This window comes from Niabella aquatica, assembly GCF_054779315.1.
This window is the reverse complement of the sequence record NZ_BAAGYM010000003.1, coordinates 286,592-344,262: the sequence shown is the minus strand read 5'-3', so window position 1 is coordinate 344,262 and position 57,671 is coordinate 286,592. Positions and strand designations below refer to the sequence as shown.

The following is a 57,671-nucleotide window of genomic DNA, read 5'->3' as shown; positions in this document are numbered from 1 at the left end:
AGCTAAAATCATTACAGGGAATAAGGTCAATTCCGGCTGCCAGCTGGGTTTGCCAGTTTGCTTCTTTAATTGTGAGGGCAACTTTATTTAATTCGGTAAGGTCGATTTTGCCTGCCCAATACTGCTCACAGGCTTTTTTGAGTTGTCTTTGGCCACCAATACGCGGATAGCCCAGGTTTTGCGTCTGCATTTTTTAAAATTTTAAATGATTTGAAAGCTTCGACAAGCCTGCAACGCTTACAGCAAAAAGGGCATACCGATGCAAACAGACAAGGGAATGTCCGTTAATAAACATGCATCAGCAAAGACTGTTTGCTTTATTACGCGAAAGCCCGTCTGGCCGAACGAGGCAGGTCTCCTGGCTTATAACATTTCTGCCGTCCTTCCCATGCCGCCAAAGCGGCACAGTGGATATTTGTTAGCAGAAACTATTTGTTATTTACAGTTGCGCGACAGCCCGTGATTTGCACACGGTTCCCTTTTCATTTCGATTTTCATCAAAAACCCGGTTCGGCTGATGTATATTAAAGAACTGTGGAGACCAGTGCTGTGTAGCACCGGATAATGTACAAATCTAAATATTAAGGATTAAATCACTACTGATTGTGCATAATTTAGTATTAATGACTATTCTTTATAAATTTTTTAGAATATTATTCTTTTCCGATTGGGTTTTATCCGGATTTATAGCATATAAGCGAAGTGCTCATTTATCGTTTTTCTCTAAAAGCATTTAAGGCATGGTTATTTTCCGATACAAAAAGTAAAGTAACCAGTGTTTATGCGGGTTTGAGGAGCTGACTCAATGAATACTCAATAAAAAGCATAAGAAATCCGTATTTATCGCAAATAAGCTGCATTTTGTATTCTAAGATATTTTTGATGCAACTTCTGTCTAAGTGGAAGTTTTATATTGTAACAACAGCGAAACAATAGCAACGACAGTCGCAATTATAGATAATACTATAGCAATCCAAAATCTTCTAGTTTCCAGTTTTTCTTTCTTATCGCTTTCTTTGAGCTTTATATATTCTGAAGCCGTTAAATCCAGATCCACTTTTTCATTTGGCAAGTCTCTTCTCATAATATATCCGTTGATGCAGTGATTATTCCCATTCTATATCTATGGTTTACGTATACTGTAAATTAGGGAAAAAAATTTGCAAAGGTATGCGAGAGTAACTGCAAGACCCAAATTTTTTCTCTACACTCTTGTGAAGAAATAGTCTTCGAGAAATAAAGAACTAATTTTGTTAGTTCTATCTATTACTCTATCTTTGTAACATGAATAAGCAAATAACTATTAGCGAGCAGGAGATTCCTACATTAGTAGAGTATTTGAAAAATCGAATAGAGGCTACTCGAATAACGTTAATATCTTTAGAAAAGACCTTATCTGAGCTTCTGAATGATAACAATTCTAGCGACGTTAATAGTTCAAATGTAGAGCGTGGTGGATGGGGTACTCAACAAGTTTTTAATGATAGACCCACTATACACAAAGATGGATATGACAGCTCTTGGACGTGGCTTACCAAAATAGAACATCTTTTACGCCTGCACAACGAGTTAACGACTGGAAGTATGGTGGATCTTGTTTTAAAGTACGAGTCAGACAGAGAGAAGGGAACTGTTATGAGGAGCGTATCTGCGATGTTGAGTTCGAAATCTAAGGAAGGTGTGATTAGCAAACGAACTAATGCAAAAGGAGAATTCGTTTATTTTTTACCTAATAATTTAAATAATAATGATGATGACCTCTTATAAAAAAAGCAGCTAACGCTGCTCAAACTTGGTGAATATAGAAACTTTATCACAAATGGGCAATCAATATATGTTGCCGATCTCCTCTGATTCTGGCAAGTAAGCCTTCCCATTAGAGTAACTGAAACACGCCAGCAGTGATAAAAGTCTAAAAAGCTAAAATTACAAAACCAATTCCCAGTTGGTCGCCCCATCTCTATGGGGCTTTTGTAATCTTAATACGTTGTAAAGTTAGACTAATATTTTTAGGCAGAAAAATATTTTTCAAGACAATCGTAGTAGCGACTATTATTATTAATCTCCTGTTAGGCTGAAATGCAGGTAGTTGACACACAACCTTCCCAGCTTTATCATTAATCCTTTATTTACGATGGACACACCGCTTTTTATAGAATGCAATTATGGAATAATTGGCTCCATAGATCGACCGGATCTATTTGAGAAGTTCAAGCATACATTTTTGGTCTTTGAAGATTCAATGGATAACGAAAGATTAAACTATATTTCATTACTAATTTGTCAGTATTTTTTCGGAACTCACTACAATAGTATAAAACGCTTAAAAAGTGACTTGAGACAAATACATGTGGGTTGGTCAGAAATTAGATCTACCCAAAATGGACAAGAAACTGTGAAGCAAAAGTCACACCCTATAAATTACAGAATCATAAAACGACATCTGCAGAAAAACTTTACCTACAACCATCAAGAGTTAAATCTACCAGAACTTGCAAGTCTTTGGATGGACAGAAGTGTTAATGCAGCAATGAATTTTTATTGTAAAAATGGGGAAGACGAAATATCTCTAAATGATGGCTTGTTGCGTCAACAATATGGAACTGACTTTCCATTGTCCCCGAAATTAAACCAAGAAGGCTTTTTGATTACAAGCTTCTTAGAGCTAATAACTAAAAGAATATTCAATAACAGAATTTTCTTGGTTCGAAATTCTCATCACTTTTTTACGTCAGACTGGCTCTTTACCCTAAAAGATACCATTAATGATATTATTTCTTTGGTAGATATAACGCTCAATCAATTATATCTGAAAGCACTTTATAACAAAAAGCAGGAATGGTGTTTTGATGTAGATTCTCTCGGTAAAAGACAGGGAGTTAGGCTTATGGATAAGTTAAAATGGGTTAAGCTTATCACGGGCCAAAACTTGAATATTGAGAAAGAAATTACGTCTTTAGATAAACTTAGAGAAATCAGAAATCACCTAAACCACTTTGATCCGCCCTCTTTTGTGGCAACACTTAATGAGATAGTTGACTGGCTAAATGAGATATTTAATATCGTAAAGATTGTCATTAGAATAAGACTTTGTGCTGGAGAGATGATAAACAAGAACCTAATTCAGTTGTTTTTACAAGCTAATATCGTTTTTAGACCCTACACACCAAGAGGAGAGAATATGAACAAAAGTAACTTCGGATACAATTCAGTTCGATATTTCAGAGATAATCTAACCTAAAATTTATGGATAATTTTACGATCATAACAGTAATCATAGGTATTATTCTTTCTGTAATTGGGATCAACTATTCTAGGAAAACCTACAGAAAAGATCATGTCGATAAACCCAAAGAGGATAAGTTGCATTTACTTGCTCAGTTTATAGCAACTAAGGAGCTGTCTGTCAAAGTATACGATGATCTATATCATTATGTCGAAAAAAATAACGCTTTTGAACAGTTTATGTGGCCTGGGATTAGTTATCGGACATATTTAACCGAGATGAAAAGATCACAAGCTGAAAATCTTTCTACCGAGTTGTATGAAGAACTAAAATCTTCCAATTTACCTACATTGACTATTGAATCAATGAGTAAAAGTTTAGAGACCCAATTTGAAAGCCTGAGGCTAATTCAACAGGAAATTAAGATGCGCTCTCTAAATACTTAAACGAGAAAATCATGAAAAAGCCAGAAGATAGAATAAAAACAGAACTGAGTGCTTTGTCCGAATTAGAAAGCGTTATGTTGGATTGCGCAAAAGAATTACTAAATGCGGGTAATTCATTTGCACACAAATTAGATTTTCTTGCACTATCTGTTCTCAACAGAGCAATTGCTCTGAACAAAGGGTTTCTTTTACTCTTTGAGTACAGTAACTATCTAACTGCATTTAGTTTGATGAGATTACAACTAGATAACGCATTGCGGTTTTTTGCAACTGTATTAGTTGAAGATGGAGTAGATTTTTTGGATCATTTTTTAGGGGGAAACCGTATCGATAAGTACAAAGTGGGTAAGAACAAGCTTACAGACGCGTTCTTAGCGCAAGAACTTGATAAACTTTATCCCGGAACTTACGATCTATATAAATATCTGTCAACTTATATTCATTTAAGTAATACACATTTTGAAAAAACGAAATCTGAATCTGATAATGAATCTGCTTTATTTAGAGTAACTGTCGGAGAATTTGATAGTTATACAATTCAAGAAAAAATAGATTATATAGAAAACATGTTATCAATATCCATAATCATAATTCAACTTGTCAATAACTGGATTCAGGATAAAGATCTTTTTGTAAAAATTTCGTCTAAAGAAGGCTAAAGGGACAATAGAAAATTCTCAATTCCTCGAAAAATAATTATGACTTACCGGAGAAGCTTTAGTCTTAAGGAATGACTTTCTCTTGTGCTTATATACGTCATTATCATAAGTAGTCGGAGCATTTTCATGTCACCGGATAGTTTTCCTTTGATTCTCGAAGGTATCGTTCGATTCCTCAGTATACTATAAGGATTGATATTAATTCAGGGAGAAAAAGAAATTTAATTCCTGCATAAATTTTGAAAATCTAAATAGGAGGTTCACTCTCCACCTTCTTCACAACTTCTCCGTCACGATTCAAAAACCAATACTCTTTATCTTCTGGATCAAGATCAACTTTTGAATGTATCCGGGCAGGTATCAAAGGTATCAAGTTCTTATTCTCAGAATCCGGCATTTGTCCAAATCTAAAGGCGAATATATCCGGAGATGAAAAGGTACTGAAAAGAGGTTTCTTTATTTCCTTACCCTTACTGATGATGTAGAGATAGCAAGGAGACTGCAATCTTGCGTACATAAATGAAATATAGTTATCTGGTTCTACAATGAAAGCTGCGATGTTGTTGTCCACGAAAACGTCTTTTATAGACATCTTGACCATATCTACCTTTAATGGGATGATCGGCATCTTCGAAGTATCTAAAACCGGCGACCTTAATGAATCAACTTTAGGAATATTAAATGAATCTAGTAATTCCCTAGTATGCCACTCTGAAAGTTTATCTTTTGTTGTCTTATCAAACACTTTAACCCATATACCACGATCTCCCTTACCGGTGAAAGCAATCAAATTATTTTTCAGGTTATACACCTGCGATCCGGCATCGCGAACCCCGTATGAAAGTGGCAGAGACTGCAATAGACTATAATCACCTTCTATACTAATACCAGCATTATTGACACTTTTCTTACAAGAAGGTAGCATAGAAATGAAAAGCAATGTCATTAAAAAATGAATTCTCATAATATATTTTTTGGGGTTGCAAGATAAATAACCAGTTTGTCAAATGTTGTCAATCCGATAAAAGGAAAATCAAATCTAACAATGTTTTCCTTTGATTTCCGAAGGTTTCTTAGTCAGCATAAGGATTTGGTAAGTAAGAATAAAAAATCATCTATATGCCGAGAACAAGTTTGATATTTTAACTTTCCGCTGGATAATGAACATTGGTACTATTACCAACCTGTTTAAAGTCTTCGGGATCGTAGAAAGTTGTAACTTCTGTACTTTCTCCAAAATTTCCATAAGCGCTAAAAACCTTTAGTAATAATCTTCCTTTTTGTTTTACAATCTTTATCTCTGAGGCGGTCCCCCAGCTACCGCTAGACCAAGGCGCATCCTTCTCAATCTGTTCGAAATATAATTTACCATCATCGTCTTTACGGAATCTTATAAGAGTAAGCAACGGATGGCAAGGGTGACAAATATTCACTTGATTATTTTGGTATTCATAAGAACCCAGTATCACGATCTTCTTCTTAATCCCATTTATTTGGTAATTGAGCTCCTTTACTTTATCTACAAAGTATTGTCTGGATACTCCACGGGCATTTAAGGTTCTGAATGCACTATCATAGATTGTTTCAACCTCTGGAAAGATATTTGTTATTAAATTTTTTGTACCATCGTAGGATAAATCATCATCTGAAATAATAGAACTTTTAGAAATCTCCTTATGAGAAGATTTTCTCAATGGTATAACGGTGTCAGCCTTGTGTGTTGAATCAACCTTGGGAGCGATACTTAGATTATTACCCTTATCTTGTTTTAAGTATGAAATAATACCGAATAATATTGATACTACGGCTATACCGATAACAATTGATTCTAGCACACTGAGTTTACTGATACTCTTAGTATCCTCCTCGGATTCGGAGGATACTAAAACTGGTTTCGATGGGTAATTATTGTCGTTACTACTATATGCTATAGAAAACAATGAAATAAGCAGTGACAATGCACCCATTGATATAGCAAGATAACATCCATGTTCAATTACAAATTCCGAAGGATTATAATAAGCTCTCATAATAATACCCTTGATCGATAAGTTACTGGAATCTATTATATTTTTTTTGAGATCCTCAATACCAGATATAAAGTATGCACCAGACAATCCGGCAACAACAGAACATACTGCGGTTCCTATAGATAGTATAAGTTTATAGCGTGCGGTATCGCTTAAGAAAAGAATTCCAGAAAGAATAAAAGCAAGTAGAGCAATCTTACCGGTCAAATCGTGTATTCCAGCAATGCTTCCTTGTATCGGAATTTTTACCCAATCCATGAAAACCGCAGTAATACCGAATAACGAAGCGAATACCCCAAGTATTTTATTCATGAGTATACAAACATTTAATTGAAGGACAGTTGTCTTGCTAAAAATATATTCAGACCTGCAAACAAACCACAAAGGATTGTCAGGTAAAGACAATCACGATTTAACTCACTACTTCCAAAACTGGTGTTTTTTTATCTCGTCATTACTGAGATTATTGTAACTAATTGTTTCTTTTAAACAATCAGTTACAAGTCTTTTTAAAACCGATGGTTTTACAACCCTCACATTACTCATCCATTGAAAATCCATCCTATTAATTCTCCATTAATACCACAACGAAGTGTCATCCTAAACTTTCCATTAGGCTGTTCCGATATTTTCTGTGTCACATGCCAGAAAAAGCAACTAATATAATGTCCTGTCCCCCTATCAAACTCTAACTCTATATTATAGATTTTCTGATTTATATTCTGTGTGATACCGAAGTGATTTATATTAAAGGTTTCCACTTCCCTATAGTAGCGATCTGAATTAAAATTTTGGTTGGTTAAAGTGATTTCTTCTAACGCCTGAAAGCCAATAATAACAATACATCTCTTTGTATAGTTGTAAGCAACCAGGTGTAGTAATCCACGATGATGTAGCAATAACAAAGGGAAAAACGTGTCACCGGTATTCACTTTATTAATATCCAAATCAAACGGCGATACTAAACACTTAATAACTATCTTCTTTTTATTCTGAATGGCCCATATACATTGTTCAATGATCTCGTGTTGATGTTTCGTGTATTGTGCTTCATAAAAATTTGTATTCCTCAAACCTAAAGTATAAGCGTCAACTGAACTTTCGAATTTTGAAAAGGAATTTGTACTATAAAACTGTCTTTCCAATTTTTCAAAGAAATCCTTGCGATGTTCCAGGATACTACTAGGAGTGAAAGTTTTCAATAGGTAGAAGGTATTAATGTCATAGGTTGTTAACTCCCTGCCACCCTTACTACTTACCAACTTCCATATTCTTCTATTATACTCCCCGTCAATTACTTCAATTTCTTCTCCTTTTATTTTTAAATTATTGGATAGTTCATTCATGTATCGGTATAAGGTTCTTCGCGAGAACTGGTACCCATTTTTTCTTTTCCATACTTCTAGTATGTCAATGGAGCAGGGGGACTGTTTTAATCTTGAGTATAGTTGTAGTATTATTTCCGACTTTTTAGGATTAGAACTCATCTGCGATTTGGTTTCAGATTTTTGTTTTAAAGAGTACTTAGTCTGTGGTTACAGGCACCATTTGTTGTTACCTTTTAGATGCCTGATGTGCGGTTATAAATGCAATTAGCGGTTCTTTATCCGGAAGTTTTCAACCTCCCTGGTTTGGGTGTTTTATGATTTGAAATACTATAACAAAAAAAAGCCTGAGTAATTGACATTTACTTGTCCTTGAGGGAGTCGAAGCCCTGTACAACAAAGTAAAGCATCACCCAGACCCATGCCTGAGCGTTTGCTAAACCTTTCCTGTTGTACTTTAATTTTCGACTTTTCAAGGACAGAAACAGTTTACGAACGCGAATATTTAATATCTCTTACATATTTTTTATTTTTCGTGGTAAAAGTAATTTATTTAGTAGTATTATGAAACACCATCACTAAAATCGTTTTTCCGGTAGTTTTCCCTTGAATCTCGAAGGTCTTTTTGGATGGATAGATACTTATATCAGAAACATGGTTTCCGGTGTTTAAAGAGGGTTTTGGTTAATCAGTTACCTTCCTGTTCTGAATCAGGTGAAATGATTGGTACATATTCTACCATATAATAAGGGAGGGTTACCTCACTTATCCATACTTTAAGTGGTAATTAACCCTCCCGTGATTTTCGACATGTCCTTTCACATGATTATTGTACCCCGATTAGAATAAGTGATACTGGTAAGATACAATATGACTTAAGTTTACCGGTATATTATAAACCCTGTAATTTGTTCTTCTGACCTTTACTAATAAAAAAATCTTTAACCGTCTTACTTACTATGATGTCACTCATTTTCAAGGGACGTTCAAAACTCAAATTATCGATGCTTGTACATCTTGACAGGGCTACATATACCTGACCAGCGCTGAACGCTCCGTTGCAAACATCAAAGTGAACTTTTTTAAGGGTACTTCCTTGAGTTTTATGAACCGTCAAAGCGTATGCAACTCTTAAGGGATACTGCCTAAAAAGACCCACCTCTTTTTGTACTATTTTATTATTTTCTGCGTCCCAATCATACTTAAACTCAGACCAATCTTCCATTGGAACATCGATTTCGACTCCTGCATCTGTCTCAACGATTATTGAATCTTTGTTTAAAGAAATAACTGAACCCAACGTACCATTTTGATAGCCTAGATGCTTGTTGTTTTTTGTAAAAACAACTCTGGCTTTCTTTTTCAAGTGCAGATGACTTTCAGCAGGCAAATTGTTCCAACTAATATCACCTGCATAATAAGATCCATACACGTATTCCTTCCCTAATAGCTCTTTCATCTTTATATAATTTAAATGATCTGCAGTAGCTCGGAGAGTTGTTAGAACTACGGAACCTTCATTTGAGTGCTTCCTATTTAAACATGAGTTGTTGAGTAAATCTAACTCAGCTGCATTTATTGAACCAGTCCTAATATCATTTAATAGTTCAATAAATTGTAGATCGTTTTGTTGCCTATACACCTGATCAAGTTCATATATTTTATAATCAAATTCTTTAAGTGTGTTTGAATCAAAAAAGAACTCACTTCCCCAATTGTATCTAATATTTTTTAACTCATCTTTATTTAACACTGGTGGCAACTGATATAGGTCACCTATAAATAAGACTTGTACTCCTCCAAATGGCCGCGAAGAATTATGTATCTTCTTTAATACTTCGTTTATGGAATCTAAAACACAAGGGTTTACCATGGAAATTTCGTCAATTATAAGGAGGTGTAAATTCCATAAAACATTTTTCTGAGATTTGTGATACTTAATACTATTTATAAACTCATCTGTCGGGTAATTAAACGAAGGTGGAAAGTTAAATGTTGAGTTTATTGTTTTTCCGTTTACATTATGCGCGGCGATACCCGTAGGTGCGACTACTATAAAGTTCTTATCTACATTCTCAATTATAAGTTTCAATAGTGTAGATTTACCAGTACCCGCACCTCCGGTTAAAAAGACAGAATCATGCGTTTTTACAATTGTATTGTAAGTGGCAATTGCAGCATAATTGTCTCTAAATTTATCTGTAGGTCTAATTATTCTTTCCATAATTTGATGCTTTTGATGATGAAGAATTTGCCACTAACTCACTGTATTTGTTACTTAACTTGTTCCGAACTTCAGTGTGAAGACTATCAGGAGCTGATTTGATTTTTTCGTGAGCCTTTTTTAGTTCGTTAGATATTTTTTGAAATTGTGTTTTATAGTCCTTGCTAAGTAGTGGTAATGAGTAGCAAAGCGTTTTTGCATATTCTATTGAATCAACATCAGGAAAAGCTATCACACGAATGTTATCGTAAGAGGTTGATATTATTTCAAAGCACTTATTCCACGTTTCAATACTGAACAAGTCTGAAACCGAAACACTCTTGCTACCGAACACCTGTTTTGTCCGAAGCGATGAGTGGTGTACGACTTCATACCTCATGAGGTTTGTACCATACAACCCCATTTGTTTACCTTTATCATAACACTTAATGGTGTAGTGAGTAAATGAGCAGAACTTGCTGTAAGGCTTTCCACCCTTGTTATAAAACACATAGAAGGGGTTGGTAGCTGTCGTAACTATAGACTGGTACCTGTCAATTATAGTGAAGGGTTTAATAGCACCGGTATCGATGTTCAATCCATATTCCAAGCGACCAACTAAATCCATTTGAGATGCGCTGCGATTAAACGCAGCTTCAAAGTATTTAATTGTTTCTTCAACTTTCAGAAATGAGTAATCATTGGCGTTAGTGAGACCCAAACCTGATATCTCCTCACTATAAAACTTGTGAATTGAATTACTAACCCTAATCAGATTTTGATTAGGGTAGTAGTTAATGCGGAGGTTACACCAGTCAGTGCGGTACCAACCATTTTTTGATTGTACTGGCTGTCTAACCCAGTCGGATACTAACCGGTTAAAGTCATCCGGAGTAAATTTTTCTATTTGAAATGTGACATTATCAAACATAACTACCTCCTTTTTTATGTGTAAAAAATTCGGTAGCCTGCTGATCTATATCATCTCTTGACAGCAATTTGCATGCTGTGATGTAGGCGATAAGATCTTCGCGCTTGTAATACACCTTTTTTGATCCCTTAGGCTTGTAATAAGGAATCTCCTTGTTTAAATTTTTTTTGTAAAGTGTACTTTTACTAATGCCCAAAAACAAACATGCATCTTGGGAATCTAGGTATTCACTACATACCTTTCCCAGCTTGCTATTGAGTAAGGCCTCAATAGCACTAAGAATCTCTTTCATGAGAAAAAAGATTAAAATATTATGTCGATGTTCGATTGTTTTTTGGGCACTACACCAAAAGCGATTTGGTACTAGAGGATAAGAAACCGGGTAGTACGGAAACAGGTTTCAACTCTGACCATTACAAAGGTACGGAGTACTCTCTTATTAGAGAAATTTTTCCCATAAAAAAAGGAGCCAATTAGCTCCTTTACTATTTATTTCAAGTGTAGTTTAAATCTCAAATACCGGTAGCGCATCCACAGCAGCCACTTTTGTTTTATTCATAACCTTTGCATAAATAGAAGTTGTTTTAAGTTCCTTATGGCCTAGCATCTTAGATACGGTATAGATGTCAACTCCATTATTTAACAACATCACAGCGTTGGTGTGCCTGCCACAATGGAAGGTTATGTGTTTGGTGATACCCGCTGATAAACACCACCGCAACAGGGCTACGTTCATATAATCGCTGTATTGTAACCCAACAAAAACTCTACCATCATCTTTACCTCGATTACCCATCAACTTAACAGCTGTTTCAGATATAGGTAATACCTCCGAGTTTTGTGTTTTCTTCTGGGTAAAACAGATATGATGAACCCCATCAATCACCCGTATTTCATCCCATGTAAGTTTATGTATATCACTCCACCTTAACCCTGTGAAGCAGGAGAAAAGAAATGCACGTTTTAAAACATCATACCTGCATTCCGCTTTAATTAACTTCTCAATTTCTTCTTTGGTGAGATATTCTCTTTTTGTATTAACCTCCCGAATACACTTTACACGATCAGCAGGGTTTTCTCGTAATAGGCGGTTCCTGTAGGCTTCATGTACAGCGTGTTTCATCACATTAAAATATTGCGATGCTGAATTATTCTTCACCTTTGATAAAAGGTAAACCTTAAACTCCTCTAAAAATCGTTCTGACAACTCGGTAAACAGAATTTTCTTATTGAAATTATTGAGGTGTTTATAAACACTATCCCAACTACCAAAGTTAACACCGGTGCGCTGGCGTTCTTTCCATAATTCAAGAAAGTAATCATTGAAGGAGATAAAAGTCTTTACTGGTTGTTTGTAACCAAAGGCATCATTCTGCAGTTGATGTAACCGTTCAACTCTTATTCGCTCTGCAATTTGTAAGGTTTGTTTATTTACCGGTTTGGCACCGGGATTACCTTTTTCACTCTCCAGGTATAGTTTCAAATTTTCCTGCCATTGTTTCTTATGAGCATACAGGTCCAAATAAAGAGCGTAGGTTCCTTTTTCCTTTAATTCCCGTTTGCGAAGCTTAACTGTCATAGTTTGTATTGAGTTTTATTGAGCTGAAATTAAATTCAATAGATACTCAATACAACTTTTGGATGAACAGCTATACAAAAGGAAGCAATCGGAAAATGAAGTTCAGGTGAAACACGGGCGGGATAATCATTTCAGCTTCTTATTGTTTCCTTTGTTTTCCCATTGTTTCAGGCAAATTCCTTTTTTACCGTTTATTACTCTACTACTTATATAAGTCCTAAAGAAAAGAAATGACATACTCAGAAATCTTGCTTTATTTCTAACAAGCCAGTATAATAAATGATGAAGATTGACATTAATGATAAAAAATGATCAAGAAATTTCTCTCACAGTTTGCATATCGACAGTAATATTGTTAGTATCGTCTGGAGGTAATAGAGTTATTGCTTCAAATTTAGTTCCATCCCCGCGATTTCCAAATTGAACATACCATTCTCCGTACTTTGTTAAATCCAAACCGACAAATTGAACAGATCCCGAGGATAGTATCGCGGTAGCAACTTGTTTTCTACCTTCCAAATATGGATCGTAAACGGGTATTGAGTATTGCATGGTCTTTCTATTTTTTTAATCGAAGAAAATCGCTGTAACTCAATTATAATTATTTCCACGAAAATTTATTGCAATTAAAGTAATGAGTTACGAACAGGTTCTGTGTTTTAGATGAGCCGCCCTTTTTGTCTTATCTCGACGTTAGAAGGAATATTTATAATTTACGTCATCTTCTTGAAATTCAAATAATGGTTTAGAAGACTTCTCGTCCTCGTTATATTTATCTATCAAAAAATTAAGTTTATCAATAATGAAATGGGCTTGATACAAATGTTTAGGCCATATATTGTGGATCATTCTATATTTAGTAAAATATCTGTTATCACCCTTTTCCCAGTTTTCGCCATATTTTCTGCAAATCCAATTGTAAAATAGCAATGCTTGTTCTTGATTAGATAATTGTGCTCTGACAACTTTCAGGTATCTCATCTTTTCATCTTCGGAGATGCTGCTATTCGCAACTAATTTAACCATAGCATAGAGGTGTCTAAAGTAATGTGCCAAGTGAGACGAATACCCTATATGATGCCCCATTAGTGTGCACAGCCAATCGTCGTTTCCAATAGTATTACCAGCATTACCTTGAGGGAGTAATTTAACTGCAGCATGTTTCTCTCTTATTCTGTTAAAATATTTATCCTCGTATCCCCAAAAAAACATTTTATACAAGCTTTCATAATCGTCCTGATCAAAACTAAAAGTATAGAAAGCCGAATCAAGAAAGTAATGAAAATGATCTAGTATTTTTGAAAGAGCTTCCCGTCCGGTATATTCCGTTGAACTGTTGTCATTGACATCTAAAATATTATTTGGAAATCTAGTTCGAACAGCATTCACATTCTCTTTATGTAATCTCAACATTTCGTAAAACTGATTTTCAAAAAATTGCTCTTTTTTTTCATCATCTAACCGTTCAATTGTTTTTGTAAATTGTCTTCTCTGCTCTTTGTTTGCTTCATACTGTGCCCAAAAGGCTAAAAATGTAAGTCCGACTCCTAGTACACCTACTATAGGGGCAGTTACACCGCCAATTGTATCACCAATTTCATTAGGAGAGGTCGTCTCAAACGGAAGTATAGTTGACGAAGTAACGATAACTGGCATGAAAAGAATTAAAAGAATAGTTAGACAAATGCCGAGACATCCAATAATTAATAATTTTCTTGAATCCTTATCAATATCCTTGAACATAATCTTATTTTATACTAAAGATAATAAAACTGAATCCGTCATCGCAGGCTTCTGTCTTAGCCAAGATCATTGCGCCTGCAATATCAAATTTAATAACTTCACCTTTTGTCCTACTTATATGTTGATTTAACACTTGAGTCTCTACACATTTTGGATGTGACACACATCTAGACTTTCGATATGCGCTACTTGTATTGAGTTTTATTGAGCCTGAAATTAAAATCAATAAATACTCAATAAAAATTTGGAATCAATAACCGTAAGAAAGGAAACAATCGGAAAATGAAATTCAGCTGAAATACAGGTGGGACAAGCATTTCAGCTTCTTATTGTTTCATTTGTTTTCCCATTGTTTCCACCGGCTACTTCCCAATGCAAAACTTCCCGAATATTGTTCCCAGTATATCCCTGTCTACTTCCACCTGCCCGGTGATTTCACCCAGGTAGTGCAAAGCACGGCGAATATCAATAGTTAAAAGGTCTCCGCTGAGGTTACTGGCCATTCCAGCTTCAATCGCTTCAATACTCTCTATTATTTTTGATAGGGCTTCGTGGTGGCGGGCATTGGTAATAATAGTGCTTTCAGTATTTATTTCTTTACCAATGGCTTTTTTGTAAAGCGCCTGCTTCACCAGATCTATGCCTTCCCGGTTTTTTGCAGAAAGAAAAAGCCGGGACGTGGGAGCGGTGGTGCCTGGAGCTTCACTTACGAGGTCAGACTTGTTAAACACCGTGATCGTTTTAGATAAGTACGATTTCAGCCAGTCAAATTCATAGTCTTTTTTATCCGTCAGGTCGACCAGGTGAATAATAATATCCGCTTTTTCAGCATTTTGTTTGCTGCGTTCAATACCGAGCTTCTCTATATGATCGCTGCTGTGATCGCGGATACCGGCCGTATCGATCAGCCTGAACAATACGCCGTTAATATTTAAAGTTTCTTCTATAGTATCGCGCGTGGTTCCTGCAATATCGCTCACAATAGCGCGCTCTTCATTGAGCAAAGCATTTAACAAAGTTGACTTGCCCGCGTTCGGTTTACCAATGATCGCTACGCTGATCCCGTGTTTAATGGCGTTGCCCAGCTTAAACGAATCGAGCAGGTTCGAGATTTTAGATTTTAGATCTGAGATTAAGCTCATGAATTTTTTCCTGTCGGCAAATTCCACATCCTCATCGCTGAAGTCCAGCTCCAGTTCTATCAATGCGGCAAAACTGATCAATTCATCACGTAGTAGTTTTAAGTCGTTTGAAAAACCACCGCGCAGCTGGTTCAGCGCTGTTTGCTGTGCCGCTTTGCTGTTTGCTGCAATCAGGTCGGCTACAGCCTCAGCCTGTGCCAGGTCGAGCTTGCCATTCAAAAAGGCACGCTGTGTAAACTCTCCGGGCTTTGCCAGCCGCGCCCCGGCCGCAATGCAGGCTTCAATGATCTTTTGCAAAATATAGGGTGAGCCGTGACCGCTTATCTCCACTGTATTTTCACCGGTATAACTTTTAGGTGCTTTATAAATGGTTACCACTACTTCATCAATCACCTCGCCCTGTGAGGGTGTTATGATATGGCCAAAATGTACTGTATGGCTTTCCCGGCCGTTTAGCTTTTTGCCTTTAAAAATCTTATCTGCTATATCGATCGCTTCATTGCCGCTTAGTCTTATTACACCAATGGCGCCAACGCCGGGTGGTGTAGCAAGCGCCACTATCGTATCCTGCAAATCCGAAAGTCTGTTCATGCAGTAAAAATAGAAAATAGTTATTGTCTCCCGGCAATAAACATAACCTGGCGATCTTCATCGTACCCTTCCCTTATAGCGTATAGCTCATCCTGCATAAGGCGATGCGGTTAAAAAAATTAAGATAATGTGTAGATTGGAGTCTATTTTTGCAGCATGACTTTTTACTATTGTTACGATGCGCATTGTGGCTGGTGTTTTGGTTTTAGCAAGACAATAGTGACATTTGCAGCGCAGTATAAAGACCCTTTTCATTTTGAGGTGCTGAGCGGCGGTATGATTCCTAAAGAATCTGCTAAACCCATAAAAGTGATGGCCGGATTTATCGGCGACGGCTATAAAAGGGTAGAAGAGCTGACAGGTGCTACATTTGGTGCCGATTACCTGTGGCATATTCAAAACCCTGATCAAAGTGATTGGGTTCCCGAATCATTAACACCTGCTATAGCCTTATGTATTTTTAAAGAGTATGCTCCTGAAAAGCAGGTGCAGGTTGCCGCCGATTTTCAAAAAGCCCTGTTTGAAGAAGGGCGCGATTTGAGCGATGGCGAAGCGTACCGGCATCTGTTGGAAAAATATAATGTTCCTGCCGAAGTTTTTTATCAAAAGCTTACCGATACGGCTTATGCAGACAAAGCGAAATATGAGTTTGCTTTATGCCGCCAGTTGCAGGTAACGGGTTTTCCTAAGTTGCTGCTGCAAGTTAACGATACAAAATTCTATTTACTGGCAGAAGGGTACACGCCTCTGGAAACGCTTAACGTAAGGCTGGAAAATATTTTGAACGAATTGGCTGTAAGCCCCAAAAGCAACACTGAAAATTAATTTAAAAATCTTTACCCCTGGCATATGACTGTGGCCGATTTGCAAACAACCAATTTCGAAGAAGGTGCGGTATTAGTGATTGATAAACCCTTACACTGGACATCGTTTGACGCGGTGAGAAAGATCCGTAATCTGGTAAAAATAAAAAAGGTAGGCCATGCCGGTACGCTCGATCCGTTAGCTACCGGCCTGCTGATCGTATGTACCGGAAAGTTCACTAAAAAGATAAACGAATACATGGCACAGGAAAAAGAGTACACCGGCACCTTTACATTAGGAGCTACCACACCCACCTACGACCTCGAAAGCGAGCCGGGAAATTTCCGATCTGCCGATGCTTTAACAGAAGCCGCTATTCAAAATGCCACGCACCAGTTTATCGGGGAAATAGAACAGGTGCCTCCTATTCATTCTGCTATTAAAAAAGATGGTAAGCGGGTATATGAACTGGCACGCAAAGGGGTAGATGTAAAGCTGGAGCCCAGGAAAATAATCATAAAACAATTTGAAGTAGATGCTTCGCAATTACCTGTTGTATCTTTTAAGGTAGTTTGTTCTACCGGTACTTATATACGCAGCCTGGCTAATGACTTTGGCGCAGCGCTGGGCTGTGGTGCTTATTTAAGCAGCTTGCGCCGCACGCGCATTGGTGCTTTTTATATAGAAGATGCAATGAATATAGAAGATTTTGAAGCTGCTATAAAAGAAAGGAGAAGCGCATTACAATAGCCGGAGCTCCTGTTAGGTTAACTTTGGGTTGTTAGTAGTGGGTCGTGAGAAAATCCCTCTAAATATGCAGTATTCACTCACCACTGCCAATTCAGTATTTACCTCAAATACGGGAGCTTACCACTAGCATAACACTGCTATCAACTGTCAATTCAATTTATCCCTTATTTCCTTCAATAGTTGCCTGCATAAAAGCCCGGTCGTTCTTATAGGCTTCCCAGTCGAAGGTTAAAAGAAATTGTGTTGCTGCTTCAGCGCCTTTTTCAAACATCGCCAGCTTATCTTTATCCGAAACAAAAAAGTTCAGCCAGTTATATTCAGCCAGCGGTATTGTGCCAACGCCGCGTGAGTACACTTTATTCTTTAGCTGGAAATCTTTATCATAATAATTACGGATGGTATTAAAAATACGGCCAAAATAACCCATCATGGTCCAGCCGGAGGCATGTTTGGTTTTATCTTCCGGGGCAGCATCATCCAGGTCAATGCCAAAAGAAGGCAACCGGGGAACCATTACTCTTGGGTTGTAGAATATATTAATTGGAAAATTGGAAAGAATTCCGCCATCTACAAATCTTGCTATGCTGGGAGGGTCGTCCTCATCAAATGTATCTTTCCATTTCCTTTTTATCTCTGGATTTTTGCAGGGAATATCTTTTATAAAGTAGGATTCAAAGAACATAGGGATAGACATAGAAGCCCGAACAAAACCTGCGGGGTGCAGGTCATCATTTTCTTTATTTCTGAACAGGCCGGCCATTACCGGGAACTCTATTTTATTTTGTGTTGCCAGTTCGGATGTAATAAACGTTACATCACCGTTTAGCGCTGACAGGCCCTGCGGGTGCTGGTGCCGCAGGTGCAACCCGGGAATTTCCTGACCGGCTTTGCTGACAAGGTCGCTGGTGTTGGTTACGCCATTGTCGCGCATTTGCTTTTCTATCCAATTGTAAAAAAAGTTCCCGGGATTAATGCCATACCCGGCAGTTTTAAATTTTTTAAAAAGTCCGAGGATATAACGGATTATTTCAGCGTAAATGATCATTACAACAATAAGCGCAAAAATCAATGTATTGCTTAAAGCATCTAATTGCTCCTGTTCTTTTGACAGGACCAAAAAAACAAAGCTGCCTGTCAGCAGCAGGGTAAAAAGCGCTATAAGCCCTATCACAGTATTCCTGGCCCGCTTAAAATAGTTTTTATGGGTGATAAATTTCCTGATGATCCATCGTGCCGCAGGCGCTCCATCCACCAGGTCAAAAAAATTGAGGTTGCTGATGGCATCCAGCACACGGGTTGATTTTTCTTCCTGCTTCTGGCCAATAACCGTAAGCATTGCTGTATTAATAGCACCGGCGCTTGTACCTGCCAGGCGCAAGAACCGCACGCCCATCTGCTCTAAAACATAAGTGTAGCCCACCAGCGCCACGCCTAAAACACCACCGCCTTTTTGTACGAGATTTACATATTGATGTCCCTCTGTGTCCAGCACATCCGATACTTCAAATGGTCTGCCATTTGGCCCAAAAGCTTCTCTCAGCGTTTTTAAATTATTGAGTACCCTGGGACTATTGGTAAAATCCTGAACAGTAATTTTTCTGGTTTGCATGTTAAATGTTTAGCGTGTTTATTGTATGAACCGTATATTATCGTAAGTTACCGCCTGCAGTGCAGCCGGCCTGTGAAACTAAGTTATCCTGAAAATTTCTGAAACAACAGCTCATCGCTTATATTAGTTAGCTAAAAGCCTGTGCAAACCGTGTACTTTTTAAAAGTTGGCCTGTATGCTGTATAATACCTTTGGATTGACTTAATTTGTAGGAGCGGAATATCCATGATCTAAAACGTTCAGCCGATCATCATCGAAGATTACATCCAATAATAGAAAAAATAAACATTTACAGATGAAAAATTTTGTTTTACCAGCTTTGTTAGTGCTGGTTTTCTTTACCGTGGAGGTTAATGCCCAGGGAAAAGGGGCTCAGCAACAATATACAGATTATGTAAATCCTTACATTGGCTCACTGGGCGATGGGCACGTATTTGTAGGTGCTAATGTGCCATTTGGCGGGGTGCAGTTGGGGCCGGTAAATATTATGCAAAAATGGGATAAGCAAAATGGCTGGGGCTGGTGCAGCGGCTACAATTATAAAAGCGAAGAAATATTAGGCTTTACCCACACTCATTTAAGCGGTACGGGTATTGGGGACCTGAACGATCTTTTAATGTTGCCTGCAACAGGCCCGGTGCAAATCCGGCCCATGCAGTTCGGCAATGAGCAATCGGGTTACGGCGCTTTTTTCTCCCATGCTAAAGAAAAGGTAATTCCGGGCTACTACGAAGTGCAATTGGATAAGTATGGGGTAAAGGCTGCATTAACAGCAACAGAAAGAACAGGCTATCATCAATATACTTTTCAAAAAACGGATAATGCGCATGTTTTAGTAGATCTTGGCTTTGCAATGGGCTGGGACAGCCCTTATGATGGTGTTATCCGCCTTGCAGGAGATCATACCATTGCGGGATACAGGTTTTCGAAAGGATGGGCACCGGATCAGCGTTTTTACTTTACGCTAAGGTTTAGCAGGAAGATAAAAGCGATTGATTTTTATAATGATAGTTTAAAAGCCGATAAACAGCTGAACGAGGTGAGGGGCGCAAGATCAAAAGCCGCCATCTATTTTGATGTGAAGCCGGGAGAAAGCATTGAGGTACAGGTAGGCATATCCGCGGTTAGCGAAGCGAATGCTGCTTTGAATATAGACCAGGAGATAGGCACCAGATCTTTTTCTGCGATTAGGAATGATGCTAAAGAAAAATGGAATAAAGCCTTGTCTGTGATTAATTATGACGCAGATGAGAAGCATAAAACAATATTTTATACGGCGCTTTATCACAGTCTTTTTGCACCCAATATTCACGATGATGTCAATGGCGATTATCTTGGTGCAGATTTAAAACCTTATAATCGGCAGAAGGGTACCAATTACACTAATTTTTCTTTGTGGGATACTTACAGGGGGCTGCATCCGCTGATGACTATTATACAGCCGCAGCGTGTAAACGACTGGGTAAATAATTTTTTAAACATTTATAAGCAGCAGGGCAAGCTGCCTGTGTGGCATTTGCATAGTAACGAAACCAATTGCATGGTTGGTTACCCGGCTATTCCCATTATTGTAGATGCTTATTTAAAGGGTTTCCGGGAGTACGATGTAAACCTGGCTTATGAAGCCCTCAAACATAGTACTATGCAGCAAACAGATGGTATACAGTATATACAGCAGCTACAATATATACCGGCAGATAGCGTGGTAGAGTCCGTTGCCAAGGCGCTGGAGTATGCCATAAGCGATTATGCCGTTGCGCAAATGGCCGAAGCAATGGGTAAAAAAGAAGATCATGCTTATTATATGAAACGTGCCGGCCTGTATCAAATGTATTATGATACTCATGTAGGCTATATGCGCGGGCGGATGGCCAATGGCAGCTGGCGTACACCTTTTGATCACCAGAAAGCCGTACACCGTGATCATGATTTTACAGAAGGAACGGCCTGGCAATACACCTGGTTAGTACCACAGGATGTGAAAGGACTGATGAAACTGCTAGGGGGTGAAAGCATTTTCAGTAAAAGACTGGATACTTTTTTCAGCACACCTGCCGACCTGGGTCCTACGGCATCGCCTGATGTATCAGGGCTTTATGGGCAGTATGCCCAGGGCAACGAGCCCAATCACCATATTGCCTATTTATATGCCTATACAGGAGAGCCATGGAAAACGGCCAAACTGGTCAGGGCACTTACCGATAGCTTTTTTACGGTTAAGCCTGATGGCCTTTGTGGTAACGATGATATGGGCGAAATGAGTACCTGGTATATATTGTCGGCATTAGGGTTTTACCCGGTAAGTCCTACCAAAGGAGATTTTATATTAGGGTCACCCTTAATGAAGCAGGCAATAATCAGGCTGCCGGGCAATAAGGAATTTGTTATCAATGCTTTAAACCAGTCAGAAGATAATATCTATATTCAAAAGATCGCTTTAAATGGAAAGCCTTATACCAGGAGCTATTTGAAATACAGGGATATAATGAAAGGGGGTGTGCTTACCATTACAATGGGTAAAAAGCCTTCTTCATTTGGCAAGGAAAAAAAAGACCGTCCCACCTAAAATAATGGCCCATGATCTGAATCGTGGGCCATTAAGTTTTTTTGATTTTTATGATGCGCTATACCACCTGCTCTACTACAAAGTATTTATTCAGCTCTTCCACCAGCTCGGTTTTGGTAATAGGTACGCCCATAATTTTATTATAGCCTTTGGCATCTGTTAAATATTGGTCACGAATGATTTTAATAAGCTGGCCATTATTGATTTCGGGGATAACGATATGCTCAAAATTCTGGATAATATCGCCCAGGTTTTTAGGAAATGGCCGTAGATGGCGTATGTGTACATGGCTGATGCTTTTGCCTTCGGCCTGCAGATCGTGTACAGCAGATTTAATAGCTCCATAAGTAGAGCCCCATCCGATCACCAGTACTTTGCCTTTTTCGTCGCCGCTGTCGATCTTTTGATCAGGGATAAATTCTGCGATCTTATCTACTTTTTCCTGGCGGATCTTTACCATCAGCTGGTGGTTTTCCGGGTCGTAGCTGATATTACCGGTAATATTTTGTTTTTCTATACCCCCGATACGGTGCTCTAATCCCGGGGTGCCGGGAACTGCCCAGGGACGTACCAGGTGCTCATTCCTTAAGTAAGGCTGAAATTTTTCCTCATGATCCCAAAGCTCTGTTTTAAACTGAACATGAATGGGTGCCAGGGTTTCTTCAGTGGGGAAACGCCAGGGCTCGGCGCCATTGGCAATATATCCATCGCTCAGGAAAATAACCGGCGTCATGTGCTGTACGCTTATTTTAACGGCCTCGTACACGGCATCAAAGCAATCTGCAGGGCTCGCTGCTGCTATTACGGGCATCGGGCATTCCCCGTTCCGGCCATAATACGCCTGCAACAGGTCCGATTGTTCGGTTTTTGTAGGTAAGCCTGTGGAAGGCCCGCCCCGCTGCACATTTACAATTACCAAAGGAATTTCCAGCATTACTGCCAGCCCCATTGCCTCGGTTTTTAAAGCCATGCCCGGCCCCGATGTGGTAGTTACGCCCAAAGCACCACCATAAGAAGCACCAATGGCTGCAGTGATCGCTGCAATTTCATCTTCAGCCTGGAACGTACGGATACCAAAGTTTTTATGACGGCTCAGCTCGTGCAGGATGTCGCTGGCAGGTGTGATGGGATAAGTACCTAAAAACATAGGCAAACCGCTTTTTACAGAAGCCGCGATCAGCCCCATTGCCAGCGATTGGTTGCCCATAACAGAACGATAAGTGCCCGGTTCAATCCTTGCTTTTTCCACTTTATAAGTTGTGGTAAAGGCTTCGGTGGTATCGCCGTAATTATAACCGGCTTTCAGGGCCTTGATATTGCTGTTCAGGATATCAGGCTTTTTGGAAAACTTTTCTGTTAAAAAGCTGATCGTATTTTCCATATCCCGGTTGTACATCCAGTACAAAACGCCCAGGATGAACATATTTTTAGCCCGGTCTTTTTCTTTGGTTCCGAGGGTGAATTCTTTTAAGGCCTCACGGGTAAGCTTGGTAACGTCAATTTTCGTAAGCTCATATCCTTCAAGGCTGCCGTTTTCTAAGGGGTTTACTCCGTCAGGATAATTAGCCAGGCGCAGGTTTTTAGGATCGAAGCCATCGGTATTGGCAATAATTTTACCGCCTTTCTTTAAACTTTTCAGATTGGCTTTAAGGGCAGCGGCATTCATCGCTACCAGCACATCACATTCATCGCCGGGTGTATAAATATGGTTGGATGAAAAACGGAGCTGGAAGCCGCTCACACCAGGAATAGTTCCCTGTGGCGCGCGTATTTCCGCCGGGTAATCGGGGAAAGTAGAGAGATCGGTGCCTAAAAGTGCCGTATTGTTGGTAAACTGCGTGCCGGTAAGCTGCATACCATCGCCACTATCACCCGCAAACTTTATAACAACATCCTGTAAAACTTCCTGGTTTCTGTTCATGCCTCTAAAAATTGGGGCACAAAGGTACGGAAGTTAGTTCATCGAGTGATGCTGGATGCTAAATGCCTGATGCCCGCAGCGTTTATGCTTTTTGCCTTCAGCCTTCAGCATCCAGCAACTACCTTACCGCAATCATACTGATCTCTACATTCACAAACTTAGGCAGTGCTGCTACCTGCACTGTTTCGCGCGCGGGGAAATCACCTGTAAAATACTGGCCATAAACCTCATTGATCTCAGCAAAGCGCTTCATATCTGTAATAAAAATAGTAGATTTAATCACATTAGTAAAATCCAGGCCCGCTTCTTTTAAAATCGCCTGCAGGTTTTTCATACATTGATGGGTTTCATCCTGTAAGGTGGCGTTATGCAGCGCCCCGCTTTGCGGATCCAGCGCAATTTGCCCCGAGATATAAAGCGTATCGCCGGCAAAAACAGCCTGGCTATAAGGGCCAATCGGAGCTGGTGCTTGATCTGTTTTGATAATTTTTCTTTCCATATTTTATCAGGTTATAAGTTACAATTGTACGAAAACCTGCCTGATTTATTACCCGCAATCAAAAATTTTAAGGCTAGAGCCCTGCTTTATTTGCAAAAAGGAGCGTTTTGCAAAGGGGTATTTACGGTTGAAATTATTAAATGTTCAGTTATGCCTTTTATTTATTTTTTTTGCAGCATGCTTATTTTAAATATTGATACCGCAATTGATAAAGGATCTTTTTGTATTAGTAATAATTATGATGTATTTTTTTTTGAGGTTAATGAAAAAAGAAAGGAACAGGCAGGCTGGTTGCATCAAGCTGTTAATAATGCTTTACAAAAACAGGGAATTGCCCCAGCTGATCTTGATGCCATAGCAGTAAGTAATGGTCCGGGCTCTTATACTGGCTTAAGAATAGGGCTGGCTGCAGCAAAAGGATTATGCTATGCCTTAAAAAAGCCACTTATCTGCCTCAACACTTTACAGATTATGGCTAAAGCCGTTCAGAGAGAAGCAACTGATTTGATTTGCCCGATGATCGATGCAAGGAGGATGGAAGTTTTTACAGCGTTTTATGATAAAGATCTGAATATTTTCAGGGAACCGTTCGCAGCGGAACTTTCGGCAGGAAGTTTTGCAGATATTTTAGAAAAGCATCATGTAACATTTACCGGGAACGGAAGCGCTAAATTTCAACCTTTAATCGATCTACAAAAAGCCCGGTTTATTGAAAAAAACGTTAATGCCTGCGATATGACAGCATTATCGGTACATTTTTTTGAGAAAAAATCTTTTGCAGATGTTGCATATTGCGAACCGTATTACGTTAAAGATGTATATATAGTAAAGAAAGGAATATATTAAAAAATATTTACTATAAACAATACTATAAAAGTTTGTAATTTTAGAGGCTCTAAACATCTAAACATTTCATTTATAATGAGTAATTATCACATCTCCTTCACTTTAAAAGAAAGCCCGGGTGAAGAGTTAACGCTGGATACGCTGGCTATTAAAAAGGCAGCACTGATATTGCGTGCTTTTAATCACAAGCTAAGACAGCAAATTTTAAAACTGATCGATACCCAGGAAAAAGTAACCGTAACAGAGATTTACGTAAAACTTAGAATTGAACAATCGGTAGCTTCGCAGCATCTGGCCATTTTACGCAAGGCCGATTTTGTAAAAACTGAACGCGACGGAAAGTTCATTTATTATACAGTGAATACCGAACGCATGAAAGAGCTGAATAAATTTGTAGGTGAGCTACTGTCTTAAGCATTTCTTATATGAACGCATTAATAGTTGAAGATTTTGAAAAATACCGGGAGAAAGGTTGTGCTGTTCTTGATACAAGAAGTGTGGACGCCTTTAAGCAGGGATTCATTCCGGGTAGTGTAAACATACCCGTTACCAGCCGGCTGCCGGAATACGCAACCATTGCTTTTAAAAAGAACGAACCATTAATTTTAGTAACAGAACCGGGAGAGGAAGTGACTGCAGCGGCCGAACTTAAAAAAGCCGGCATAGAAGAGATAGCAGGATTTCTAAACGGTAGTTTTGAAGCATGGCAAAAAGCGGGGAAGCCAATAGACATGATTATAGATATAGAGGCAGATGAGCTAATGATGGACATTCCGTTTGACGAAAACCTGGTGGTAATAGATGTTCGGAGACCCCTTGATTTTGCCCAGGGCCATTTAAAAAATGCCGTAAATATACCGCTGGAAGAAATGAGCGATGTTTTGAATTTAGCTCAAATTGAAGAATCTGATAATCTTTATCTGCATTGTTATGTGGGCATAAGGAGTGTAATAGCAGCATCAATAATAAAAAAGCAGGGTATTCATAATTTAAGGAACATTGCCGGCGGATGGGAAGCAATACAAAAAGAAGCTAAAGCAGAAATAGTGAAAGAACCAGAGTTGCTGAATTAAGCCGATATCAATAATTTTTCTCGCCGGCCATTAATATTTTAAGTAATTTTACAGCCCCCGCCGCAGGCGGGGGCTATTTTTTATTATTTTCCAATAACCGGAACAGATGAATTTATTTGATGTTTACCCTCTCAACAATGTCACTATCACCAAAGCTAAAGGTTCTTATGTTTGGGATAGTGAAGGCAACCAGTATTTAGACCTTTATGGCGGGCACGCTGTTATCAGCATTGGCCATACACACCCGCATTGGGTACGACGCATTGAAGAACAGCTGGAAAAAATAGCGTTTTACTCTAATTCTATACAAAATCCTTTACAGGCAGAACTGGCAAAAAAATTAGGCGAGGTTTCGGGCAAGGAAGAGTATCATTTGTTTTTGTGCAATTCAGGTGCAGAGGCCAATGAGAATGCGCTGAAACTGGCATCGTTTCATACAGGCCGGAAAAAAGTGGTAGCCTTCAGCAAGGCTTTCCACGGGCGCACATCGCTGGCGGTATCTGCTACTGATAATAAAAATTATATAGCGCCGGTAAATGAAACAGACAATGTGGATTTTCTGCCGTTTAATGATGAAGAAGCACTGGAAGCGCATTTTGCCAAACATGGAAAAGATATTGCCGCGGTAATTATAGAAGGCATCCAGGGTGTTGGTGGCATTAATGTAGCCAGTGAATCTTTTTTAAAATTGATTCGTACCTTATGCGATAAATACCGGGCCGTTTATGTTGCAGATGCGGTACAATGCGGATATGGACGGAGCGGCAAATTTTTCAGCCACGATTTTGCCGGGGTGAACGCTGACATCTATTCCATGGCCAAGGGTATGGGAAATGGCTTCCCTATAGGCGGTATCATTATTGCACCACATATAAAACCCAAACATTTCCAGTTAGGCACTACATTTGGCGGCAACCACCTGGCCTGTGCTGCGGCACTGGCGGTGCTGGAAGTAATGAAGGACGAAAAGCTGATGGGCAATGCTACCATGATCGGTAAATACTTACGCGATGAGCTGAAAAAAATCCCTGAACTTCAAAATGTGCGTGGCCGTGGCCTGATGATAGGTTTCGACGTGCCGGAAGAAATAGCTGCACTAAAGAAAAACCTTTTACTGAACCAGAAGATTTTTACCGGGGAAGCGAAACCTAACGTGATAAGACTACTTCCTTCACTGGCTTTGAAAAAGAAAGATGCAGAACAGTTTATTGAAGCGGTGAAAGAAGAGATCGAGGCATTTGCTGTAGTGGCGGAGTAAAACTTTTGTCCATACAGCAGTATTCCTGTCAGGCACTATTGCAGCGCACACTTCAACGATAGAATAAATATCAGCTAATATAATCATGGTTCGTGTTTTCGCGAACCATGATTTTTATAAATGAAGCAGTAATTTTACAACCCCTAAGAACTTCAATAAAGAGAAGGGAAGCTTAATAAATATTGAAACTTTATCTATACAATGTCACTACTTAAAAGCAACACGTTTATCAGCGCGCACGATGTTACAGATATTAATGCCTTAGCGCAAAAAGCATTAGATTACAAAGTCCATCCTTTTATTGATAAAAAGCTGGGTGAAGGCAGGCGCATCGGTTGCTTGTTCTTAAACCCCAGCATGCGCACCCGCCTAAGCACACAAATAGCTGCACAAAACCTGGGTATGGAAGCCATCGTGTTTAATGTAGGCAGCGAGGGCTGGCAACTGGAGTTTGAAGAGGAGGCCATCATGAGCGGCAAAACAGTAGAGCATGTCAAAGATGCAGCCCCCATTTTTGGAAAATACTTTGATATTTTAGCTATCCGAACGTTCCCGTCCCTGGTCAATAAGGAAGATGATTACAGCGAATTGTACATCAACCAGTTTATAAAATATTCAGGCTTACCGGTTGTAAGTTTGGAAAGCGCAACGCTGCATCCTTTACAAAGCCTTACCGACGTCATTACGATTAAAGAGACTTTTAAAGCGCAACGGAAACCCAAAGTAGTGCTTACATGGGCGCCGCATGTAAAGCCGTTGCCACAGTGTGTAGCCAATAGCTTCGCGCAATGGATGAACGCCTGGGGGGCAGCGGATTTTGTAGTTACCCATCCCGAAGATTATGAACTGGATAAAAAATTCACCGGTACTGCGCCTGTTATCTACAACCAGGATGAAGCGCTGAAAGACGCCGATTATGTATATGTAAAAAACTGGAGCACTTACAATGATTATGGGAAAATTTACAGCAACGAGCCTGAGTGGATGCTGACACAAGAAAAGCTGCAGCTTACCAATAATGCCAAAGTAATGCATTGCCTGCCGGTTCGCCGCAATGTAGAGCTGAGCGATGAAATTTTAGATAGCCCCAACAGCATTGTTACGCAGGAAGCCGGCAACCGGGTATGGGCTGCACAAGCGGTATTATCAGAACTTCTTAAAGGTTAACGATGATGGAAAATTTATTTGTAGTTAAGATTGGAGGAAATGTCATTGATAATGAGGATGCATTAAAGGCATTTCTTGTTTCTTATTCTTCCATCAGGGGCTATAAAGTATTGATTCACGGCGGGGGGAAAATCGCAACCCAAATCGGCGACCAGCTGGGCATTGAATCAAAATATATCAATGGCCGCAGAATTACAGATGATAACACCATCGACATTGTAACAATGGTTTATGGCGGATTGATAAATAAGAAAATAGTAGCGCAGCTACAGGCTTTGCAATGCAACGCAATCGGACTTACCGGTGCAGATGCCAATATTATACCGGCTGCAAAACGACCGTTAAAAATAATTAACGGTGCACCTGTTGATTTTGGATGGGTAGGCGATATTGAAAGCGGAAAGCTTAATGCTGAAAGCGTAAAACAATTGCTGACCGCTGGTTTTACGCCGGTATTTGCACCGCTTACACATGACGCCCAGGGTCATATTTTAAATACCAATGCCGATACTATTGCATCTGCGTTAGCTGTTGGATTGTCTCAATTTTACAAAGTGCGTCTCATTTACTGTTTTGAAAAGAAAGGCGTATTAGAAGATGTAAATGATGACAATTCTGTTATCAGAAATGTCAACAAAAAGAAATACCAGCAACTGCTGGATGAAAATAAATTATTTGAAGGAATCCTTCCTAAGATAGATAATGCGTTTGCAGCTATCGATGCCGGCGTGAATGAAGTGCTGATAGGCGATGCAAAGGATTTGATCAGGAATACCACCCATTCAACTGAAGGAACTTTAATTACCGCTCATGAGTTGTGAAAAGGAATTATATAACGATGCTATAAGCCTGTTAAAGCAATTGATCCGCACGCCTTCCTTTAGCAAGGAAGAAGATAAAACAGCAGCTATTATTAAAGTATATCTTGAAAACGCTGGTATTGCTGTGCAGCAATCGGGCAATAATATCATTGCAAAGAATAAATACTTTGACGCATCTAAACCCACTATACTTTTAAATTCGCATCACGATACCGTTAAGCCTAATCCTAATTATACTTTAAACCCTTTTGAACCGATAGAGAAAGAGGGGAAACTATTCGGGTTGGGAAGCAATGACGCAGGAGGGTGCCTGGTATCGCTGATTGCCGCCTTTATTCATTTTTATAATGATGAAAATATAAAGTATAACGTGATGCTGGTAGCCAGTGCAGAAGAGGAGATCTCGGGCTACAATGGCATAGAGGTTATAGTAAAAGAATTACCACCGATTGATTTTGCCATTGTTGGGGAGCCCACTTTAATGCAGATGGCAGTAGCAGAGCGGGGGCTGATGGTATTGGATGCTGTTGCTCATGGCAAAGCTGGTCATGCAGCACGTAACGAGGGAAAGAATGCTATCACCCGGGCAATAAAAGATATTGAATGGTTCCACACGTACCAGTTTAAAAAAGTGTCTCCGCTTTTAGGACCCAACAAAATGTCCGTAACGGTTATTGAAACAGAGAACAAAGCGCATAACGTGGTGCCTGCTGTTTGCAAATATGTTGTGGATGTCCGGGTAAACGAGCTCTATATGTTTGAAGAGGTGTTAGCAGAAATTAAGCAACATGTACAAAGCGAAATAAAACCCCGCTCCACACGCCTGCGCTCTACGGCTATTTCAACAGAACATCCTGTTGTTAAAGCAGGGCTAGCTATGGGCAAAACCATGTATGGCTCACCTACTACATCCGATAAAGCGCTGATGCCTTTCCCGGCACTAAAAATGGGCCCTGGCGACAGTGCCCGCAGCCATACAGCGGATGAGTTTATTTACCTGGAAGAAATTGAAAAGGGGATAGCGGATTATGTTGAGATGATAAGCAGGATAATATTTTAGTTGCAGGTTACAAATTCCCGGTTCCGGGAGTTAAACATGCTTCATCAAAAGCTACAGAGATTTAAATATTTATAAAGAAGCACATGGGCTGGCAAATGAAATACATCGTTTGAGTTGGCATTTACCTAAATTTGAATTGTACGAAGAAGGAGGCCAGATAGGCGCTCATCGAAGGCATTCTCCGCAGCTATTGCAGAAAGATATGGAAGAAGAAAATATAAACCGGAATTTTATAGGTTATTTTACTTTTTCTCAATCCAAATGTGATGAAACGATAGAGCACCCGGACTACCTGTATGAAACAAAATCTTTCACAGATAAGGACGTTTATGATAAATTAAAAGAAAGACATACCCCCTTAAGTAAACAAATTAATAAATTTATTGAATGGGTAGGCCGGAACTGAAATAATTTTCCTGCTGATAACACCAACCAATAACTGATAACCCGAAATTTGCAATTAACATGAAACTCTGGCAAAAAGATACGACCGCATTAAAAGAAGTAGAGGCCTTTACAGTAGGTAAGGACAGGGAGATGGATATGTACCTGGCTCCGTTTGATGTGTTGGGCTCATTGGCTCATATTCGAATGCTGGAGTCGGTTGGGCTTTTGGATAAGGCCGACTTAACCAAACTGCAGGATGCTTTAAAAGAAATTTACAGTCAGATTGAAAAGGGAGAATTTGTACTGCAGGACCATGTAGAAGATATTCATTCCCAGGTGGAATTATTGTTAACTCAAAAGCTGGGAGATGCCGGCAAAAAGATCCACAGCGCACGCAGCCGGAACGACCAGGTGCTGGTGGATATTAAACTCTTCTTACGCAGCGAAATTGAAAATATAGTCAATACGGTATTACCGTTTTTTGAATTGCTGCAGAAACAAAGTGAAAAATATAAGGACTACCTATATCCCGGCTATACACATTTACAACTCGCAATGCCTTCTTCTTTCGGGCTTTGGTTTGGTGCTTATGCCGAAAGTCTTGTAGACGATATGATTACCTTGAAAGGCGCTTTTGAAGTGGTGAATAAAAACCCTTTAGGTTCCGCCGCCGGCTATGGTTCATCGTTCCCGATCAACAGGCAAATGACTACCGACCTGCTCGGTTTTGCATCACTTAATTATAACGTGGTATATGCGCAAATGGGCCGTGGTAAGGCCGAACGTATTGTGGCGCAGTCCCTGGCTAATATTGCCGATACATTGTCGCGGATGAGCATGGACATGACCTTATACCTGAACCAGAATTTTGGTTTTGTTAGTTTCCCGGCAACGCTGACCACAGGAAGCAGTATTATGCCACACAAAAAAAACCCTGATGTATTTGAGCTGATACGTTCGCATTGTAATCGTATCAAGGCACTGCCGAATGAGATCATGATAATGACCACTAACCTGCCTTCAGGTTATCACAGGGATTTGCAGCTCTTGAAAGAGCATTTATTCCCCGCATTCCACACATTAAGAGAATGCATTGAAATGGCGGGGCTGATGCTTTCTAATATTGATATTAAAAAAGAGATACTGGTGGATGAAAAATATAAATACCTGTTTACCGTTGATCTTGTGAACCAGATGGTAATGCAGGGCATTCCTTTCCGTGATGCTTATATACAGGTAGGCCGCTCTGTTGAAGATGGCAGTTACCAGGCTCCCCGCTCCTTTGGAGCAGCGTTGGGGGTGAGGTCTCACGAAGGCTCCATACAAAATTTATGCACAGCCCAAATCAGGTCAGGGATGGATAATGCTGTTGCTGATTTTGGTTTCGAAAAGATCCACGTAGCGATTAACAAGCTGTTACAGGAGTAAATTCACTGCCTGCTGAAGAACTTTTTTCAAAAATAAGAGCAAGCCTGCTGTAAACGCCACAAAGTGTGATAAGAAGCATAAAAAGTCTTCAAATCAGAGGCCTTTGCCCTGAGCGTTCGGGATCTTGTAGCAGATAATGAACCCCGAACATCTCAATATCAGTAACTTAGTTTAAAGTGATCCCACTGCGGCTTCATCTAACATCCATACTGCATTTCCTTTTTTAAGGCTTACCTCTTGCACCGGGTATTTAACTTTTGCATTTTTTGAAAAAATATGTTTGAGAACCGGGGCCTTGGCAGCACCAGCTACCAGGAACATTATTTCTTTACTGTTATTGATTAAACGATAGGTGGAGCTAAGGCGGTAGGTTTGTTTGCTTTCAACCCAAACTTCTTTAATATATTTCCTGGCTTCGTTGAGCACATCAGTACCTGGAAACAGAGACGAGGTATGGCCATCATCGCCCATGCCCAAAAGGGTTAAATCGATCTGCATTTTCTTTCCCAGCGCCCCTGCCATCATCTTTTCGTATTGAATAGCACAATCTTTTGCATCGCCTCTGACCGGCATTGCTAGAACGTTCTTTGTCGGAATTTTTACCTGGTTCAGCAATGCTTCTTTTACCATCCTGTAATTGCTGTCTTCATGCGTATGAGGAACAAAACGTTCATCTCCCCAGAATAGCATTACTTTCTTCCAATCGATATTTCTTGCGAATGCCGGTGTAGCCAGCAATTGGTATAGCCTCTTCGGTGTATTGCCACCAGACAGGGAAACTGTAAACCGTCCGCTATCTGCAATACTTTTATTACATCTTTCTACAAAATAATAAGCTGCGGCTACACTTAAAGCCTCTGCGTTTTCCCAAATCAGTTTTATCTGTTGCATATTTTCTGTTTTACTTTTTAAAGATAGGGTAGCATTAATAAAATCTTAAAATATTATTTTGACTGATACAATTTTAGCGGCTTGTTCACGTTTTACGATGGATTTCGTTATTTTCACATGACGAACGGATATATATACAGACCATTTTAGTTAAGAAAAAGAATAGTATCGCAATGTTTATAAAAAAAACATTTCCAGCCCTGGCTTTGTTTGTACTTTGTGCATGTGGAGATACAACGCCCAAAAAAACCAATGTTCTTACCAAGACACCTGCGAAGTCTCCGGCAGTTAAGCCGCAAACAAACCCTAAGCAAAACCAGACGGTTTTTACGAAGCCTGAGCAAATAACCCGGAATAACAGGCCCAGTGAGCAACCGGAACCAACAAATGTAGCAACAGACAACCCCCAGATAACTTATACACCCCCGGCTTCTTTTAGTGGTTTTCCTGAAATGACGTATGGATCTCCTGCTTATTTTTTAAAGAGGGCAGACAGCCTGCAAAAAGCTTATTCGGTAAGTGATTATAATAAGAATATACAAACCATTATCAACCAGATCACAGAAATTCCAGGTAAAAAGAAAAACCCTGCAGTTACTGCTGAATCCTGGTATGCTGCCATCGATTTTAATATTCGGAAGCCTCATTTTGTGGTACTTCATCATACAGCCCAGACAAGTGCAGAACAAACACTTTTTACTTTTTCTCTGCGCCGTCCTGGCAGAGAATCCAGCTCGCATTATGTTGTGGGCAGAGACGGCTCGGTTTATCAAATGCTGAACGACTATGTACGGTCTTATCATGCGGGGCTGGGTAAATGGGGCAGTATTACTGATATGAATTCCTGCAGCATCGGCATTGAAATAGATAATAACGGATCTGAACCCTTTTCCGATGAGCAGATTAAAGCGCTGTTAAAACTGCTGGATGTTATAAAAAATAAATATGGCATTCCACAGGCTAATTTTATTGGTCACTCAGATGTTGCCCCGGGCAGAAAGGGTGATCCCAGCAAGTATTTTCCCTGGAAGCGCCTGGCTGATGCCGGTTTTGGATATTGGTACGATACCTATAATTTACCTACACCGCCGGCAGATTTTAATGCAGTAATGGCATTGAAAGTGATAGGGTACGATACCCGTGATCTTGCTAAAGCTATCGGGGCCTTTAAACTACATTATATTCAGAACGACACATCTCCTTCACTTACAGATTACGATAAAAAAGTACTGTACAGTCTTTACCGGAAATTCTAAAACAGGTTTTTCTCAAAACGGTCAGGGAGAATGTAAACGAATCCCGGTATATTACATTGTTCATCAGGTTATATGCAATCTAAAAGATCGCATATAACCGTTTCAATTAATATATTTGTAGTAACACTAAGCTGTTATTGGAATTGTTTAGGTTTTATTTTTATTGTAGAAAGAAGCATGAAATCAACGTTCCGAAAGAATTCTGTGTACAAAGTTCATCAAAGGATATTTTTTTGAATGTTTGTTTCTTTGAAAATACTGCTTATTGGCCATCAGCATTAAACATTACCGGTAAAAAAGTTTTATCAATGACAGAAGAGCATAAAAGATTAAGAGAGAATATAAAAAAATCTATACCACTTGAAAAATGGGGCCCGTATGTAAGCGAACGTCAATGGGGTACTGTGCGTGAAGATTACAGCCCCTATGGCGACAGCTGGGGTTATTTTCCTTTTAATCACGCTCATTGCCGTGCTTATTTTTGGGGTGAGGATGGCCTGGCCGGTATTTCAGATTATTTTCAGAACCTGTGTTTTGCCATAGCTTTATGGAACGGGCAGGACCCTATTTTAAAGGAACGCCTTTTTGGTTTGGGAAATTATGAAGGCAATCATGGTGAAGATGTAAAAGAGCTGTATTACTATCTGGATAATATTCCATCCCATTATTATATGGAATACCTGTATAAATATCCCCAGCAGGCTTTTCCTTATGATCAGCTCAGGGAAGAGAACAAGAAGCGCTCCAAATCAGATCCAGAATTTGAGATATTAGATACAGATGTATTTAATAACAGTGCGTATTTTGATGTGCTTATCACTTATGCAAAAACCAACAGCACTGATATTGGTATTAGAATAAGCATTACCAACAGGTACAGCAAGCCTGCGCCCATAACGGTATTGCCAACACTTTGGTTTTACAACCGCTGGACCAGGCACGGAAGCCTTAAAACGAAGCCTGATTTCTCTCCTGCAGGCCCCGGTATTATACATGCAAAGCACGCCCGGCTGGGCAGTTATTATTTCTATTATCAGGATGCAGAGGATGCGTTGTTTACCGATAACGAAACCAATACCCAAATTGTACAGGACATTCCTAACGAAAGTATTTTTACCAAAGATGCCTTTCATGATGCCATCATTCATAAAAAGAATGTAAAAGAGTTGCGCGAGAGAAAATCGGGGACCAAGTTTGCTCCTGTTTACAATTTAAATGTACCGGCGGGAGAAACTGTTACCATTTATTGCAGGCTTTCTGAAAACCCTGTAAGCAACCCTTTTGACAGTGATTTTGAAAAGCTGTTTGACAAGCGTAAAAAAGAGGCCGATCATTTTTATGCCGAAATATTTCCGAAAGGCGTACCCAAACACCTGGCCAACGTGCAGCGACAGGCATTGGCAGGCCTGCTTTGGAGCAAGCAATACTATCACTACGACATAGAAAAATGGCTTTCCAAGTCAGATGGTATTACACCCAATTCCGAACAAAGACAGCACGGGCGCAATAGCGAATGGAAGCACCTGAAGAACCAGGATGTGATTTCAATGCCCGATAAATGGGAGTACCCGTGGTATGCTGCATGGGACCAGAGTTTTCAGTGTATTTCCATGGCGGTAGTGGATCCTGTGTTCGCCAAAAACCAGTTGCTGCTTCTAATGCGCGAATGGTACATGAAGCCGGACGGGCAATTGCCCTCGTATGAGTGGAACTTTAGCGATGTAAATCCGCCGGTGCAGGCATGGGCGGCCATGGAGATTTTCCAGATCGAAAAAAAAGCTACGGGTAAAGGCGATATAGATTTTCTGAAAAAAGTATTTCATAAGCTTCTGATCAATTTTACCTGGTGGATCAACCGGAAGGACCTTAAGGGAGATAATATTTTCGAAGGGGGTTTTTTAGGATTAGATAATATTGGTGTGTTTAACCGCAGCTATCATGACAAAGGCGAAATTCAGCTGGAACAGGCCGATGGCACCAGCTGGATGGGTGTGTATGCGCTCAGCATGATGGATATTGCTTTAGAAATAGCACTGGTAGATAACAGTTTTGAAGATGCTGCTACTAAGTTTTTTGAGCATTTTATTTTGATAGCAGAAGCGCTGAACCAGCATTTGTTATGGAACGAGGAAGATCAGTTCTTCTACGATGTGCTGTGTATGCGCGATGCCGCGCCTCAGCCGTTACGCATCCGTTCCATTGTAGGGCTTACTTCCCTTTACGCCGTTTCTACTATCCGTAAGGAAGTATTTGAGCAATTGCCTGACTTTGCAAAACGGTTTAAATGGTATAAAGATTACCGGCTAAAGAACAAACGCTACTGGCCACAGGAGGAGCACAGGAATGGAGCGGATACATTGCTGTCGCTGGTATCTGCCAGCAGGCTGAAGGCGATGCTTAAAAGATTGCTGGATGAAAATGAGTTCCTGTCAGACGGCGGTATAAGAGCCCTATCAAAGTTCCACGAAAAACATCCTTATTCTGTAACCATCAATGGCGAGGTAAATACGATACAATATGATCCCGGCGATTCTACTTCAGATATGTTTGGCGGTAACTCCAACTGGCGTGGTCCTGTTTGGATACCCATCAATTTTATTATCATACAGTCCATACGCAGGCTGGGAAAATTTTATCATGATAACGTAATGGTTCAATATCCTACAGATAGCGGCGTGGATATGAATCTTTTTAATATCTCTACAAAGCTGGCCCAACGCGTGATTAGTCTTTTTGAAAAAGATGGTCAGGGCGACCGTCCCATTTACGGTCCTTACAACTGGTTTTACAAGCAACCGGAAAACGCAAACCTTATTCTCTTTTATGAGTATTTTAATGGGGATACCGGACGCGGGTTGGGCGCCAGCCACCAAACTGGCTGGACGGCGCTGGTAGCGGAGCTGATCAGTGAAATGGCAGATAAGGAGTAGAAGCTGTTTGGAGGTGAGAAAAGGAATGGGCATAAGGCGTAAATACCACACTCCAACAAACGGGCAATTAGAAAGTACATATACCTTAGACTGGGTATGACAGATATTTAATCCATCGAAAATCAATTCCAATTTTTAACGTCATCCCGATACCTGCGAAGCTGACGATCCATTTTTGTCATCAACTTATTGATTTTGCACTGCAATAAAAAACTGGATATGACAGAAAAGAAGTATGTAGAAGAAATCAGGCAGACAAAAAAGATGAAGCGAAAATTTGAAGATTATACTAACTACTTCATTTTCCTGTGCCCCATTGGAATTATTTTCACTGGTGTGTTAATGGTATTTAGCTGCCTCAGACATAATTTAGAAATCGGGCAATTGTTAATTTCATTTATTCTAATTTCACTTGGGCTTTTATTTGCTTATTTCACATTAAAACGGCTTAATGAGAATATTACATTTGAAACAATCAACAACCCCAAAAATATTGGATTAGAGGAATTGAAAACAACAATAGAAAACAATTTTCGCATAAACGACATTTGTATTGACAAACAATCAGGGGTAATTGAAGTTTTGACAAAACTGACAGGGTTTTCCTGGGGAGAACGTATTACTATCATAAAAGACGGAAATTCATTTTTAGTAAATAGCAAACCTCATCAGCCTGTTACTATTTGCAAAGACAGGAAAAATATAAAAAAAATAAGAAAAATATTAACTGAATAAAATTGCCCCTTCCCCCTCCCCGCCATATTTGCGCAACCGTTTGCTTAACCTGATGGTTCAATCAATAACTTCTGTTATTTTTATTTTTCATTAAACCACCCGTTTTATATGACTGATATTGCAACAGCTGCCAATAAAGAGAAGAGCTATTTAGTGCCAACTATTATTATTGGTATTTTGTTTTTTGTATTTGGTTTTGTAACATGGGTCAATGCTACCCTCATACCATACCTGCAAAAAGCTTGTGAGCTTACGCCCGACCAGGCTGTATTGGTAACTTTTGCTTCTTATATCGCCTATGCGGTTATGGCCTTTCCATCGTCGTGGGTATTAGGTAAAACAGGATTTAAAAAAGGAATGATATTGGGACTGCTGATAATGGCTGTTGGGGCGCTGGTATTCATTCCGGCAGCTTACAGCCGTACTTTCGGCATGTTTTTAACCGGTTTGTTTATAATAGGAATAGGTTTGGCATTATTACAAACGGCAGTAAATCCTTATATAACTATTTTAGGACCTATAGAAAGCGCTGCCAAACGTATTAGTGTGATGGGTGTTTGTAATAAAGCTGCCGGGGCCATTGCTCCGCTTGTAATGGGAGCCGTTTTGCTGAATGGTATGGATAAGTATGAAAATGCGGGCAGTTTGCCTTTAGATCAGAAAAACCTGCTGTTGAATGAACTGGCTTCAAAAATTGTAACGCCTTACATCGTTATTGCCATATGTTTTGTAGTGCTGGCTATAGCCATCAGGTTCTCTGCTTTGCCGGATATAAAAGATGAAGAAGAAACCAACCCTGCTCATGCTGCTCCTGACAGGGCAAGTATTTTCTCTTACCCGTATTTATGGCTGGGCTTTATTTCTATATTTCTTTACGTAGGCGCAGAGGTTATTGCCGGGGATATTATCCAGTTATATGGTAAGGAGGGATTGGGTATGCCGGTTGATATTATTAAGCACTTTACAACTTATACCATGATAGGGATGCTTACAGGTTATGTGCTGGGCATTTTGCTGATCCCCAAAGTGGTTTCCCAGAATACGGCGCTTAAATTTTCGGCTGTTCTCGGGATAGTACTTTCAATAGGTGTAATATTTATGCCGGGCAAGTATTCTATTTTGTGCCTGGCGCTTTTAGGATTTGCCAATGCACCTATATGGCCTGCCATATGGCCTTTATCTATTGACGGGTTGGGCAAATACTTAAAAACCGGTTCTGCTCTTTTAATTGTTGGTATTGCCGGTGGCGCTATTATTCCAAAAACATGGGCGGCCATCAGCACAAGTACCGGTATGCAACAGGCTTTTTGGATACTGGTGCCCTGCTATGCATTTATCCTGTTTTTTGCTGTAAAAGGCAATAAAATAGGAAAAACGGTTTGAGCGGGAAAAAATAATGCTTAACCACCACCCGCAGAACTTTAGTTGAGATGTATTTTTGTTTTGCTTAACGCAGCAACAATTCACACGGCTTCAGCCCGGTTTGCTTTTTAAAGGCAGTGCTGAAATGGGAGATAGAAGAATAGCCCAGCATCATAGATACATCAGTAACATTAAGCCCTTTTTCGTACAAAAGATATTTGGCATGTTCCATGCGCTGGTTCTGGTAAAAATCAAAAATAGTAGTGCCATACATTTCTTTAAAGCCCTTTTTAAGATAGCACTCATTCATAGCCACTTTGCGGCTTAATTCTTTGATAGTAATAGGCTGGCTGATGCTTTGGATCAGGATATCCCTGGCCATCATGATCTTTTCCCGATCAGTATCACTGTTTAAGAACCGGCAGGATAAAATTTCCTCTTTGTCAGAGACCCAGTCCATACTATACAGCAGCAACATCTGAAGTTGGGCATTGACATAAATATTTTCCAGGCTGCCCGTGTATTTATGATTGACCAGGGCTTCAATTACCCCACGGCTTCTGCAGCACAGGGGGATGTTTTTCTGGAAAGAATCTTTTTTAGTAAAGCGTAGCAGTACATCTGTATCTGTACCAGCCGCGTTTGCAGTTTTTCCGCTGGTAAACTGCGAGAGCTGGGGCGCAGCATAATCTACCGATACGACATCATAGCAGGGAATGCTTTGCGCACAATTTCTGGTATTACCAGCTGTACATTTCTGGCAGTTATCGGCTGCGCAGTACATGTTACCGGCGACACAAAATCTCAGCTTGAGGCTATTCTCATCATTGCTGTGGCCCTTGTACTCATAGTTAACAATACCTAAATCTTCTGAGGTGTTTTCCTCATCACGCATATATCGCTTAATAGAGTATTTTACCGAACCCGGAATATGCTGTTCCTTGCTGCAAATAGGTTGTAAGCTGGAAAAAGCCGGCATCCATTCCTCAGCAAAGCTTTCTATTTTTTGTAGTTTGCTCATTTAATTAGCGCAAAAATAATATTGTTTGTTAAAATAGTCAACTAACAGGTATTAGTTTATAAATTTGAAGGTTATATTGAATCTTCATACAACTCAAATATTACCAAATAGTTAATTTTGCATGCCGCCAGCTGTGCGTTATCACTAACTTAATGGTTTAGCGGGTATTGACAACTTTATAATGATACATTTTAATTCATACATACATCCGGACGCCAAAGTGGCTACCAATGTTAAAATCGACCCGTTTACTGTTATTCACCCCAATGTAGAAATTGGTGAAGGCACATGGATAGGCTCAAATGTTACTATACAGGAAGGATCGAAGATCGGGAAAAACTGTAAAATTTTTCCCGGCGCTGTAATAGGTTCTGAACCCCAGGATAAAAAGTATGCAGGGGAAAAAACCACGGTGGAAATAGGAGATAACTGCGTTATTCGTGAGTTTGTAACCATACATCGCGGCACCAGCGACCGGTTGAAAACAGTGGTGGGCAACGGTTGCTGGATATTGGCTTACAGCCATATAGGTCATGATTGTATTATCGGGAATTGTTGTACGCTAAGTAACAGCACCCAGATTGCGGGGCATGTGGTGCTGGGTGATTATGTAGGTTTTGGAGGAGTGGTGGCCGTACACCAGTTTGTAAAAATAGGTTCCCATTCATTTATAAGCGGAGGCTCCCTGGTGAGTAAGGATGTACCTCCGTTCATTAAAGCTGCCAGGCAGCCCTTAAGCTATGCGGGGGTAAATTCTGTCGGCCTCAAAAGAAGGGGCTATAGTATTGATAAGATCAACCATATTCTTGATATTTACAGGATTCTTTATAATAAAGGGCTTAATGTAACGCAGGCGGTACAGATACTGGAGGAGGAGTTTCCTGTAACAGAAGAAAGGGATGAAATACTCACTTTTATACAGGAAAGCACCCGAGGAATAATAAAGCGTTACAGCAAAGGCAACGGCGATGATGATTCAATTGCATAACGCCGGTAAACGCTATAACAGGGACTGGGTTTTTCGTAATCTTACCTATACCTTTCAAACAGGCGCTTACGCTATTACAGGTCCTAACGGAAGTGGGAAAAGTACCCTTTTACAAATTTTGAGTGGCGCCGTTACTGTAAACGAAGGTCGTTGTTCTCATGTTTTTAATGATGAAGCTGTTACTCCGGATAAGGTGTTTAATTACACCGCCCTTTGTGCCCCATACATAGAACTGGTAGAGGAATTTACACTTGAGGAGTTTTTATCGTTTCATCAGTCTTTTAAACCATTCCTGACCGGCCTGAGCATTCATTTTATTATCAAAGAAATACAGCTGGAGCATACAGAACACAAAAAAATAAGCGAGTACAGCAGCGGTATGAAGCAACGGGTAAAGCTGGCCCAGTGCATTTTTTCCAATGCCCCTGTTGTGCTGTTGGATGAGCCCTGTACCAATTTAGATGCTGCGGGAATAGCCATGTACCAGGAGCTGGTAGCACAATATTGTGCTAACCGGCTGGTTATTGTTAGCAGCAATGATAAGGCAGAATACGGTTTTTGTAATAACATGCTGGATATTACCGCTTATAAGTAACAGCTGCAATGCGCTTCATTTGATTTACCGATACAGCAAAATAGTCTGGATAGCATGTGCCGGCGGCTTTACTGCTATTGCTCCGTTTATCGATTCCACAAAACTAAAAGCGCGGGCTTTTTTTTGAATAGTTATTATTTGTTCCGGTAATTACAGTATCCTTACCGGAGTTCCTGAATTAAAACCCTGTGGTAAGGATACGGAGTATTTTTTATTGTTAATAGAAAAGCTTATGGAAGCGTATTTCCGGGCAGGGTCGCTTACATACACTTCAAAATTCTTCTTATTCTTTTTAACCTGGTATAGCCCGGGTATGCGCGAGCTAAACGAAAATCCCTCTGCTGTTACGAGGGCGCCTGAGTGATAAAGCGCTATATAGTAGGTTTGTGTTTCGGGTAAGAACACTGCCTGTATTTCGTTCGTATTTTCCAGTATCTGTACATTGCCGGTCCTCCATTTGAGAAACTCCTCTGCTGCCACATCGGGCAGCACTACATACGCATATTTTTCGTTCTCCGGCTTTATTCCATGATCCAGCCACAGCGTAAAGACATTGCCCTCGTGCATAAAATTTTCGGGATATATACTCATAATGCTGCTCCAGGAGCTTTTTCTTTTTTGCTGTTGTACATAAAAGCCGGTTGCCGCATTTCCCAAATTAATATACCCGGTTTTTTCGTGATAAATCCTGTCTGTTTGAAGCAAATGTAATAACGTGTCGCTTATAGGTTGAAGTGTGTTTCCCTTCTTTACCTGATAGCTGCCTTTACTCAACTTTTGCTCAAGCGTTGTATAAACAGGCAATGGCGTATTCGAATGTATGCCGGCACCTATGCAAACCATCATGCTGTTGGTATAGATCCAAAGCTTTTTAGCAATCAGGCTGTCTCTTTCGAAATCCATTGCGGTCATGCCACTGTTCCCATTATTGACGTTGCCTACAAAAGCGTTTTTATTCCGGTATCCATTATAAGATAATGCCGGGATGGGTGCATTGCTATAAGCAGCAGTAATGCCCGGCAGTTTGCGCCAATCCCAGATGGGGAAGATATTTTCATACTCTTTTCCTGTAACGTACACATAAGTAGCTCCGTCTGCCAGGTAATAACCTTTTAAATTATCCCCATTTAAAGCCTCGGCACCCTGCACACGCGGAGAGGACATCTTAACAGAGGCCATCCAGTTGGGTGTGCGATGTATGGTGAGATCTGAAAGCCAGAAATGATAATTGCCGTTGAGCAAGGTATTGACTGATGGCTGTTGGGAGAAGTTGTTTGCAAGGAGGCCAAAATAGTTCTTTTGGTGCAGGCTGTCTATATCAGCCAGGTTTTTTATAGCCTGCCCCGCTGCAAGCCCTTTATGGAGCTGGGCATTATTGAAAAACTGCCTTCCTAATGCATTTACGTCTAAAAACCCTTTCCATAATATTCTTCCGTAACCTTCATATAGCAGTTGGTACAAAATATTTAGCTGGTTTTGATCGAATGCCGCCTGCGTATTTGCAAATACATTACCCCAGAAACCCATCGACGTTACAAACGCCATCCCGTAATTGCCAAACTGCTGCTGCGGGCCGTGCTGGTGAAAACTCTGGTCAGGCTTTATACCTTCTTCGCGATCTGTTCTTATTTCGGAAGCAATAGTATCGCGTGCTTTCATTGCCAATAAGGCGCTATCCTGCAACAAGGCCCGCATAAATACATTACCTGCAAGCCAAACCTTATTCTGCCCGGTCATACCAAACCTGGCATTTTGCAGAATGCTGAGCACGGCGGCTTTTTCGGATTGGGTAAGCTCGGCTTCCAGTAGCAATGCTGTTTCGCCCAATGCTTTAGGAATACCTATTTGGTTATACCACCAATTAGAAGATACCGGCTTTTTATCGATCCAGAATTGTAAAGATTGATGGATTATAGCGAGTATCTTGCTGCTCATGTAATAGGGGCCGCCTTTTTTTTTATAATTCCTGGCAAGATCCTGCAGCCTGTCCACATGCAGCCTGGACGGCCAGCCCGACCTGTTTTGGGATTCATAATCAATATCGCTGAAAGAACCGTCAGGCTGGTACCTGGAAAGAATTATATCTATAGTTTTCTGATCTTCAAACTTTTTTGACATCAGGTCTGCCACTACCTGGTCTGCCACGTAACTTTCTCGTTGGATAGCGCTTAGCCTAAAATCTTTTTCTGAGTGTAACAGTTGAGTTACTATATTATGCTTTAGTTGTTGTATGAAATGTGTTTGTGCTTTTGCCGGAAAATATGTAGTACATACAAGAAGCAATAAGAGCCTAAGCTGTTTCATATTTAATTGCTGATAAAGGAAGCTAAATTAATCATTTACGCAATAAGCAACAGCGTATGCGTATATTTTCATTTAACCTGTCTGTATTCAGGGCATTACCGCAAATTTTATAAATAGGAAGGCGTTTGCTATTTAATGCCTACAAATTACAAAGCGGATCAAATCTCTGGCAGGGTCAATCTTTTTCTTTTAGAATAGATTCTAATAGCAACCACTAATACCACACATATAGCAAGGTCGAAATTTTTTGAAGTAATCAGGTATTTATTGATGATAATAAACACCGTGCCGCCTATAGCGCTGGCAGTGGCATAAAGCTCCCCTTTTCTTAAAAGCATGGGTGGGTAGCCACAAAAAATATCAGCGATCAGTCCTCCAAAAGTAGCCGTAATAACACCCATGGTAAGCGAATAAATTTCATTGGCTCCGTAAAGAGAACCCACTTCAATACCTGCTGCTGTAAAAAGGCCCAATCCCATCGCATCAGTAAAAAATATGGTGCGCCTGAAATTATTAACCTTGTCTTTTACGAGGAAGGTTACAAAAGTGCCTGCAAATACCAGCCCTATCGCCAGGTTATCATTCATCCAGGTAAGTGGGCGAACGCCTAACAGCAAATCGCGCAAGGTACCTCCGCCATAGGCCGAAACAAAGGCTACTACCAGCCCGCCAAATACATCTAACCTGGCTCCGCGTGCTTTAAAAGCTCCGGCAAGCGCAAATACAAAAATCCCCGTATAGGTAATGACAGTTAAAAAATTCACGCCGCAAATTTAGCAGAGCTTCCTGTATTAATCTTTATTTGCGTTTATAAAGTGTTGTTTATTTTTGTTATAGCGGGTATGGCTGTAAGGCTGGTCTTTCGCCTGGGGGTGATACCTGGTTTATTAAAAATAAAGTATGCAGTACACTACACTGAATTTTGAAGTTAGCTACCAGATAGGGATCGTTACCATTAACCGGCCGGATAAGCTGAACGCTTTAAATAAAACCGTATTTGATGAGCTGGATATTGTTCTGGATAAGATCATCAATGAACAGGGTATAAAGTCCGCTGTTATTACCGGAAGCGGAGAAAAAGCATTTGTTGCGGGGGCTGATATTTCGGAGTTCAGAAACCTGGATACTGAAGAAGGCGCGGCTTTAGCCAGGCGCGGACAAACGGTTTTCGATAAAATTGAGAATAGCCCTAAAATAATAGTAGCTGCGGTAAATGGTTATGCTTTAGGCGGCGGTTGCGAGCTGGCGATGGCCTGCCATTTCAGGGTGGCTGCTGATAATGCCAGGTTTGGCCAGCCCGAAGTGAATTTAGGATTACTGCCCGGTTATGGTGGTACCCAACGTCTTACCCGGCTTATTGGAAGGGGAAGGGCCATTGAGTTATTAGCTACCGGCAATATGATCGATGCAGTTACTGCTTTTAATTATGGGCTGGTCAATCATGTGGTTGCGGGTAACGAATTATTGGCCAAGGCAAAATCTATCCTGGCGGTTATTCATACAAAAGCGCCTCTTGCGGTTGCAGCCTGCCTGGAAGCGGTACAACTGGCTTATGCAGATAATAATAGCGGCTATTTATTGGAAGCCAGGGCTTTTGGAGCATTACTGCAAACAGCAGATAGTAAAGAAGGCGTTACTGCTTTTTTAGAAAAAAGAAAGCCTGTATTCTCCGGTACTTAATTATATAAAAGAATTTAAGCGTTTTCTTTGTTTTCTTTAAAAACTGGAATAGGATTTGCATTAGCTTGGAGTAAAAAGCAGGAGCAGCATGATGCCTATACGAGATAATGGGTGCTATTGCCTAACATTGGAAACTATTGATACGGTAGATATCTTTATCAAACCTATGTACAAACAACTTATCGTACATAGCCTTAATCATTTTATAGATAGTAAAGGATTAATAGTATATGGATGGTGCCTTATGTCCAATAGATTATATATGATTTGCCAGTCGCTGGAAACCAGTTCCTTTAAAGAATTAAGAAAAAGCTTTATTACATTTACCTGCGAAAAGATTATAGAAGCGATAAAAGAAGAACATACCGAGCGTAATACCTGGTTATCAAAACATTTTCAACAACCTACTTCCTACGGTATAACCCAAACCTGTTGGGGGGATTTAAAAATCACATCCCAAATAGATATGCAGCAGCCCCAAGGCATGGCAGAGCAGCTTGAATTTATACACAGTATCCCGGTTAAGGAGCGGGTGGTACAATACCCTTCTGATTATATTTATAGTTCTGCAAGAGATTACGAGGGCCTGCCCGGGCTGGTAAAAATTACCTGCCCCGCAATAGTAGAAAATGAACTGTACGAAATTGAGAGCCGGAAAAATGGGTTCAGGACTAATTACAATCATCAATCCCAATCTTAGCCATACCTTAGCCAGACGCATGCAGCGACTTCGTCCTCTTACAAAAATATTTATCGCTCCGGGATTCGATGTTTTTTCAAGTAGCTGTTTTCGATCAATGGTTTACACGCTGCCTGTTATTTTGAAAATAGAATAAAGTGGCAGCTAAAGGGCTGTAAGAGCACTATCGGATAAATTTTAAACAGGCTCTTTAGCTTCAGCCAATATATTTGTACCTGCAAATAGTTAATGGCAAAGAAAAAGCGAAACAGATATAACAGCTTAAAATTAATTGCTTCAGCGCTTTTAATAGGTACGCTGGTACTTTTGCTGCTGCAATGGATCCAGTCTCAAAAAATAAAATTTGTACATTATGATGCTTTTGGTATTGATATGCCGGTAGCTTATTCTATTCATGGTATTGATGTGTCGCGCTATCAGAAAAAAATTGCATGGCTGGGCGTAAAGGAAATGCGGGTAGCAGACATCCAGCTCAATTTTGTATTTATGAAAGCCACAGAAGGCGTAACACTTACCGATCCTTCTTTCAAATATAACTGGCGCAATGCCAAAAAGCAGGAAATAGCGCGAGGCGCCTATCATTTTTTTACTCCTGCAGAAGATCCCGCTAAACAGGCAAAATTTTTTATATCCAGGGTAAAGCTGGAGCCTGGAGATCTTCCTCCTGTACTGGATGCCGAGGTCGCCAGCATTTTCCCTGTAAATGTGTACCGTCAAAAAATAAAAACCTGGCTGGATATAATAGAAGCGCATTATAAAATAAAGCCCATTATATATACCAATGCCGACTTCTATAAAAGATACATGGGGCCTGAGTTTGACGACTATCCCTTATGGGTAGCCCATTATTACGAAAAGAAACAACCACGCATTAACCGGGCCTGGACCTTCTGGCAGCATAATGACCGTGGTAATGTAAGCGGTATTGACGCTAAGGTCGACTTTAATGTCTTTAACGGAGATATAGTTGCCTTTCAGCAATTGCTGGTAAAATAAGCCTGGGGTATAAAAAACCATCCCTGGCTATTTCTTTATCTGCGGGTAAAACGACAGCCCCAGGGAAAATAGAAAATTACGGGATTGAACATTATAATGATCCACATTGCGATTACCGTATTTATCGGGTGTGCCGGAGGTAAAAGGATCTGAAGAAAAATTAAAACCCATATCCAGCTTCAGCCAGTCGTTATTCTTAAAGCCGGCCTGTAATAAAACGGCGGGCTCAAACAGTCCGAATGTTTTGCTGCGGGCATAATAATACCCCAGTTTCAGCTCTTCATCTTCGCTGTAGCTGGTTTTTATATTATTTAGTTTCAATAACGAAAAACGCGGCGCTACAGACATACGCAGGTAATCGTTAAAAAAGAAATTAAAAGATGGATGGAAAAAATACTTTACCGTATTTGCCTCATAATGCCGGTGCCTTTCAACATTATAGGGCGCTGCATTATCTGCCGATGACATCTTACCAAAACCAACTCCTGCCACACCATTAAAATACGCCTTTTTACCTGCTCCCATGGCCGAGTAAAAACCAGCGCCTATATCTATCATAGATCTTTTGTAAGACACCAGGGTGTTGCCATCTGCATTCGAAAGGTCATCTTCATTGTATTTATCTTTTTCGTTTCTTACCATGGCCGATGCAGTAAGCATAAAATGATTGGTAACGGCTACTGCTGCCTGCCCGTCAAAACCATAAGAATGATCCAGGGTTTCGTTATCGCTGGCATCATCGACTTTATTCAGCATCGCTACCGGGTTAGCGGCTCCTGCTGCAGAAAACTTAAAATCGCCCTGCTGTCTTAAAAACGCGGCATTATGTACTGATGGGGAATTGATATACCGTGGATTAGTGCAGGCAAAAAAACTTATGGATAAAAGTAATAGCAGGAAAACTAAAAATCCTCGTACAGGGTTGTAATGACACATTTGAAAACAGGGGGTTTAACTAATATAAAAAGTATTCAGATAAAAGACGGTAAATCAATAGCAAACGCAACAGTGTTTTTTGAGAAGTGAATTTTTTAAACAGGTTCCCGATCATTCCCATTCTCCTGCTCCCATTCTTATTACTTCATAATCGTCATTTACACAGTTGATAATGGTAGAAGGAACACTACCACCGGGCCCTCCGTCTATTACTATATCAACGAGGTTTTTATATTTTTCATAAATGATCTCCGGATCTGTATAGTCTTCTACGAAGTCACCTGGCAAAGAGGTACTTAAAATAGGGTGATCCAATTCATCAACAAGCGCTAAAGCTATTTTATTATCGGGTATGCGCAGCCCGATCGTATCTTTTTTACTTTGTAGTATTTTGGGCACCTGTTTACTCGCCTGCAATATAAAGGTATAGGGGCCCGGCAAATGCTCTTTTAACATACGGTAGGTAGTATTAGATATTTGCCTGGCAAAATCGCTCAGGTGGCTCAGGTCGCAGCAAATAAAGGAAAGCTGCGCCTTTTTAGGATCTATTTGTTTGATGCGGCATATTTGCTCAATGGCTTTGGTGTTATAAATATCACATCCCAGCCCATAGATGGTATCCGTTGGATAAATAATAATACCGCCTTTTCGCAATGTTTCAGCCACCTGCTTAATCAACCTTTCCTGCGGATCTTTGGGATGGATATGAAGTAACATAGGTCAAAGTTAATTAAAGTTGAGAAGTTAAATGATTAACGGTGTGATAAAGCGCTTTTTGTACAATCTTTTGAAACCAATCAATTCTGGTTCGGGCTAAATAAATATTTTCGCAATTGTTTTATCTTCAACAAAGATAAACGCTGGACAGAGGTACTATCATTCGTTTGGCAGAGATGCTATCAGGCAACTAACAGTCATGGATTCAATAATTATACTGCTATTAATTTTTGTGTTAATTTCGACTGATACGCTCCGGTTACCTACCACTATCTCATTGAAACGGCCAGGCGAAACATTGAGGGTGATATTACTATTGAAGAAGTAAAATGTCCCTGTAAATGATACAGAAAAAAAGTTTTAGAGCTTATTAAAAACAATACAAGCGTAACTTACAATGACATTGCTTCAATTATAAAGCGAAATAGAAAAACAGTACAACGTGCAATAAATAAACTTAAACAACTTGGTTTAATACAACGGGGCCGGAAGCGATAAAACAGGCTATTGGAAAATTATTGAATAATCTGTTTATATATGGGGTTCAGCTTCTACTACAGGCATGGTAAGACTTGTTTTTTTACTTTTCATTTCAAATTGCCATGCTTTGAAGCATCTCAAAACCATTCTTCATTAAAACCATATATATATAAACTTGTATATCCAGCTTTTAACAGGCTACTGTACCTCCCATGTTTCTTTACCCCGCAGCAGCGCATTCAGGTCGGGTGATTTGCGGGCTATAGCATCCTCAAGCTGCAGGGCCATCATTTCCTCGTAACAAGGACGGTCTGCTTCATAAAATACGCCAAAAGGGCGTGGTAAATGTCCTTCTATATCAGGATCATCAAAAATACGGGTAAGGATCTGTGCTTTGTAAATATCCTGCTCATCATGTATCCAGAGATCATCAGCGCTATAGCCCGATCCAATAGTAACTACCTGCGGCTTAAAGCCGTCCAGCCGTAAACCTTTATTGCCTTCTGCCCCGAATACCAGAGGTTTGCCCTGCTCCAGGAATAAGGTTTCTGCAGGTTTTGAACCTTTTTCTGTAAATATTTCAAAAGCGCCGTCGTTGAAAATATTGCAGTTCTGGTATATTTCAAGAAAGGAAGCGCCTTTATGATGGTGCGCTCTCAATAGCATCGCCTGCAGGTGTTTGGGGTCCCTGTCCATGCTCCTGGCTACAAAGCTGGCATCTGCACCCAATGCCAAGGCAGCAGGATTAAAAGGATGGTCGATGCTGCCGAACGGTGTGGATTTGGTGATCTTATTGGCTTCAGAGGTAGGGGAATACTGGCCTTTGGTTAACCCGTAGATCTGGTTATTGAACAACAGGAAATTTACATCGAAATTCCTGCGTAGCATGTGAATGGTGTGGTTACCCCCAATGCTCAGTCCATCTCCGTCCCCGCTCACGATCCAGACGCTGAGCTCTGGCCTTGAAGCTTTTAAGCCGCTTGCAATAGCTGTGGCCCGCCCGTGGATGGAGTGCATGCCATAGGTATTCATATAGTAGGGAAAGCGGCTGCTGCAGCCAATACCTGAAATAAAAACAATATTTTCTTTGGGAATATCCAGGCCCGGCATAATTCTTTGCACCTGGGCAAGTATGGAATAGTCGCCACAGCCGGGGCACCAGCGTACCTCCTGGTCAGTGGCAAAATCTTTTGCTGTTAATGTGGGTACTAAAACTTCTGACATCTTTTTAAAATCGAGCGCAAAGTTACGATATTAACGGGGATTACTATTGTTAATGACAATTACATGACGTTTTTCAGTAAATTGCTACATGTTTCAAAATAAAATGTTCCTGGTAATATTGCTGATCGCTTCGCTTATAATGGTGGGCTTTATCAAAACAAAACCATTGAAACGGCGAAATTTGAAAGTGTTACCCGCTGATATTACCGGAGAAAAACTGGACAGCCTGATGGAAACCTATAACAAAGGGCTCGGTGTAACCTGCGATTTTTGCCATACACAGGAAGTAAAAAGCGGGGATACCACACTCAACTTTGCATCTGACAATAACCCTGTGAAAGAAGAAGCACGGAGAATGATGCGGCTTACTATGGATATTAACCAGAAATATTTTAATTATGACACTACAATTCATCCGGCATATTTAACCAGGATCAGCTGTAATACCTGCCATAAAGGGAACGCATACCCTGAGGAGTAAAGATAAGTCCGGAAGCCAGAAAGTAGGGAAGCAGGATCGCTTCCAATCTTATCGCTCATTCTTTACAAAAACCATTCGCGCTTTATCGGCTTTATAAATTGAGTTATTAAATGGTGCCAATTCTTTTATAATCGCTTGCCGGAAATCTGCCGCTGTTTCTTTCATAGCTCCTGATTATTTTTATTTTAGTGCCCTCTACATGATACGATATATCGTATTGACCCAACTTATCGGAAATACCTGATACTATCAGTTTGGGGCAGCAGGAAGAAGCCGCCTGAAATTTTTTCATAGTAAAAATGATTTTACTTTTCAGGTTATGATGATCATGCTATAAATGATACTTGCCGGTTCTAAACATCGCATCTGCAATGTTTCTCCGTGCTGCTTTTGTATTAAATGGCTCGGCTTTGGTGAAGCGTTTTAACCCTATCAGGATCATGCGCTGTTCATCGCCTTCGGCAAATGCGTTAATGGCGTCTTTACCGTTTTTATTTATTTTATCCGCAGCATCGTATAAAAAAGTGCGCATCATGTCTGTATAAAGAGTGGCATTTTTTTCACCCCTTTCTTCAGCGATTTTAATAGTACGGAGCAGCACGCTTTCTGCATGAAAAGTTTCAATAGCCATATCAGCAATATTCATTAGCAGTTCCTGCTCGTTTTCAACCTGCCTCATCAGCTTTTGTATGGCTGCACCTGCCACCATCAGGATGGCTTTTTTAAAGTTGGCTACCAGTTTTCTTTCTGCTGCAAAAGGTGCTTCATCTCCGCCTCCAAAGTCAGGAATGCTCATCAGTTCCTTTTGTACTTCCATGGCCGGGCCCATCAGGTTTAAGCGTCCCTGCATAGCACGTTTCAGCGTCATATCTAAAATAAGCAGGCGGTTAATTTCATTGGTTCCTTCATAAATACGATTAATACGGCTGTCCCGATAAGCGCGGGAAATATTATACTCATCGCTAAACCCGTTACCACCATGGATCTGTACTCCTTCGTCCACCACATAATCCAGCAGTTCGCTGCCATACACTTTTAGTATGGCACATTCAATGGCATATTCTTCGGCAGCGCCCAATAAAGCCTCGTTAAAGGGCTTGCCCTCTGAAAGCAATTTTCTTTCCAGCTCATCGATCCATTTAGCAGTACGGTATAAAGCCGATTCTGCTGCAAATATGCGGATCGCCAATTCCGCTATTTTATGCTTGATCGCACCGAAATTAGCAATAGGCTGCTTGAATTGCTCCCGTGTTTTAGCATATTCCACGCTGGTTGCAAAGGCTTTTTTAGCACCACCCAATGCGGCTGCACAAAGCTTCAACCTCCCGATATTTAAAATGTTAAAAGCTATTTTATGTCCTTTACCGATCTCACCCAGTACGTTTTCTACCGGTATTTTTGCATCCTGGAAATAAAGCTGCACAGTAGAAGAGCCTTTAATACCCATTTTTTGCTCTTCCGGTCCATTGGTAAAACCTTCCATTCCCCTTTCTACGATGAATGCTGTAAATTTATCCCCGTCTACCTTTGCAAAGACAGTGTATACCTTTGCAAAGCCGCCATTGGTGATCCAGCATTTCTGTCCGTTCAAAATATAGTATTTCCCGTCATGGCTGAGCGTTGCCGTTGTTTTAGCGCTTAAAGCATCGCTGCCTGCGTTAGGTTCGGTAAGGCCATAGGCGCCCACCCATTCACCGGTTATGAGCCGGGGTATATATTTTTGCTTCTGCTCTGTTGTTCCGAAATACAAAATAGGTAAAGTGCCAATACCCGTATGAGCTGCAATAGCCACAGAAAAAGAATGTCCGGCACCGAGGTATTCATTAATGATGGTGGAGGTAATAAAGTCTTTTCCTAAACCGCCATATTCCTCAGGAAAGGCTGCCGCCAAAAGTCCCTGTTCGCCTGCTTTTTCCACAAGGGATTTCATTAAACCTTCTTCCAGGCTGTCGATACGGTCTAATTTGGGCCATACTTCTGCATTTAAGAACTGCGTACACATATCACGTATCATTAACTCTTCCTCATCAAATTGCTCGCTGGTAAAGGTTTCAGCCGGCTGCGCTTCCTTGATAAGCCATTCGGCTCCTTTAATTATTTCTGTAGGCACAACTGTAGCGCTCATTGTATGGTGGTTTAATTGTATCAAAATTTTATACATGTCTATGACAACGACAGGCTACCTCAAATTCTCATACACCTGTTTCAGTACGGCCCGGCATACTTCAATATCAGCCGCATTTACACCTGCCAGGGCTTCGTTTACTGTTTCTGCAGCAAAAGCATGGCAGGTCTCCTCTAATCCCTTCGCTTTATCCGTAAGGTAGATGAGGTTTTTACGCCTGTCGGTGGTTGAGGCAACACGGCTTACGAGCCCCGCTTTTTCCAGGTTGTCTACCAGTCTGGTCATGCTGGGTTTATCCCTGAAGGTGGCCTGGCAAAGTTCCTGCTGGCTGCTGCCATCCACTTTCCATAAATGATACAACACGCTCCATTGCTCTATCGTAAGAAATAAACCTGCACTGTTAAACTTCTTTTGCAACCGCCTGGCAATAGCCGTGTTCGCAACTCCTGTTATAAAACTATATAACTCGCTTTTTTTTAATTGGTTGTTTGGCATATAGTTGTTTTGACAACTAATTAAAGTTAGTAAGATTTCACCATTACAAAAGCTTAAAGATTTTTATTGATCGGGGTTAAGATTGATGTTGCTTAGGTGTCCGGCAGTGAACATATCCCATCGGTTTTGTGTCACACTTTTCACTTGCGTTGCATATGGCATCCTGCATAACCGCTACCATTGGTTATGCCGGGATGGCCAGACCAGCTTTCTACGTAAAATCATTCAAATTACAAAACCATACTGCTTAGTTTTGCTACATGGTATTTTTATTATTGGCCGTGTTGCTGTTATGGGCTTTTTACACCGTTGTAATATATTACTACAACAGTAGCTGGCGTGCCATGCCCGATTATCAGCCTAAAAATATAATCATTCCCAATACCGGCTTTTCAGTGATCATCCCGGCTAGGAATGAAGCTCATAATATTGAACACTTGCTAAACAGCCTCACCAATCAAACCTATTCGGAGGAGATGTTTGAAATAATAGTTGTAGACGATCACTCTACAGATGCTACCGCTGGTATAGTTAGGAAGTTCGAAAAGGTAAAGTTGATACAACTTACAGATTCCGGTATCAATTCTTATAAAAAGAAAGCAATTGAACGTGGTATTGCAGCAGCTCAGAACGAATGGATCGTTTGTACCGATGCGGATTGTATCGTAGGTGCGGAGTGGCTCCAGACTTTTGCTTCATTCATTGCGGATAACGATCCGGTGTTTATTGCAGCTCCTGTTGCTTTTTCTCTCCCTTCTCGCCCGGGAGAAGGGTTAGGGGTGAGGTTTATCTTCCAGGCACTGGACTTTTTAACCTTACAGGGTATAACAGCCGCGTCTGTACATACTAAAAAGCATAATATGTGCAATGGCGCCAATTTGGTTTATAAGCGTGATGTGTTTTATGAAGTAGACGGATTTAAAGGTATTGATAATATTGCTTCCGGCGACGATATGTTACTGATGCATAAAATATGGAATCGTTACCCTGACAGGGTGGCTTACCTGAAATCTCAAAAGGCAATTGTAAAAACAGAAGCCGCCCCTACATGGAAAGCATTTATTAACCAACGCATACGCTGGGCCAGTAAGGCTAAAAGTTATGACGATAAAAGGATCTTTGCCGTTTTGTTGCTGGTGTATCTCTTTAATTTATCTTTCCTGGTATTGCTGGCGGCATCATTCTTTAACCTGAACTATGGGTATGCATTTTTAGGCTTTTGGATTTTAAAAACAATAGTGGAATACCGTTTTGTATCTTCCGTAAGTCAGTTTTTTAACCTGCAGCAATTGATGAAATATTTTTTCTTTTTTCAGCCATTACATATAGCTTATACCATTGTTGCAGGCTTTCTCGGTAGCTTTGGCAAATATGAATGGAAGGGAAGGAAGGTGAAATAATTCAGCATCTGAAACTTCTTATTTGATATTTTCGTAGTAATGGCAGCATTTTTTAAAGGGCCGGCCTGGCAAAGGCTGAAAAAAAACAAAGGAGCATTAGCGGGATTGGCAGTTATTCTCGTTTCTGTTATAGTTGCTGTTTTTTGTTATTTTATCGCACCGGATCCCTCTCCTTATTCTAATCGGATTATTCTTGAAACAGGAGGAGAAAAACCGGGATTTACCAAACAATTTATTAAAGTAAAAAAAGAAAACGCGCCGGGAAAAGTAACGTTCTTTGACAGGCTTATTAGCGGCAAACCTGACGGGTATAGCTACATTCCCATCAATTGGTATGAGGTGGCCGGGGATAGTATAATTGCTGATATATATATTGATGAAACCGTAAGTGAACGTACCAGCTTTGCTAAAACATCTTTAGCCGCAGTGCCTGTGGTTACCAATAAATACTGGCTGGGCACAGATAGCTACGGACGTGATATTTTGAGCAGGCTGATAGTGGGTACAAGAGTTAGTTTAAGCGTGGGATTGATTACAGTGATCATATCGGTAAGCATAGGCCTGGTACTGGGATCGCTGGCGGGTTTTTATCGCGGCAGCACAGATCATGTGATCATGTGGTTTATTAATGTAATCTGGAGTATTCCTACACTGCTTCTGGTTTTTGCCATTACCCTGGCTTTGGGAAAGGGCTTCTGGCAGGTGTTTATTGCGGTGGGTTTAACAATGTGGGTGAATGTAGCCCGGCTCGTACGCGGCCAGATATTGGCTGTTCGTGAGCTGGAATATGTAGAAGCGGCACGGGCGTTGGGCTTTAAAGACATTCGTATCATCGCCGGCCACATCTGGCCCAATATTACGGGGCCGGTGCTGGTTATTGCTGCGGCCAATTTTGCATCGGCTATTGTAATTGAGGCCGGACTTAGCTTTTTGGGCGTAGGCGTGCAGCCTCCAACACCCAGCTGGGGACTGATGATTAAAGAGAATTACAACTTTATCATCACACAAAACCCGGTACTGGCGTTAGCGCCGGGCTTTGCCATTATGATATTGGTACTCGCATTTAACCTTTTAGGTAACGGCCTGCGGGATGCTATGAGTGTGAAAGGAAGGTTGTAGCGGATCGTTGTAAGATCACAGTTGACAGCCTGTGTATTACAGTTCTCTTCTGTCAACTGTGATCGCTCCTTTGCTATTTTCTAATAAAGGCCCTCAATACTTAAATACCTTTCGCCTGTATCATAGTTAAAAGTAAGAATACGTGCGCCTTCCGGTATTTCGGGAAGCTTTTTAGCCACTGCAGCCAGCGAGGCCCCGGTGGAGATACCTACAAAAATACCTTCTTCTTTGGCGATTCTTTTAGCATAATCAAATGCCTCATCTTTACCGGCTTGTATAGCTCCGTCTAAAATGGATGTATTTAGAATATCAGGAATAAATCCTGCGCCTATGCCCTGCAACGGGTGAGGACCGGGCGAGCCGCCGCTGATAACGGGTGATAATTCAGGCTCTACCGCAAACACTTTAAGATTAGGGAACTTTTCTTTCAGGATCTCTGCAACGCCGGTGATATGTCCGCCTGTGCCAACCCCGCTGATCATGTAATCAATGCCTTCGGGAAAATCATTCAATATTTCCTGGGCAGTGGCCTTGCGGTGTATTTCAGTATTGGCCTGGTTGGCAAATTGCTGGGGAACCCATGAATGAGGGGTTTCAGCCGCCAGTTCCTGGGCTTTGGCTATAGCGCCGCTCATCCCTTTCTCGCGGGGGGTAAGTACAAACTCAGCGCCATACACGGCCATTAGTTTTCTGCGCTCTATGCTCATGCTTTCGGGCATTACCAGGATCAGCTTATATCCCTTTACGGCTGCTACAAGGGCCAGGCCGATACCGGTATTTCCACTGGTGGGCTCAATGATAACCGAGTCTTTATGAAGCAGGCCCTTTTGCTCGGCATCTTCTATCATAGCCAGGGCTATCCTGTCTTTAATGCTGCCCCCGGGATTTGATTTTTCCAGTTTGATCCATACTTCATGGTTGTTTCCAAAAAGCTTATTGATCTTTACATGTGGCGTATTGCCGATTGTTTGCAGGATGTTCTGTGCTTTCACTTTTTTTATTTTTAATTGTGGACCGGTAGCAGTTGACAACGCTCATTTGTAAGCTGCTTTCCGGAATCAGATTACAAAATTTAATACATTCTCATCAAGTGGTAACATATCTTTTACGGTAACCTCGCTTTTATGGTACACTACCGAGTTGCGGGGAACGCTATAAGTAAGCCATACGTT

General features: G+C 40.4%; 55 protein-coding genes, 1 pseudogene and 1 riboswitch (2 of these 57 running past the window's edge). Of the genes and pseudogenes, 29 read left to right on the top strand and 27 right to left on the bottom strand.

Annotation, left to right across the window (positions count from 1 at the left end; all coding sequences use genetic code 11):
- Both metE and ACYVBM_RS03115 read right to left on the bottom strand, forming a co-directional pair.
- On the bottom strand, positions 1-190 hold the 5' end (the start) of the coding sequence (metE, locus tag ACYVBM_RS03120) for a 5-methyltetrahydropteroyltriglutamate--homocysteine S-methyltransferase (protein ID WP_460684153.1). The gene continues 2,117 nt to the left of window position 1, outside the view; the window shows 190 of its 2,307 coding nt (coding positions 1-190); its start codon is at positions 188-190; its stop codon lies beyond the left edge, outside the window.
- A 141-nt stretch (positions 191-331) separates the two neighbouring features.
- A riboswitch (cobalamin riboswitch) is annotated at positions 332-524 on the bottom strand.
- 371 nt (positions 525-895) lie between these two features.
- The gene (locus ACYVBM_RS03115) at positions 896-1,084 is read right to left on the bottom strand and encodes a hypothetical protein (RefSeq protein WP_460684152.1); all 189 of its coding nucleotides are present in this window, start codon (positions 1,082-1,084) and stop codon (positions 896-898) included.
- A gap of 200 nt (positions 1,085-1,284) precedes the next feature.
- On the opposite strand from ACYVBM_RS03115, the gene ACYVBM_RS03110 reads away from it, so the two are divergent.
- The 4 genes from ACYVBM_RS03110 (at position 1,285) to ACYVBM_RS03095 (ending at position 4,331) form a co-directional block, all read left to right on the top strand.
- Positions 1,285-1,767: a hypothetical protein gene (locus ACYVBM_RS03110; RefSeq protein ID WP_460684151.1), complete on the top strand. Its 483-nt coding sequence runs from the start codon at positions 1,285-1,287 to the stop codon at positions 1,765-1,767.
- Between the two features lie 367 nt (positions 1,768-2,134).
- Positions 2,135-3,241 carry a hypothetical protein gene (locus ACYVBM_RS03105; protein WP_460684150.1) on the top strand — a complete coding sequence of 369 codons (1,107 nt, stop codon included), beginning with the start codon at positions 2,135-2,137 and terminating at the stop codon, positions 3,239-3,241.
- A gap of 5 nt (positions 3,242-3,246) precedes the next feature.
- The gene (locus ACYVBM_RS03100) at positions 3,247-3,672 is read left to right on the top strand and encodes a hypothetical protein (protein WP_460684149.1); all 426 of its coding nucleotides are present in this window, start codon (positions 3,247-3,249) and stop codon (positions 3,670-3,672) included.
- A gap of 11 nt (positions 3,673-3,683) precedes the next feature.
- Positions 3,684-4,331 carry a hypothetical protein gene (locus ACYVBM_RS03095; RefSeq protein WP_460684148.1) on the top strand — a complete coding sequence of 216 codons (648 nt, stop codon included), beginning with the start codon at positions 3,684-3,686 and terminating at the stop codon, positions 4,329-4,331.
- A gap of 247 nt (positions 4,332-4,578) precedes the next feature.
- Here ACYVBM_RS03095 and ACYVBM_RS03090 read toward each other — a convergent pair whose 3' ends face one another.
- The 10 genes from ACYVBM_RS03090 to mnmE all read right to left on the bottom strand — a co-directional run bounded on the left by ACYVBM_RS03090 (position 4,579) and on the right by mnmE (position 15,875).
- Positions 4,579-5,295, bottom strand: coding sequence for a hypothetical protein (locus ACYVBM_RS03090; protein WP_460684147.1), 717 nt, complete (start codon positions 5,293-5,295; stop codon positions 4,579-4,581).
- Between the two features lie 178 nt (positions 5,296-5,473).
- Positions 5,474-6,673 (bottom strand): hypothetical protein, encoded by a 1,200-nt coding sequence (locus ACYVBM_RS03085; protein ID WP_460684146.1) that lies wholly within the window; start codon positions 6,671-6,673, stop codon positions 5,474-5,476.
- Between the two features lie 230 nt (positions 6,674-6,903).
- The gene (locus ACYVBM_RS03080) at positions 6,904-7,707 is read right to left on the bottom strand and encodes a WYL domain-containing protein (RefSeq protein WP_460684145.1); all 804 of its coding nucleotides are present in this window, start codon (positions 7,705-7,707) and stop codon (positions 6,904-6,906) included.
- 871 nt (positions 7,708-8,578) lie between these two features.
- Positions 8,579-9,910, bottom strand: a complete 1,332-nt coding sequence (locus tag ACYVBM_RS03075; RefSeq protein WP_460684144.1) for an ATP-dependent DNA helicase — start codon at positions 9,908-9,910, stop codon at positions 8,579-8,581.
- Positions 9,894-10,820, bottom strand: coding sequence for a hypothetical protein (locus ACYVBM_RS03070; RefSeq protein WP_460684143.1), 927 nt, complete (start codon positions 10,818-10,820; stop codon positions 9,894-9,896). The genes ACYVBM_RS03075 and ACYVBM_RS03070 overlap by 17 nt, the downstream gene beginning before the upstream one ends.
- Entirely contained in the window at positions 10,813-11,112 is a 300-nt protein-coding gene (locus tag ACYVBM_RS03065) for a helix-turn-helix domain-containing protein (RefSeq protein ID WP_460684142.1), read from the bottom strand. Before ACYVBM_RS03065 ends, ACYVBM_RS03070 begins: the two co-directional genes overlap by 8 nt.
- 213 nt (positions 11,113-11,325) lie before the next feature.
- On the bottom strand, positions 11,326-12,399 hold the full coding sequence (locus ACYVBM_RS03060; protein ID WP_460684141.1) for a tyrosine-type recombinase/integrase: 1,074 nt from the start codon (positions 12,397-12,399) through the stop codon (positions 11,326-11,328).
- A 312-nt stretch (positions 12,400-12,711) separates the two neighbouring features.
- Positions 12,712-12,951, bottom strand: coding sequence for a hypothetical protein (locus ACYVBM_RS03055; RefSeq protein WP_460684140.1), 240 nt, complete (start codon positions 12,949-12,951; stop codon positions 12,712-12,714).
- Between the two features lie 141 nt (positions 12,952-13,092).
- The gene (locus tag ACYVBM_RS03050) at positions 13,093-14,142 is read right to left on the bottom strand and encodes a putative phage abortive infection protein (RefSeq protein WP_460684139.1); all 1,050 of its coding nucleotides are present in this window, start codon (positions 14,140-14,142) and stop codon (positions 13,093-13,095) included.
- 362 nt (positions 14,143-14,504) lie between these two features.
- Positions 14,505-15,875: a tRNA uridine-5-carboxymethylaminomethyl(34) synthesis GTPase MnmE gene (mnmE, locus tag ACYVBM_RS03045; protein ID WP_460684138.1), complete on the bottom strand. Its 1,371-nt coding sequence runs from the start codon at positions 15,873-15,875 to the stop codon at positions 14,505-14,507.
- Between the two features lie 156 nt (positions 15,876-16,031).
- Here mnmE and ACYVBM_RS03040 point away from each other — a divergent pair, with 156 nt between their 5' ends.
- Together ACYVBM_RS03040 and truB are read left to right on the top strand one after the other, a co-directional pair.
- Complete coding sequence (locus ACYVBM_RS03040) at positions 16,032-16,700, top strand: DsbA family protein (RefSeq protein WP_460684137.1); 669 nt, start codon at positions 16,032-16,034, stop codon at positions 16,698-16,700.
- A 24-nt stretch (positions 16,701-16,724) separates the two neighbouring features.
- Entirely contained in the window at positions 16,725-17,429 is a 705-nt protein-coding gene (gene truB / locus ACYVBM_RS03035; RefSeq protein WP_460684136.1) for a tRNA pseudouridine(55) synthase TruB, read from the top strand.
- A 157-nt stretch (positions 17,430-17,586) separates the two neighbouring features.
- Here the strand turns inward: truB and ACYVBM_RS03030 are convergent, their stop codons facing one another.
- Complete coding sequence (locus ACYVBM_RS03030) at positions 17,587-19,038, bottom strand: patatin-like phospholipase family protein (RefSeq protein WP_460684135.1); 1,452 nt, start codon at positions 19,036-19,038, stop codon at positions 17,587-17,589.
- A 295-nt stretch (positions 19,039-19,333) separates the two neighbouring features.
- Between ACYVBM_RS03030 and ACYVBM_RS03025 the strand changes: the two genes are divergently transcribed.
- Positions 19,334-21,604, top strand: a complete 2,271-nt coding sequence (locus ACYVBM_RS03025) for a GH92 family glycosyl hydrolase (protein WP_460684134.1) — start codon at positions 19,334-19,336, stop codon at positions 21,602-21,604.
- 58 nt (positions 21,605-21,662) lie between these two features.
- Here ACYVBM_RS03025 and ACYVBM_RS03020 read toward each other — a convergent pair whose 3' ends face one another.
- On the bottom strand, positions 21,663-23,525 hold the full coding sequence (locus ACYVBM_RS03020) for a 2-oxoacid:acceptor oxidoreductase subunit alpha (RefSeq protein ID WP_460684133.1): 1,863 nt from the start codon (positions 23,523-23,525) through the stop codon (positions 21,663-21,665).
- A gap of 118 nt (positions 23,526-23,643) precedes the next feature.
- Complete coding sequence (locus tag ACYVBM_RS03015; RefSeq protein ID WP_460684132.1) at positions 23,644-24,024, bottom strand: RidA family protein; 381 nt, start codon at positions 24,022-24,024, stop codon at positions 23,644-23,646.
- 150 nt (positions 24,025-24,174) lie between these two features.
- Between ACYVBM_RS03015 and tsaB the strand changes: the two genes are divergently transcribed.
- From tsaB to argH, 9 genes are all read left to right on the top strand, one after another.
- Positions 24,175-24,870 carry a tRNA (adenosine(37)-N6)-threonylcarbamoyltransferase complex dimerization subunit type 1 TsaB gene (tsaB, locus tag ACYVBM_RS03010; protein WP_460684131.1) on the top strand — a complete coding sequence of 232 codons (696 nt, stop codon included), beginning with the start codon at positions 24,175-24,177 and terminating at the stop codon, positions 24,868-24,870.
- Between the two features lie 75 nt (positions 24,871-24,945).
- The gene (locus ACYVBM_RS03005) at positions 24,946-25,284 is read left to right on the top strand and encodes an ArsR/SmtB family transcription factor (protein WP_460684130.1); all 339 of its coding nucleotides are present in this window, start codon (positions 24,946-24,948) and stop codon (positions 25,282-25,284) included.
- 11 nt (positions 25,285-25,295) lie between these two features.
- Positions 25,296-25,943: a rhodanese-like domain-containing protein gene (locus ACYVBM_RS03000; RefSeq protein ID WP_460684129.1), complete on the top strand. Its 648-nt coding sequence runs from the start codon at positions 25,296-25,298 to the stop codon at positions 25,941-25,943.
- 106 nt (positions 25,944-26,049) lie between these two features.
- Complete coding sequence (locus ACYVBM_RS02995; protein WP_460684128.1) at positions 26,050-27,201, top strand: aspartate aminotransferase family protein; 1,152 nt, start codon at positions 26,050-26,052, stop codon at positions 27,199-27,201.
- A 201-nt stretch (positions 27,202-27,402) separates the two neighbouring features.
- Complete coding sequence (locus tag ACYVBM_RS02990) at positions 27,403-28,368, top strand: Rossmann-fold NAD(P)-binding domain-containing protein (RefSeq protein ID WP_460684127.1); 966 nt, start codon at positions 27,403-27,405, stop codon at positions 28,366-28,368.
- Positions 28,369-28,370: 2 nt separating this feature from the next.
- On the top strand, positions 28,371-29,189 hold the full coding sequence (gene argB, locus ACYVBM_RS02985) for an acetylglutamate kinase (protein WP_460684126.1): 819 nt from the start codon (positions 28,371-28,373) through the stop codon (positions 29,187-29,189).
- A complete protein-coding gene (locus ACYVBM_RS02980; RefSeq protein WP_460684125.1) occupies positions 29,179-30,249 on the top strand; it encodes a M20 family metallo-hydrolase in 1,071 nt (356 codons plus the stop codon). Before argB ends, ACYVBM_RS02980 begins: the two co-directional genes overlap by 11 nt.
- 109 nt (positions 30,250-30,358) lie before the next feature.
- Positions 30,359-30,655, top strand: a complete 297-nt coding sequence (locus ACYVBM_RS02975; protein ID WP_460684124.1) for a hypothetical protein — start codon at positions 30,359-30,361, stop codon at positions 30,653-30,655.
- Between the two features lie 59 nt (positions 30,656-30,714).
- Positions 30,715-32,064 (top strand): argininosuccinate lyase, encoded by a 1,350-nt coding sequence (gene argH / locus ACYVBM_RS02970; RefSeq protein ID WP_460684123.1) that lies wholly within the window; start codon positions 30,715-30,717, stop codon positions 32,062-32,064.
- Between the two features lie 171 nt (positions 32,065-32,235).
- Here the strand turns inward: argH and pgl are convergent, their stop codons facing one another.
- Positions 32,236-32,955 (bottom strand): 6-phosphogluconolactonase, encoded by a 720-nt coding sequence (gene pgl / locus ACYVBM_RS02965; protein ID WP_460684122.1) that lies wholly within the window; start codon positions 32,953-32,955, stop codon positions 32,236-32,238.
- A gap of 173 nt (positions 32,956-33,128) precedes the next feature.
- Here pgl and ACYVBM_RS02960 point away from each other — a divergent pair, with 173 nt between their 5' ends.
- The 4 genes from ACYVBM_RS02960 to ACYVBM_RS02945 all read left to right on the top strand — a co-directional run bounded on the left by ACYVBM_RS02960 (position 33,129) and on the right by ACYVBM_RS02945 (position 39,259).
- Entirely contained in the window at positions 33,129-34,211 is a 1,083-nt protein-coding gene (locus tag ACYVBM_RS02960) for an N-acetylmuramoyl-L-alanine amidase (RefSeq protein ID WP_460684121.1), read from the top strand.
- Positions 34,212-34,519: 308 nt separating this feature from the next.
- Complete coding sequence (locus ACYVBM_RS02955; protein ID WP_460684120.1) at positions 34,520-37,141, top strand: MGH1-like glycoside hydrolase domain-containing protein; 2,622 nt, start codon at positions 34,520-34,522, stop codon at positions 37,139-37,141.
- 219 nt (positions 37,142-37,360) lie between these two features.
- Positions 37,361-37,876 (top strand): hypothetical protein, encoded by a 516-nt coding sequence (locus ACYVBM_RS02950; protein ID WP_460684119.1) that lies wholly within the window; start codon positions 37,361-37,363, stop codon positions 37,874-37,876.
- Between the two features lie 108 nt (positions 37,877-37,984).
- Entirely contained in the window at positions 37,985-39,259 is a 1,275-nt protein-coding gene (locus ACYVBM_RS02945) for a sugar MFS transporter (RefSeq protein WP_460684118.1), read from the top strand.
- Between the two features lie 64 nt (positions 39,260-39,323).
- On the opposite strand, the gene ACYVBM_RS02940 is transcribed toward ACYVBM_RS02945, so the two are convergent.
- Positions 39,324-40,259 (bottom strand): helix-turn-helix domain-containing protein, encoded by a 936-nt coding sequence (locus ACYVBM_RS02940; RefSeq protein ID WP_460684117.1) that lies wholly within the window; start codon positions 40,257-40,259, stop codon positions 39,324-39,326.
- A gap of 181 nt (positions 40,260-40,440) precedes the next feature.
- Here ACYVBM_RS02940 and lpxA point away from each other — a divergent pair, with 181 nt between their 5' ends.
- The gene (gene lpxA, locus ACYVBM_RS02935) at positions 40,441-41,247 is read left to right on the top strand and encodes an acyl-ACP--UDP-N-acetylglucosamine O-acyltransferase (protein WP_460684116.1); all 807 of its coding nucleotides are present in this window, start codon (positions 40,441-40,443) and stop codon (positions 41,245-41,247) included.
- The gene (locus ACYVBM_RS02930) at positions 41,228-41,842 is read left to right on the top strand and encodes an ABC transporter ATP-binding protein (protein ID WP_460684115.1); all 615 of its coding nucleotides are present in this window, start codon (positions 41,228-41,230) and stop codon (positions 41,840-41,842) included. The genes lpxA and ACYVBM_RS02930 overlap by 20 nt, the downstream gene beginning before the upstream one ends.
- 150 nt (positions 41,843-41,992) lie before the next feature.
- Here ACYVBM_RS02930 and ACYVBM_RS02925 read toward each other — a convergent pair whose 3' ends face one another.
- Together ACYVBM_RS02925 and ACYVBM_RS02920 are read right to left on the bottom strand one after the other, a co-directional pair.
- Positions 41,993-44,146 carry a polysaccharide lyase family 8 super-sandwich domain-containing protein gene (locus ACYVBM_RS02925; RefSeq protein WP_460684114.1) on the bottom strand — a complete coding sequence of 718 codons (2,154 nt, stop codon included), beginning with the start codon at positions 44,144-44,146 and terminating at the stop codon, positions 41,993-41,995.
- Between the two features lie 158 nt (positions 44,147-44,304).
- On the bottom strand, positions 44,305-44,910 hold the full coding sequence (locus tag ACYVBM_RS02920; RefSeq protein ID WP_460684113.1) for a trimeric intracellular cation channel family protein: 606 nt from the start codon (positions 44,908-44,910) through the stop codon (positions 44,305-44,307).
- Between the two features lie 136 nt (positions 44,911-45,046).
- Between ACYVBM_RS02920 and ACYVBM_RS02915 the strand changes: the two genes are divergently transcribed.
- The 3 genes from ACYVBM_RS02915 to ACYVBM_RS02905 all read left to right on the top strand — a co-directional run bounded on the left by ACYVBM_RS02915 (position 45,047) and on the right by ACYVBM_RS02905 (position 47,522).
- Positions 45,047-45,826, top strand: a complete 780-nt coding sequence (locus ACYVBM_RS02915; RefSeq protein ID WP_460684112.1) for an enoyl-CoA hydratase-related protein — start codon at positions 45,047-45,049, stop codon at positions 45,824-45,826.
- Positions 45,827-45,914: 88 nt separating this feature from the next.
- Positions 45,915-46,526, top strand: a complete 612-nt coding sequence (locus tag ACYVBM_RS02910) for a hypothetical protein (RefSeq protein WP_460684111.1) — start codon at positions 45,915-45,917, stop codon at positions 46,524-46,526.
- Positions 46,527-46,754: 228 nt separating this feature from the next.
- Complete coding sequence (locus ACYVBM_RS02905) at positions 46,755-47,522, top strand: glycoside hydrolase family 25 protein (RefSeq protein ID WP_460684110.1); 768 nt, start codon at positions 46,755-46,757, stop codon at positions 47,520-47,522.
- Between the two features lie 27 nt (positions 47,523-47,549).
- Here the strand turns inward: ACYVBM_RS02905 and ACYVBM_RS02900 are convergent, their stop codons facing one another.
- Together ACYVBM_RS02900 and ACYVBM_RS02895 are read right to left on the bottom strand one after the other, a co-directional pair.
- Positions 47,550-48,458 carry a hypothetical protein gene (locus ACYVBM_RS02900; protein ID WP_460684288.1) on the bottom strand — a complete coding sequence of 303 codons (909 nt, stop codon included), beginning with the start codon at positions 48,456-48,458 and terminating at the stop codon, positions 47,550-47,552.
- Between the two features lie 111 nt (positions 48,459-48,569).
- Entirely contained in the window at positions 48,570-49,175 is a 606-nt protein-coding gene (locus ACYVBM_RS02895) for an L-threonylcarbamoyladenylate synthase (protein ID WP_460684109.1), read from the bottom strand.
- A 360-nt stretch (positions 49,176-49,535) separates the two neighbouring features.
- Between ACYVBM_RS02895 and ACYVBM_RS02890 the strand changes: the two are divergent.
- Positions 49,536-49,673 (top strand): annotated as a pseudogene (locus ACYVBM_RS02890) (helix-turn-helix domain-containing protein); the annotation flags it as partial.
- A gap of 180 nt (positions 49,674-49,853) precedes the next feature.
- Here ACYVBM_RS02890 and ACYVBM_RS02885 read toward each other — a convergent pair.
- On the bottom strand, positions 49,854-50,879 hold the full coding sequence (locus ACYVBM_RS02885; RefSeq protein WP_460684108.1) for a 2-oxoacid:ferredoxin oxidoreductase subunit beta: 1,026 nt from the start codon (positions 50,877-50,879) through the stop codon (positions 49,854-49,856).
- A gap of 88 nt (positions 50,880-50,967) precedes the next feature.
- On the opposite strand from ACYVBM_RS02885, the gene ACYVBM_RS02880 reads away from it, so the two are divergent.
- Complete coding sequence (locus tag ACYVBM_RS02880) at positions 50,968-51,360, top strand: c-type cytochrome (RefSeq protein ID WP_460684107.1); 393 nt, start codon at positions 50,968-50,970, stop codon at positions 51,358-51,360.
- Positions 51,361-51,466: 106 nt separating this feature from the next.
- On the opposite strand, the gene ACYVBM_RS02875 is transcribed toward ACYVBM_RS02880, so the two are convergent.
- Genes ACYVBM_RS02875 through ACYVBM_RS02865 form a run of 3 tightly spaced genes read right to left on the bottom strand, consistent with a single transcriptional unit; the run spans position 51,467 to position 53,980 of the window.
- Entirely contained in the window at positions 51,467-51,652 is a 186-nt protein-coding gene (locus ACYVBM_RS02875; protein ID WP_460684106.1) for a hypothetical protein, read from the bottom strand.
- Positions 51,653-51,691: 39 nt separating this feature from the next.
- Positions 51,692-53,485: an acyl-CoA dehydrogenase family protein gene (locus ACYVBM_RS02870; RefSeq protein WP_460684105.1), complete on the bottom strand. Its 1,794-nt coding sequence runs from the start codon at positions 53,483-53,485 to the stop codon at positions 51,692-51,694.
- Between the two features lie 54 nt (positions 53,486-53,539).
- Positions 53,540-53,980 (bottom strand): MarR family winged helix-turn-helix transcriptional regulator, encoded by a 441-nt coding sequence (locus tag ACYVBM_RS02865; protein WP_460684104.1) that lies wholly within the window; start codon positions 53,978-53,980, stop codon positions 53,540-53,542.
- 260 nt (positions 53,981-54,240) lie between these two features.
- Between ACYVBM_RS02865 and ACYVBM_RS02860 the strand changes: the two genes are divergently transcribed.
- Positions 54,241-55,380 (top strand): glycosyltransferase, encoded by a 1,140-nt coding sequence (locus ACYVBM_RS02860; RefSeq protein WP_460684103.1) that lies wholly within the window; start codon positions 54,241-54,243, stop codon positions 55,378-55,380.
- 39 nt (positions 55,381-55,419) lie between these two features.
- Positions 55,420-56,499 (top strand): ABC transporter permease, encoded by a 1,080-nt coding sequence (locus ACYVBM_RS02855; protein ID WP_460684102.1) that lies wholly within the window; start codon positions 55,420-55,422, stop codon positions 56,497-56,499.
- Between the two features lie 80 nt (positions 56,500-56,579).
- Here ACYVBM_RS02855 and cysK read toward each other — a convergent pair whose 3' ends face one another.
- Both cysK and ACYVBM_RS02845 read right to left on the bottom strand, forming a co-directional pair.
- The gene (gene cysK, locus ACYVBM_RS02850; RefSeq protein WP_460684101.1) at positions 56,580-57,491 is read right to left on the bottom strand and encodes a cysteine synthase A; all 912 of its coding nucleotides are present in this window, start codon (positions 57,489-57,491) and stop codon (positions 56,580-56,582) included.
- A 66-nt stretch (positions 57,492-57,557) separates the two neighbouring features.
- Positions 57,558-57,671, bottom strand: the 3' end of a protein-coding gene (locus ACYVBM_RS02845; protein ID WP_460684100.1) for a serine O-acetyltransferase. 720 nt of this gene lie beyond the right edge of the window; the window shows 114 of its 834 coding nt (coding positions 721-834); the start codon falls outside the window, past its right edge — the gene reads right to left on this strand; it ends in the stop codon at positions 57,558-57,560.

Excerpts from the sequence above, each read along its gene's own strand:
- ACYVBM_RS03115 (WP_460684152.1), bottom strand. The coding sequence starts at position 1,084 with ATGAGAAGAGACTTGCCAAATGAAAAAGTGGATCTGGATTTAACGGCT.
- ACYVBM_RS03110 (WP_460684151.1), top strand. The coding sequence starts at position 1,285 with ATGAATAAGCAAATAACTATTAGCGAGCAGGAGATTCCTACATTAGTA.
- ACYVBM_RS03105 (WP_460684150.1), top strand. The coding sequence starts at position 2,135 with ATGGACACACCGCTTTTTATAGAATGCAATTATGGAATAATTGGCTCC.
- ACYVBM_RS03100 (WP_460684149.1), top strand. The coding sequence starts at position 3,247 with ATGGATAATTTTACGATCATAACAGTAATCATAGGTATTATTCTTTCT.
- ACYVBM_RS03095 (WP_460684148.1), top strand. The coding sequence starts at position 3,684 with ATGAAAAAGCCAGAAGATAGAATAAAAACAGAACTGAGTGCTTTGTCC.
- ACYVBM_RS03090 (WP_460684147.1), bottom strand. The coding sequence starts at position 5,295 with ATGAGAATTCATTTTTTAATGACATTGCTTTTCATTTCTATGCTACCT.
- ACYVBM_RS03085 (WP_460684146.1), bottom strand. The coding sequence starts at position 6,673 with ATGAATAAAATACTTGGGGTATTCGCTTCGTTATTCGGTATTACTGCG.
- ACYVBM_RS03080 (WP_460684145.1), bottom strand. The coding sequence starts at position 7,707 with ATGAATGAACTATCCAATAATTTAAAAATAAAAGGAGAAGAAATTGAA.
- ACYVBM_RS03075 (WP_460684144.1), bottom strand. The coding sequence starts at position 9,910 with ATGGAAAGAATAATTAGACCTACAGATAAATTTAGAGACAATTATGCT.
- ACYVBM_RS03070 (WP_460684143.1), bottom strand. The coding sequence starts at position 10,820 with ATGTTTGATAATGTCACATTTCAAATAGAAAAATTTACTCCGGATGAC.
- ACYVBM_RS03065 (WP_460684142.1), bottom strand. The coding sequence starts at position 11,112 with ATGAAAGAGATTCTTAGTGCTATTGAGGCCTTACTCAATAGCAAGCTG.
- ACYVBM_RS03060 (WP_460684141.1), bottom strand. The coding sequence starts at position 12,399 with ATGACAGTTAAGCTTCGCAAACGGGAATTAAAGGAAAAAGGAACCTAC.
- ACYVBM_RS03055 (WP_460684140.1), bottom strand. The coding sequence starts at position 12,951 with ATGCAATACTCAATACCCGTTTACGATCCATATTTGGAAGGTAGAAAA.
- ACYVBM_RS03050 (WP_460684139.1), bottom strand. The coding sequence starts at position 14,142 with ATGTTCAAGGATATTGATAAGGATTCAAGAAAATTATTAATTATTGGA.
- mnmE (WP_460684138.1), bottom strand. The coding sequence starts at position 15,875 with ATGAACAGACTTTCGGATTTGCAGGATACGATAGTGGCGCTTGCTACA.
- ACYVBM_RS03040 (WP_460684137.1), top strand. The coding sequence starts at position 16,032 with ATGACTTTTTACTATTGTTACGATGCGCATTGTGGCTGGTGTTTTGGT.
- truB (WP_460684136.1), top strand. The coding sequence starts at position 16,725 with ATGACTGTGGCCGATTTGCAAACAACCAATTTCGAAGAAGGTGCGGTA.
- ACYVBM_RS03030 (WP_460684135.1), bottom strand. The coding sequence starts at position 19,038 with ATGCAAACCAGAAAAATTACTGTTCAGGATTTTACCAATAGTCCCAGG.
- ACYVBM_RS03025 (WP_460684134.1), top strand. The coding sequence starts at position 19,334 with ATGAAAAATTTTGTTTTACCAGCTTTGTTAGTGCTGGTTTTCTTTACC.
- ACYVBM_RS03020 (WP_460684133.1), bottom strand. The coding sequence starts at position 23,525 with ATGAACAGAAACCAGGAAGTTTTACAGGATGTTGTTATAAAGTTTGCG.
- ACYVBM_RS03015 (WP_460684132.1), bottom strand. The coding sequence starts at position 24,024 with ATGGAAAGAAAAATTATCAAAACAGATCAAGCACCAGCTCCGATTGGC.
- tsaB (WP_460684131.1), top strand. The coding sequence starts at position 24,175 with ATGCCTTTTATTTATTTTTTTTGCAGCATGCTTATTTTAAATATTGAT.
- ACYVBM_RS03005 (WP_460684130.1), top strand. The coding sequence starts at position 24,946 with ATGAGTAATTATCACATCTCCTTCACTTTAAAAGAAAGCCCGGGTGAA.
- ACYVBM_RS03000 (WP_460684129.1), top strand. The coding sequence starts at position 25,296 with ATGAACGCATTAATAGTTGAAGATTTTGAAAAATACCGGGAGAAAGGT.
- ACYVBM_RS02995 (WP_460684128.1), top strand. The coding sequence starts at position 26,050 with ATGAATTTATTTGATGTTTACCCTCTCAACAATGTCACTATCACCAAA.
- ACYVBM_RS02990 (WP_460684127.1), top strand. The coding sequence starts at position 27,403 with ATGTCACTACTTAAAAGCAACACGTTTATCAGCGCGCACGATGTTACA.
- argB (WP_460684126.1), top strand. The coding sequence starts at position 28,371 with ATGATGGAAAATTTATTTGTAGTTAAGATTGGAGGAAATGTCATTGAT.
- ACYVBM_RS02980 (WP_460684125.1), top strand. The coding sequence starts at position 29,179 with ATGAGTTGTGAAAAGGAATTATATAACGATGCTATAAGCCTGTTAAAG.
- argH (WP_460684123.1), top strand. The coding sequence starts at position 30,715 with ATGAAACTCTGGCAAAAAGATACGACCGCATTAAAAGAAGTAGAGGCC.
- pgl (WP_460684122.1), bottom strand. The coding sequence starts at position 32,955 with ATGCAACAGATAAAACTGATTTGGGAAAACGCAGAGGCTTTAAGTGTA.
- ACYVBM_RS02960 (WP_460684121.1), top strand. The coding sequence starts at position 33,129 with ATGTTTATAAAAAAAACATTTCCAGCCCTGGCTTTGTTTGTACTTTGT.
- ACYVBM_RS02955 (WP_460684120.1), top strand. The coding sequence starts at position 34,520 with ATGACAGAAGAGCATAAAAGATTAAGAGAGAATATAAAAAAATCTATA.
- ACYVBM_RS02950 (WP_460684119.1), top strand. The coding sequence starts at position 37,361 with ATGACAGAAAAGAAGTATGTAGAAGAAATCAGGCAGACAAAAAAGATG.
- ACYVBM_RS02945 (WP_460684118.1), top strand. The coding sequence starts at position 37,985 with ATGACTGATATTGCAACAGCTGCCAATAAAGAGAAGAGCTATTTAGTG.
- ACYVBM_RS02940 (WP_460684117.1), bottom strand. The coding sequence starts at position 40,259 with ATGAGCAAACTACAAAAAATAGAAAGCTTTGCTGAGGAATGGATGCCG.
- lpxA (WP_460684116.1), top strand. The coding sequence starts at position 40,441 with ATGATACATTTTAATTCATACATACATCCGGACGCCAAAGTGGCTACC.
- ACYVBM_RS02930 (WP_460684115.1), top strand. The coding sequence starts at position 41,228 with ATGATGATTCAATTGCATAACGCCGGTAAACGCTATAACAGGGACTGG.
- ACYVBM_RS02925 (WP_460684114.1), bottom strand. The coding sequence starts at position 44,146 with ATGAAACAGCTTAGGCTCTTATTGCTTCTTGTATGTACTACATATTTT.
- ACYVBM_RS02915 (WP_460684112.1), top strand. The coding sequence starts at position 45,047 with ATGCAGTACACTACACTGAATTTTGAAGTTAGCTACCAGATAGGGATC.
- ACYVBM_RS02910 (WP_460684111.1), top strand. The coding sequence starts at position 45,915 with ATGATGCCTATACGAGATAATGGGTGCTATTGCCTAACATTGGAAACT.
- ACYVBM_RS02905 (WP_460684110.1), top strand. The coding sequence starts at position 46,755 with ATGGCAAAGAAAAAGCGAAACAGATATAACAGCTTAAAATTAATTGCT.
- ACYVBM_RS02900 (WP_460684288.1), bottom strand. The coding sequence starts at position 48,458 with ATGTGTCATTACAACCCTGTACGAGGATTTTTAGTTTTCCTGCTATTA.
- ACYVBM_RS02895 (WP_460684109.1), bottom strand. The coding sequence starts at position 49,175 with ATGTTACTTCATATCCATCCCAAAGATCCGCAGGAAAGGTTGATTAAG.
- ACYVBM_RS02885 (WP_460684108.1), bottom strand. The coding sequence starts at position 50,879 with ATGTCAGAAGTTTTAGTACCCACATTAACAGCAAAAGATTTTGCCACT.
- ACYVBM_RS02880 (WP_460684107.1), top strand. The coding sequence starts at position 50,968 with ATGTTTCAAAATAAAATGTTCCTGGTAATATTGCTGATCGCTTCGCTT.
- ACYVBM_RS02875 (WP_460684106.1), bottom strand. The coding sequence starts at position 51,652 with ATGAAAAAATTTCAGGCGGCTTCTTCCTGCTGCCCCAAACTGATAGTA.
- ACYVBM_RS02870 (WP_460684105.1), bottom strand. The coding sequence starts at position 53,485 with ATGAGCGCTACAGTTGTGCCTACAGAAATAATTAAAGGAGCCGAATGG.
- ACYVBM_RS02865 (WP_460684104.1), bottom strand. The coding sequence starts at position 53,980 with ATGCCAAACAACCAATTAAAAAAAAGCGAGTTATATAGTTTTATAACA.
- ACYVBM_RS02860 (WP_460684103.1), top strand. The coding sequence starts at position 54,241 with ATGGTATTTTTATTATTGGCCGTGTTGCTGTTATGGGCTTTTTACACC.
- ACYVBM_RS02855 (WP_460684102.1), top strand. The coding sequence starts at position 55,420 with ATGGCAGCATTTTTTAAAGGGCCGGCCTGGCAAAGGCTGAAAAAAAAC.